The organism is Lentzea sp. NPDC058450, from assembly GCF_042721395.1.
GTDB lineage: Bacteria > Actinomycetota > Actinomycetes > Mycobacteriales > Pseudonocardiaceae > Lentzea.
In genome coordinates, this window is sequence record NZ_JBHXLO010000001.1 from 722,920 (window position 1) to 767,981 (window position 45,062).

The 45,062-nt window shown below is 72.0% G+C and carries 33 protein-coding genes; 5 read left to right on the forward strand and 28 right to left on the reverse strand.

Annotated elements, in window-relative coordinates; all coding sequences use genetic code 11:
- Positions 1-205: 205 nt before the first annotated feature.
- Positions 206-1,684 carry a family 43 glycosylhydrolase gene (locus ACFWNN_RS03270; RefSeq protein WP_382438188.1) on the forward strand — a complete coding sequence of 493 codons (1,479 nt, stop codon included), beginning with the start codon at positions 206-208 and terminating at the stop codon, positions 1,682-1,684.
- Between the two features lie 8 nt (positions 1,685-1,692).
- Here the strand turns inward: ACFWNN_RS03270 and ACFWNN_RS03275 are convergent, their stop codons facing one another.
- Positions 1,693-2,907, reverse strand: coding sequence for an MFS transporter (locus ACFWNN_RS03275; protein WP_382438189.1), 1,215 nt, complete (start codon positions 2,905-2,907; stop codon positions 1,693-1,695).
- 278 nt (positions 2,908-3,185) lie between these two features.
- On the opposite strand from ACFWNN_RS03275, the gene ACFWNN_RS03280 reads away from it, so the two are divergent.
- Positions 3,186-6,830 carry a family 78 glycoside hydrolase catalytic domain gene (locus tag ACFWNN_RS03280; RefSeq protein ID WP_382438190.1) on the forward strand — a complete coding sequence of 1,215 codons (3,645 nt, stop codon included), beginning with the start codon at positions 3,186-3,188 and terminating at the stop codon, positions 6,828-6,830.
- A gap of 55 nt (positions 6,831-6,885) precedes the next feature.
- Here ACFWNN_RS03280 and ppk2 read toward each other — a convergent pair whose 3' ends face one another.
- Together ppk2 and ACFWNN_RS03290 are read right to left on the reverse strand one after the other, a co-directional pair.
- On the reverse strand, positions 6,886-7,845 hold the full coding sequence (gene ppk2, locus ACFWNN_RS03285) for a polyphosphate kinase 2 (RefSeq protein ID WP_382438191.1): 960 nt from the start codon (positions 7,843-7,845) through the stop codon (positions 6,886-6,888).
- A 44-nt stretch (positions 7,846-7,889) separates the two neighbouring features.
- Positions 7,890-11,237, reverse strand: a complete 3,348-nt coding sequence (locus ACFWNN_RS03290; protein WP_382438192.1) for an NACHT domain-containing protein — start codon at positions 11,235-11,237, stop codon at positions 7,890-7,892.
- A gap of 88 nt (positions 11,238-11,325) precedes the next feature.
- Here ACFWNN_RS03290 and ACFWNN_RS03295 point away from each other — a divergent pair, with 88 nt between their 5' ends.
- On the forward strand, positions 11,326-11,571 hold the full coding sequence (locus ACFWNN_RS03295; protein ID WP_382438193.1) for a hypothetical protein: 246 nt from the start codon (positions 11,326-11,328) through the stop codon (positions 11,569-11,571).
- On the opposite strand, the gene ACFWNN_RS03300 is transcribed toward ACFWNN_RS03295, so the two are convergent.
- The gene (locus ACFWNN_RS03300; RefSeq protein ID WP_382438194.1) at positions 11,558-13,075 is read right to left on the reverse strand and encodes an SIR2 family protein; all 1,518 of its coding nucleotides are present in this window, start codon (positions 13,073-13,075) and stop codon (positions 11,558-11,560) included. The genes ACFWNN_RS03295 and ACFWNN_RS03300 overlap by 14 nt on opposite strands.
- 272 nt (positions 13,076-13,347) lie before the next feature.
- Here ACFWNN_RS03300 and ACFWNN_RS03305 point away from each other — a divergent pair, with 272 nt between their 5' ends.
- Positions 13,348-15,549: a CBM35 domain-containing protein gene (locus tag ACFWNN_RS03305; RefSeq protein WP_382438195.1), complete on the forward strand. Its 2,202-nt coding sequence runs from the start codon at positions 13,348-13,350 to the stop codon at positions 15,547-15,549.
- Between the two features lie 9 nt (positions 15,550-15,558).
- Here the strand turns inward: ACFWNN_RS03305 and ACFWNN_RS03310 are convergent, their stop codons facing one another.
- From ACFWNN_RS03310 to ACFWNN_RS03425, 24 genes are all read right to left on the reverse strand, one after another.
- The gene (locus ACFWNN_RS03310) at positions 15,559-17,571 is read right to left on the reverse strand and encodes an iron ABC transporter permease (protein WP_382438196.1); all 2,013 of its coding nucleotides are present in this window, start codon (positions 17,569-17,571) and stop codon (positions 15,559-15,561) included.
- 2 nt (positions 17,572-17,573) lie between these two features.
- The gene (locus tag ACFWNN_RS03315; protein ID WP_382438197.1) at positions 17,574-18,527 is read right to left on the reverse strand and encodes an ABC transporter substrate-binding protein; all 954 of its coding nucleotides are present in this window, start codon (positions 18,525-18,527) and stop codon (positions 17,574-17,576) included.
- Between the two features lie 24 nt (positions 18,528-18,551).
- Positions 18,552-19,370 (reverse strand): ABC transporter ATP-binding protein, encoded by an 819-nt coding sequence (locus tag ACFWNN_RS03320; RefSeq protein ID WP_382438198.1) that lies wholly within the window; start codon positions 19,368-19,370, stop codon positions 18,552-18,554.
- A 114-nt stretch (positions 19,371-19,484) separates the two neighbouring features.
- A complete protein-coding gene (locus ACFWNN_RS03325; protein ID WP_382438199.1) occupies positions 19,485-21,221 on the reverse strand; it encodes an ABC transporter ATP-binding protein in 1,737 nt (578 codons plus the stop codon).
- Positions 21,218-22,825, reverse strand: a complete 1,608-nt coding sequence (locus tag ACFWNN_RS03330; RefSeq protein ID WP_382438200.1) for an ABC transporter transmembrane domain-containing protein — start codon at positions 22,823-22,825, stop codon at positions 21,218-21,220. The genes ACFWNN_RS03325 and ACFWNN_RS03330 overlap by 4 nt, the downstream gene beginning before the upstream one ends.
- 84 nt (positions 22,826-22,909) lie before the next feature.
- Positions 22,910-23,737, reverse strand: a complete 828-nt coding sequence (locus ACFWNN_RS03335) for an HpcH/HpaI aldolase/citrate lyase family protein (protein ID WP_382438201.1) — start codon at positions 23,735-23,737, stop codon at positions 22,910-22,912.
- Complete coding sequence (locus ACFWNN_RS03340; RefSeq protein ID WP_382438202.1) at positions 23,734-25,197, reverse strand: dihydroorotase family protein; 1,464 nt, start codon at positions 25,195-25,197, stop codon at positions 23,734-23,736. Before ACFWNN_RS03340 ends, ACFWNN_RS03335 begins: the two co-directional genes overlap by 4 nt.
- Before the next feature lie 16 nt (positions 25,198-25,213).
- A complete protein-coding gene (locus tag ACFWNN_RS03345) occupies positions 25,214-26,629 on the reverse strand; it encodes an MmgE/PrpD family protein (RefSeq protein ID WP_382438203.1) in 1,416 nt (471 codons plus the stop codon).
- Positions 26,626-27,474: a cyclase family protein gene (locus ACFWNN_RS03350; RefSeq protein ID WP_382438204.1), complete on the reverse strand. Its 849-nt coding sequence runs from the start codon at positions 27,472-27,474 to the stop codon at positions 26,626-26,628. The genes ACFWNN_RS03345 and ACFWNN_RS03350 overlap by 4 nt, the downstream gene beginning before the upstream one ends.
- A 38-nt stretch (positions 27,475-27,512) precedes the next feature.
- Positions 27,513-29,966, reverse strand: coding sequence for an MFS transporter (locus tag ACFWNN_RS03355; protein WP_382438205.1), 2,454 nt, complete (start codon positions 29,964-29,966; stop codon positions 27,513-27,515).
- Complete coding sequence (locus ACFWNN_RS03360; protein WP_382438206.1) at positions 29,963-30,316, reverse strand: hypothetical protein; 354 nt, start codon at positions 30,314-30,316, stop codon at positions 29,963-29,965. Before ACFWNN_RS03360 ends, ACFWNN_RS03355 begins: the two co-directional genes overlap by 4 nt.
- 10 nt (positions 30,317-30,326) lie before the next feature.
- On the reverse strand, positions 30,327-32,255 hold the full coding sequence (locus tag ACFWNN_RS03365; protein WP_382438207.1) for an FAD-dependent oxidoreductase: 1,929 nt from the start codon (positions 32,253-32,255) through the stop codon (positions 30,327-30,329).
- Positions 32,252-32,650, reverse strand: coding sequence for a nuclear transport factor 2 family protein (locus ACFWNN_RS03370; protein WP_382438208.1), 399 nt, complete (start codon positions 32,648-32,650; stop codon positions 32,252-32,254). Before ACFWNN_RS03370 ends, ACFWNN_RS03365 begins: the two co-directional genes overlap by 4 nt.
- The gene (locus tag ACFWNN_RS03375) at positions 32,647-33,111 is read right to left on the reverse strand and encodes a (2Fe-2S)-binding protein (RefSeq protein ID WP_382438209.1); all 465 of its coding nucleotides are present in this window, start codon (positions 33,109-33,111) and stop codon (positions 32,647-32,649) included. The genes ACFWNN_RS03370 and ACFWNN_RS03375 overlap by 4 nt, the downstream gene beginning before the upstream one ends.
- Positions 33,108-33,899, reverse strand: coding sequence for an FAD binding domain-containing protein (locus ACFWNN_RS03380; RefSeq protein ID WP_382438210.1), 792 nt, complete (start codon positions 33,897-33,899; stop codon positions 33,108-33,110). Before ACFWNN_RS03380 ends, ACFWNN_RS03375 begins: the two co-directional genes overlap by 4 nt.
- A complete protein-coding gene (locus ACFWNN_RS03385) occupies positions 33,896-36,268 on the reverse strand; it encodes a xanthine dehydrogenase family protein molybdopterin-binding subunit (protein ID WP_382438211.1) in 2,373 nt (790 codons plus the stop codon). The genes ACFWNN_RS03380 and ACFWNN_RS03385 overlap by 4 nt, the downstream gene beginning before the upstream one ends.
- A complete protein-coding gene (locus ACFWNN_RS03390) occupies positions 36,265-36,840 on the reverse strand; it encodes an ureidoglycolate lyase (protein ID WP_382438212.1) in 576 nt (191 codons plus the stop codon). The genes ACFWNN_RS03385 and ACFWNN_RS03390 overlap by 4 nt, the downstream gene beginning before the upstream one ends.
- Entirely contained in the window at positions 36,837-38,198 is a 1,362-nt protein-coding gene (locus ACFWNN_RS03395) for an MmgE/PrpD family protein (RefSeq protein WP_382438213.1), read from the reverse strand. The genes ACFWNN_RS03390 and ACFWNN_RS03395 overlap by 4 nt, the downstream gene beginning before the upstream one ends.
- A complete protein-coding gene (locus ACFWNN_RS03400) occupies positions 38,199-38,996 on the reverse strand; it encodes an ABC transporter ATP-binding protein (protein ID WP_382438214.1) in 798 nt (265 codons plus the stop codon).
- A gap of 37 nt (positions 38,997-39,033) precedes the next feature.
- Positions 39,034-39,804 carry a hypothetical protein gene (locus ACFWNN_RS03405; protein WP_382438215.1) on the reverse strand — a complete coding sequence of 257 codons (771 nt, stop codon included), beginning with the start codon at positions 39,802-39,804 and terminating at the stop codon, positions 39,034-39,036.
- Complete coding sequence (locus ACFWNN_RS03410) at positions 39,788-41,230, reverse strand: FAD-dependent oxidoreductase (RefSeq protein ID WP_382438216.1); 1,443 nt, start codon at positions 41,228-41,230, stop codon at positions 39,788-39,790. The genes ACFWNN_RS03405 and ACFWNN_RS03410 overlap by 17 nt, the downstream gene beginning before the upstream one ends.
- Positions 41,227-42,270, reverse strand: coding sequence for an ABC transporter substrate-binding protein (locus tag ACFWNN_RS03415; RefSeq protein ID WP_382438217.1), 1,044 nt, complete (start codon positions 42,268-42,270; stop codon positions 41,227-41,229). The genes ACFWNN_RS03410 and ACFWNN_RS03415 overlap by 4 nt, the downstream gene beginning before the upstream one ends.
- 30 nt (positions 42,271-42,300) lie before the next feature.
- Positions 42,301-43,056: an ABC transporter permease gene (locus ACFWNN_RS03420; RefSeq protein ID WP_382438218.1), complete on the reverse strand. Its 756-nt coding sequence runs from the start codon at positions 43,054-43,056 to the stop codon at positions 42,301-42,303.
- A 465-nt stretch (positions 43,057-43,521) separates the two neighbouring features.
- A complete protein-coding gene (locus ACFWNN_RS03425; protein WP_382438219.1) occupies positions 43,522-44,304 on the reverse strand; it encodes an IclR family transcriptional regulator in 783 nt (260 codons plus the stop codon).
- A 78-nt stretch (positions 44,305-44,382) separates the two neighbouring features.
- Here ACFWNN_RS03425 and ACFWNN_RS03430 point away from each other — a divergent pair, with 78 nt between their 5' ends.
- Complete coding sequence (locus ACFWNN_RS03430) at positions 44,383-45,048, forward strand: SDR family NAD(P)-dependent oxidoreductase (protein ID WP_382438220.1); 666 nt, start codon at positions 44,383-44,385, stop codon at positions 45,046-45,048.
- The last annotated feature ends 14 nt before the right edge of the window (positions 45,049-45,062 follow it).

Here is a 45,062-nt window from a genome sequence, read left to right on the forward strand (position 1 = left end):
GGGGGGTTTCGGTCCCGCTTGCGTTCCCGGTTTCGCCGCCCCGTGGGTTTTTTGTTTTGTTTTGGGGTTTTGGGACTTTTCCTTCTTGTTTTTCGGGGGCCCCCCCCCCCCCCACGACCACGGCTGGACAGCCGTCCACGGAGAGTGTTTGGATCGATGCACGACGTATTTACAACGTTGTAAACCCCTGCAGATTGGACGAGACGTGACGTCAAAGATCGTCGTGACGGCCTTGGCGCTCTCCCTGCTCGGCGGCGTGCCCGCGGCCGCCGTTCCCGCACCGCCCGACTTCTCGACGGCCGAGGCCGGCAACCCCTTCGTCGACGGCTGGTACGCCGACCCGGACGTCGCGGTCTACGGCGGCCGCTACTGGGTATTCCCCACCTCGTCGCGCCCGTACGACGAGCAGACCTACCTCGACGCCTTCTCCTCGACCGACCTCGTCACCTGGACCAAGCACCCGAACGTCCTCACCAAGGCGAACGTCTCGTGGGCCCGCCGCGCGGTCTGGGCTCCCGCCCCGATCGAACGCGACGGCAGGTACTACCTCTACTTCGGCGCCAACGACATCCAGAGCAACTCCGAGCTGGGCGGCATCGGCGTCGCCGTCGCGGACCGCCCGGAAGGCCCCTACCGCGACGCCATCGGCAAGCCGTTGATCAGCCAGTTCGTCAACGGCGCGCAGCCCATCGACCAGGACGTCTTCATCGACACCGACGGCCAGGCGTACATGTACTACGGCGGCTGGGGCCACGCGAACGTCGTGAAGCTCAACGCCGACATGACGAGCCTCGGCACGTTCCCCGACGGCAGCACGTACAAGGAGATCACCCCGGCGAACTTCACCGAGGGCTCGCAGATGTTCAAGCGCAACGGCAAGTACTACTTCATGTGGTCCGAGGACGGCTGGACCGGCCCGAACTACGCCGTGGCGTACGCGATCTCCGACTCCCCCACCGGCCCGTTCACCAAACTCGGCCGCGTCCTCGCCCAGGACGCCGCCGTGGCACGGGGTTCCGGCCACAACTCCGTGATCAACGTGCCCGGCACCGACATCTGGTACATCGCCTACCACCGCCGCCCGCTGAGCCGCTCCGGCGCCAACGACCGGCAGCTCGCCTACGACCGCATGACGTTCAACGCCGACGGCACCATCCAGCCCGTCACCATGCGGGTCGAGGACAACTTCGACGACAACAACGCCCTCGGCTGGACCACCCACGGCGGCACCTGGACGGCGAGCGGCGGACGGTACGAGACCGGCGCGTCGTACGGCGGGAAGTCGTTGCTGGACACGAACTTCACCGACTTCGTGCAGGACGCCGCCATCACGCCCAGGTCGGCGAACGGCGACAGCGGGGTCGTGTTCCGCGCGACGCAGGCCACCGTCGGCACGGACGCCTACCGCGGTTACTACGCCGGGATCACCGGCAACGGACGAGTCGTGCTCGGCAAGGCCGACAACAACTGGACGCAGCTCGCGTCGGCACCGGTGACCGTGCGGCCGAATGTCCGGCACCACCTGAGGGTCGAGGCCGTCGGCTCGTCGATCAAGGTGTACGTCGGTGACATGACCACTCCGAAGATCTCCGTCACCGACACGTCGTTCACCAGCGGTGCCAACGGAGTCCGCGTGTTCAACACCGGTGCCGCGTTCGACGACTTCGCCGTCGCGCACCGCTGACCAGACGGTCAGAGCGTTCGTCCCCGCGCCATGACGGCGAGCCCGACGGCGGCGGCCAGGGCGAGCACCGCGGGGACGAGGAAGACGAGCGGCAGTCCGATCACGCCCGCCCCGACTCCCCCGGCCGCGCCGCCCAGCGCCGAGCTCAGCGCGGGCGCGCTCAGGAACAACGCCGACGCGGTGGCCACGGCCGTGGGGAGCAGTCGTTGCGCGACGATGATGCCGAGCGCGGCGAAGACTCCCCACACGCCGCCCATGAGGACCTGTCCGGCGGCCAGGCCCGCGGCCGTGCCGGTCAGGGCGAAGCACAGGTTGGCGGCGAACCCGAACCCGGCGCCGACCACCATGAGCCGCAGCATCCCGATGCGGCGCGCCACGACCACGGCCAGCGGCATCAGCACGATCTCCACCAGCGGCTGGAGGCCGATGATCGCGCCGCTGAGTCCCGAAGCGAACCCGAGCTGACCGTTCATGTAGATCGGCAGGTACGCGTACTTGATCGACTCCCCGGCGTAGACGAGCACGTACAGGCCCGTGAACGCGAGCAGCGGCAGCATTTCCCGCACTCGCGGAGCCGGTGCGCGGGTCTCCGTCGTGGCGATCCGCGGGGTTCGCCGGGTGCCCAGCGGCACGATCTGGACCAGCGTGCAGAGCGCGGTGGCCAGCAGCATCGTGCGCAGCGACGTGTGGGCCGCCAGGAAGGACCCCGCCACCGGGCCGATCACCCAGCCCGCGGTCAGCGCCATCCGCACGATCGACACGATCCCGTCGTCCTGCTCGGACGGCCTGACCCGCATCTCGTCGTGCAGGGCGGCGAACAACTGGGAGGTCGCGGCACCGGCGAACGCGAGCACGACGGCGCTCAGCACGTACGGCATCCACAGCTGCGTCGAGTACGCGATGCCCGCCCACCCGGCGAACCCGGCGACGGCGCACAGGCGGAACAGGCCCATCCGGCGGCCGGTGCGGTCGGAGCGGGAGCCGACCAGGTAGCCGGCCACCGGCGCGGTGAGGTTGGTCAGGTAGAACAGGCCCGCCGCCGTCAGGGACCCGCCCAGGTCGTTGACCAGGAACGACGCTATCTGCGGTGCGGCGGCGGAGAACCCCAGGCCGGACAGGAACAGGGCCACCGCGGCACCTCGGTACAGCGGCGACGCCAGCGTCCGCCGCAGCGCCGACGTGCCGGCGCCGGCCTGGCGCCTGGGCTTCGTCACACCTTCCACGGGCAACTCCTGCCTTCCGGGACTCGGGCGGACGGTAAGAGCGAGAGCGCTCTCAGGAGAAGCATGCGCGGTGGCCGCGCGCAGGGCGACGGACGGGTGTGGAAGTTGCGTCCTGATGACGTACGTGCGTTGACGAGGTTGCCGAACTGGCCCTAGGGTCGGTTCAGCACCAAATTGAAACGTTTCAATCGGCCGTCGGCGTTGTCACTCCCTCCCTGAGCCAGGAGAACGCGATGCGAAGTCGATCCCTGCAGCACGGTCCCAGACGACCACTCTGCGTGATATCTGCGGCACTGATAGCCATCTCCACGGTCATCGCGGTTCCCGCCGCGGCGGCACCCGCCGACTTCTCCGGCGCGCGCTGGATCTGGTACCCCGAGGGGAACCCCGCGGTCTCCGCCCCTGCCGAGACCCGCTACTTCCGCCGCACCTTCACCCAGCCCGCAGGGCAGGTCGGCGACGCACGGCTCACCGTCACCGGTGACGACACCGTCGACGTGTGGCTCAACGGCGAACCGCTCGCCGCGTCGGCCCGCACGACCGACTCGTGGCAGCGGTCGGTGTCGGTCGACCTGCGGTCGGCCCTGGTCACCGGGACCAACACCCTCGCGGTCGCGGTGCGCAACGCCGGTGGCCCGGCCGGGCTCGTCGCCCGCGCGCGCATCGTCACGAACGGCACCGCCGCGGACCTGGCCACCGGCACGGCCTGGAAGGCGGGCAGGGACGCGGGCGAGGGCTGGGAGAAGCCGGGCTTCGCCGACGGCGCCTGGCCCGCCGCCCAGGACCTCGGCGCGTACGGCGTCGGGCCGTGGGACAGCCGGGTCACCGCGCCCGATCCGGGTGAGGCGTCGCCGTTGAGCGTCACCGGGACGACGACGGAACGCCGCGTTTCCCCGCTCGGCGTCGACGCGCGGCGGCCGAGGTTCGGCTGGACGCTCGGTTCCGCGTCGCCCGGCCAGCGCCAGGGCTCCTACCAGGTGCTCGTCTCCAGCACGCGGGCGTTGTCCGACGCCGGCACCGGTGACGTCTGGGACAGCGGCCGCGTGCACGACGAACGGTCCGTCGACGTCGTGTACGGCGGTCCCCAGCTCGCCTCCCTGACCGGCTACCACTGGCGCGTGCGCGTCTGGGACGCCCAGGGACGACCGGCCGCCGCGAGCGCGCCGAGCACGTTCGAAACGGGGCTGTACAACGTTTCCGAGGAGTGGCGCGGCGCGTTCATCGGCGGGCCGGAAGGTCCGAACCTGGGTGGGGCCACCTGGATCTGGTACCCGGAGGGCTCGCCGACCAGCGGCGTGCCGGTGATGACGCGGTACTTCCGCAAGACCTTCACCCTGCCCTCCACGCCCGGCTCCGGCACTCTCGCCGTCACCGCCGACGACACCGCGACCGTGTGGCTCAACGGAGCCAAGATCTACTCGAGCCCGCAGGTGGCGGACTCCTGGAAACGCGCGGGTGTCGTCGACCTCTCCGGCAGGCTGCGCCCCGGCACCAACACGATCGCCATGGCCAGCGCCAACACCACGGAGTCCCCGGCGGGACTCGTCGCGAAGCTCACGGCCGGGGACGTCACGGTCCAGACCGACGGGACCTGGAAGGCGTCCACCCAGTCCCCCACCGGCTGGGAGCAGCCGGCCTTCGACGACGGTGCCTGGCCGCAGGCGCGGGCGTTGGTCGGCGTCGGCGGGGCGCCGTGGGGCGACCAGGTCGTCGTTCCCGCACCGGCGCCGTTGCTGCGCAAGGGTTTCACCGTCGGCAAGCCCGTCCGCAGCGCCCGTCTGGTCACCACCGCGCTCGGCCTGCACGAGACCCAGCTCAACGGCGCCAAGGTCGGCGACGACGTGCTGGCCCCGGCGTGGACCGACTACAACAAACGCGTGCAGTACAAGGTGCACGACGTCACCGGCCAGATCCGGCAGGGCGCCAACGCCCTCGGCGCGTGGCTCGGCAACGGCTGGTACTCCGGCAGTCTCGGCATCGGCGGCAACCGGTTCTACGGCACGCAACCCTGGTACTCGGCACAACTGCGACTGACCTATGTGGACGGAACGACGGAAACCGTTGCCACGGACGGCAGTTGGAAGTACAAGGCGAGCCCGATCGTCGCCGACGACCTCTACCACGGCGAGCACTACGACGCCCGGCTGGCCTCCCCGGGCTGGGACGGCGCCGGGTTCGACGACAGCACCTGGAGCTCCGCGCGGGTGAAGCAGGGCGCGCTGCCCCACCTCGTGGCCCAGGTCGACGCCGGCACGAAGGTGCGGCAGGACATCCGGCCCGTGGCGCTGACCCAGCCCAAGCCGGGCGTGTGGGTCTTCGACCTCGGCCAGAACTTCTCCGGCTGGAACCGCCTGCGGGTGCAGGGCCTGGCCGGCACGACGATCACGTCGCGCCACGCGGAGGTCCTCAACCCCGACGGCACCCTCTACACCACGAACCTGCGCGCGGCCCAGGTCACCGACCAGGTCACGCTGGCGGGCACGGGCCAAGAGACCTTCGAGCCGCGGTTCGCCGTCCACGGCTACCGCTACGTCGAGCTCACCGGCTTCCCCGGCACGCCGACGCTCGACACGATCACCGGCCGCGCGGCCTGGACCGACGGTGAGGAGATCGGCACGTTCGACACCTCGGACGCCATGCTCGACAAGCTGCAGAACGCGATCGTGTGGGGCCAACGGTCGAACATGCTCTACGTCCCCACCGACTGCCCGCAGCGCGACGAACGTCTGGGCTGGACCGGCGACATCGCGTCGTTCGCCGCCACGGCCACGCACAACATGGACGTGTCCGCGTTCCTCGACAAGTACACCGACGACATGGTCGACGCCCAACGCTCCGACGGCGCGTTCACCGACGTCGCGCCGGACGTCAGCAACATGGGCGCGGGCACGGCGGCCTGGGGCGACGCGGGCGTGATCGTGCCGTACACCCTCTGGCAGCGGTACGGGGACCTGCGCGTCGTCGAGGACAACTTCGCCGCCATGACGAGGTGGGTCGACTACCTCCGCGCCACGGCGGACGCCACCCTCATCCGCGACCGCGGCGGGTTCGGCGACTGGCTCAACGTCAACGACGACACCCCGCGCAACGTCATCTCCACGGCGTACTTCGCGTGGTCGGCACGCCTGGTCTCGCGCATGGCGCAGGCGATCGGCAAGTCCGCCGAGGCCACCAGCTACGGCACCCTCGCCGACCAGGTCTCGGCCGCGTTCACCAGCAGGCTCGTCGGCGCCGACGGCACGGTCTCCGGCAACACCCAGACCGGCTACGCCCTGGCGCTGGCGTTCGGCCTGGTGCCGCAGAACCGGGTGCCACAACTGGTGGACAAGCTCGTGGCACGGGTGCGCGCCGCGAACAACCACCTCACCGTGGGGTTCGTCGGCGTGTCGCACCTGCTCCAGGTGCTGGCCGACCACGGCAGGGCCGACGTCGCGTACCAGATCCTGACGCAGCCGGACTACCCCGGCTGGGGCTACATGGTCGGCAGGGGCGCGACGACGGTGTGGGAGCGGTGGGACGGCATCCGCCCGGACGGGTCGTTCCAGGATCCGGGGATGAACTCGTTCAACCACTACGCGATGGGCTCGGTCGGCGACTTCCTCTACCGGACGGTCGGCGGCCTGAGCTCGGCCTCGCCCGGCTTCCGGTCGTTGCTCATCGCGCCGACGCCCGGCGGCGGCCTCACCTCGGCCAAGTCGCAGCACCGCACGCCGTACGGCGAGGCGCTCAGCGAGTGGAGCACCTCGGGCGGACGGCTCACCCTCCGCGTGGTCGTGCCGGCCGGGACTTCGGCGGTCGTGCGCGTCCCGGCGGGCAGCGCGGCGGCGGTCACGCCTCCGGCCGGGGCGGTGCCGCTCGGGTACGGCTCCGGTGTGGCCTCGTTCCACGTCCCGTCGGGTGAGTACGTCTTCGCGACTCGATGACCGGGTGAGTGCAGGGAGGCGAGGCCCAGGCTTCGCCTCCCTGCCGTGATCGCGGTCAGGGGTGCAGGCCCGGTCCCGGTTCCGCGGCGGGCGCGATCGGGGTCGGGCTGAGGCTGGTGGCGTCCTCGCCCTCCTCCAGGAGCGTGTCCGCGGCGCCGATCACGAGCGCGTCCGGCGTGCCGACCGTCTCGACGTCCTTGTCCGCGTAGTCGAAGCGGGCGAGGACGCTGCGCATGGCCTCGACGCGTGCCCGCTTCTTGTCGTTGCTCTTGACGACGGTCCACGGCGCGATCCGGGTGTCCGTGGCGCGCAGCATGGCCACTTTGGACTCCGTGTAGTCGTCCCAGCGGTCGAGCGACTTGATGTCGTTGGGACTGAGCTTCCACTGCCGCACCGGGTCGATCTGGCGGATGACGAACCGGGTGCGCTGCTCGTCGCGGGACACCGAGAACCACAGCTTCACCAGCAGGACGCCGTCCTCGACGAGCATCTGCTCGAACAGCGGCGCCTGCCGCATGAACAGGTCGTACTCCTCGTTCGTGCAGTAGCCCATGACGTGCTCGACGCCGGCGCGGTTGTACCAGGAGCGGTCGAACAGCACGATCTCCCCCGCCGTCGGCAGCTCGCGGACGTAGCGCTGGAAGTACCACTCGCCGCGTTCCCGTTCGCTCGGCTTGCCGAGGGCCACGGTCCGCGCGCCACGGGGGTCCAGGTGCTCGGTGAACCGCTTGATGGTGCCGCCCTTGCCCGCGGCGTCGCGGCCCTCGAAGAGGATCACGACCCGTTGCCCGGTGTCGGCCACCCAGTACTGGAGCTTCAGCAGCTCGATCTGGAGCAGTCGCTTGAGGCGGTCGTACTCCGGCCGGGGCATCCGTTCGGAGTACGGGTAGTTCTCCTGCCAGGTGCTCACGACGGAACCGTTGGCGTCCAACAGGGTCGGCTCGTCGGCGTCGGTGAAGTCAGCGGTGTAGCCCTCGACCAGGAGGGCGTCCGAGGCAGCGCTCAGGTCCGTCACGAAAACGTACATACCCGACGTAACCCCGCCCCAATCGTGAGCGGTCAGCGCGGCGGGAACTCGTGCACCGAGAGCGCTCTCCCTCGGGGCGATCCGTCCGTGCCGACCGAGAGCGCGCCCGTTGCTCCCGCGAACCAGCCCGAGCGCAGATTCACTGCGACGTCCGCAGCCGTGGGCTGTATTGCGCCGATCATGCTGACCGCCGCGAAGGCCATCCCCGCAGCATCGTGGTGCAACAACGCGAACCCGTCATCGAGCGGATCGGTGAACCAAGTCTTGTAGAGCGTCTCGAAGCGCTTGTACTGATAGGGTCCGTCGGCCCGCAACTGCGCGGTGTCCACCGCACTCACGTACAGCACGCGTACCGCCGTCATGCGGATTCGGCTGCTGAGCCGCGCGACATCCACCGTCCCTGCCGCGATGGTGATCTGCGCGCGTGGACAGCGCAGGGCGATGGCATCGACGAGACTGCCCAATGCTTCTGTCCTGCCGCTGAACAAGACGGTCGTGCCGTCGGAGCACAACCGACCGGCGATCGTCATGGGCCCTGTGCGCTGGTCGAAGAAGAGCTCCTCCGCTTCACCTCGGTATCGCTGCCGAAAGCCGCTGCTCAGTGTCTGGACGTACACGTCGGAGTCAGTTCGCACAGAAATGAGATGCCTGGGCTTGTCCGAGGTGCGGCGTTCCAAAGCCGCAGCGAGAACGGAGGAGAACTCGTCAACCGCCGGGGTGGCCGAGATCGTCTCGATGCCACTCAGCGACAACAACGTCGCCGCATTGAACAGGGCCTCGGTCCTCACGCCCGAGTCGATCGCTGCGACCAACGGGTGCTCCTCGGTCGCCATCTGGCGCAACTGCATGACGACAGGTTCCCAATGTCGTTGCTTGCTGCCGGAATTGGCCAGCACGAGTTCCACGTTGACGGGGCTGCGGCGGTTGGCCTCGTGCAGCGCCACGTACGCGCCCTCCAGGGCATGTCGGATCTCCGTCCGGCTCAGCACGCCCTGCACGAGCGGCATCAGCATCGCCATCCGAACGTAGGGCTCGTCCGAGTCGCGCACGTCCTGGTTCTCGGCGGCGATCAGCTTCGAAACAAGGGTGATCTCGTCGTCGAACACGTAGGAGCCGTCGGTGACACCTACGCACTCGCTGTCCAACCCGACGCGCAGGTACCGCACGTTCGCGTCGAAAGGTGTGACACCGCACCGGGTCTGCAAGCCGCCCGCGACCGGCAACCCCGCACCGAGCAGCAACCCGGCCACCACCGACACCACCACCAGCACCGACGCCCGGCGCACGCGCGACCGCGACGGCGCGGAGGTCACCGGTTCGGCGGCGTCGGCCGGGACGACGGTGCCCCCGGCCAGGTGGTCCTGCAGCAGACCGTGCCGGAACTGGTAGCTGCCTCCGTTGGCCCGCAACACCCCTCGCCGGTGCGCGTCGTCCAGAAAGGACATCAGCCGGAACGGCAGCTCCCCTCTCCTGGCCGCGCCGAGCCGGGCGAACAGGAACGTCATCCACAGGTGCGGGCCTCGGGCCAGCCCCACGGCCATGCCCAGCAGGGCGGCGCCCGCGCCGTCGATCGCCGCGATGTCCAGGTCCGCGACCAGACCCGTCACCAGGGTGACCGCGAGGCCGAAGGCCAGGCCGAACACGATGAGCTGCACCAGTTTTGCGGTGCGGTCCGCGCGCAGCACCACCCGAGGGCTGGCCGCGTGCACGGTGTCGGCCGAGCCCTGCAACCACGCGGCCAGGCCGTAGGCGAGGCCCGTCACGGCACCGGACACGGCGCCGAGCAACAGGCCGAGGAACGAGGGGTCGAAGGCGTTGAAGGTGGCGATGTAGGTGGCTTCCGCGACCACGCCGATGCCGATGCCGATCGCCGTGCCCCGGACGACGCCGCCGCTCAGCTGTCCCGCCAGCGGCAACCACCGGCCGCGCAGCAAAAGGGTGACGCGGCCTGGTTCCGCGTCCGGGCGCAGGCGGACCGCCCATCCCGTGGCGATGCCCGCCAGGAGGCCCGCCGCCGTCCCGAGCACGGGGCCTGCCGACTCGCCCGTCACCGTGGGCGACACGATCAGCCACACGGCCGCCCCGGCGAGCGCCGCGCCGACCACTCCCGCGCCTGCTCTGGCCATGCGGGTCGTGGAGCGCCTCATGCGGTACAGGTGCCACCACGCCAGGTCGTAGGTCCTCTCCTGGCGCAGGTGCACGGCCAGGGTCCGCAGCCAGCTGGCCGCGCGCGGGTCGTCCGGGTAGACGTTGCCCAGGAACCGGTCGAGCAGGCACCGTTCGACGCGCTCGTGGTCCGCGAACGCGAGCAGCTCGGCGGGTTCCGGCATCGTCCGCGCCAGGCCGATCATCAACGGCGTGCGCAACGCCGTGGCCAGCGGTCCGGCCGGAGCGCGGCGGAGGTTCTCGAACAACGGCGCCCAGCGCGGGTCACCGGCCACCCGGCCCGTCGACAGGTAGGTGATCACGTCGTCCACGCCGACCGGCCCCAGCTCCACGACCAGAGCCGTCGCGAGCACCGACCCGGCGGCGTCCACCGCGTCCTCGTACTCACGGCTGCGGCACGTCAGCAGCAGCGGGCGGCCCGCGCACGCCAGGTCGATCTCCCGGATGGCCTGGCCGTGCAGGGCCCTCGGCAGCTCGTCCATGCCGTCCAGCACCGGGAACACCAACTCCGGATCGTCCACCAGCAGGTCGAGCAGGCCGACGGCCAGTTCCGGGTAGTCGGCGCGGAGCTGGTTCCTCATCCAGTCGAGCAGCGGCTCCTCGCCGACCCGCCACGACGACACCGACAGCAGCACCGGTACCGGCATCCCCGGGACGCGGCGGGCCAGCAGGGCCAGGGTGAACTGGATCGCCAGCACGGTCTTGCCCGCGCCCGGCTCGCCCAGCACGGCGACCTGGCGGTGCGGCAGGCCGAGAACGGTGCCCACCAGCTCGTCGACCTCGCCTCGGATCACGTGGTCCGACTCCACCCGGGAGCGGCGCAGCAGGCGCTTCCACCAGGGCCGCGCCACGGGGTCCGGAACTCCGCGCACAGCCGTCGCGGGCGGCGTCACGGGACGGTCGGTGGTCGCCCACGGCTGTGGCAGCACCCACGGTTCCCGCAGGCCCCGCAACGCCGCCTCCCGCACCCATTGCTGCTTCACCGCGCGCGCCAGCGCGTCCGCCGCCGTCCGCAGCCTCTCCTCGGCGGAGGTCGCGTCCGCGGCGCGGCCCCGGGCGACCTCCAGCCACACGGCGACGACGGCCAGCACCACGAGGGCCGGCCAGGCGACCGTCCGGAACCCCTCCGGGAACGTCTCCGAGGCGTTGTTCACAGCGAGGCCCAGCAGGATCGCGAGCAATGGCGGCACCGCCAGCCCGAGCCATCGGGACAACGCCTGTCTCCTTCGATCGGAATCTCTTGTCACGCGGGCAGGACCTCGTGCGATGTAGGGTCGACACCTCTGACGGGAAGTGATGACGATGACGTCACCAGCTGTGCACGGCGCGTTGCCTCCCGGCTGGCGGTACGAACAGGTCGGCACGGTGCTGACGCGGGCGAGCACGGCCGAGGCGCTCTCGTTCGACGAGCTGGTCCACCACCAGGTGCAGGCCTCGCTGGACCTCGGCGACGAGCGTTCTCCCGCCGAGCTCGACGCCCAGATCCGCGCCGAGCTGGAGCTGCGGGTCCAGGAGTACGGGGACCAGGTGGCCGTCAGCCGAGGGTGATCGACTCCGCGACGGGCTTCATCTCCTCCACGATGATCCTGCGCAGCAGCGCGCCGTTCTTCTCGTTGATCCGCGATCCCCTCCACTGCCTCATCGAGGCCAGCGACACCACCGCGATGGGCAGGTCACCGCCCGCCTCCCCGACCCTCGTCGGCACGCAGAGGTAGGTCTTCCACCTGTCGCTCTCGGACTGGTAGATGCCGGGTTGCCCCGCACAGTAGGCCTGCACCGACGTGTACGCGGAGTCGGCCACGATGTCCGCGCACCTCATCACCTCCGGGTGCTGCCACAGGCTCGTCGTCGACGCCCACAACCGCAGGCCCCGCGAGCTCCGCGGGTCCCACCGCACCCAGATCTCCAGCTTGGTGGTCTCCCCCAGCGGAACGCCGAGCTTCGCCCGGATCCTGGCGAGCGCCTCGCACAGCTTCACGTGGTCTTCCTGCTGGCGCTGGACCTCCGCGCCGTCGCGGCCCTCGCTCCACACCCGCCACCACTTCTCCAGCCTGCCGCGGTACCGCGCGACCGGGGCGCCGCGAGCGCGGTGGTCCAGGCTGCTCTTGGCCTCGGTGAGGAACTGGGCGGTCTGGTAGAAGAAGTCGGGGAACACCGCCTTCACCCCGAACGAGGCCATCCGGTCGGCGACGCTGTCCTTGACGTCGTCGATGTAGTTCTCCGAGTCGGGCGGGAACTCCAGGCCCTGCAACGGGGTCACCGCGACGCGCAGCCGTTCCTCGCCCTCCGCCGGGATGGTCTTGGCGAGAGCGCCGAGCAGCGGCGGATCGGTCAGGCTCGACCCCACGATCACCACCGAGTGCTGCCGGAACAGCTCCTCCAGCACCGCGCTCGACCGCGCCTGCGAGGCGAGGTAGTCCTGCTCGCTCAGGACCACGTTCGTGGCCTCCCCCGCCCGGTTCGGCACGAAGCCGTGCAGGTGCAGGATCTGGCCGGGTTCGACGTGCGCCGCGATCTCGAAGTCCGGGTGCGGGTCCGTCGGCTCGATCACCGAGGTGCGCAGCTCGACCGGCGGCAGGCCGCGCCGCCTCCGGTTCTGCGCGAGCACACCGGCTTCCTCCTCGATGAACTCGTCGTAGTTCGTGGTGACCACGCAACAGCGCTTGCCGTGGTCCGCCAGCACGGCCGCGAGCTTCACCACCGCGGTCGCCAGCGCGCCCTGCCGCCACGCGCGTCCCTCGTACAGGAAGCCCCGGATGTCGTTGCCCAGCTCGCCCTGCCAGCCGTCGGACCGGTTCGAGTAGAGCTGGCTGACGATCGACCCCGCCTGCAACGGCGTGTTCGTGGCCATGATCGCCCGGCACGCCTCGTCGCTGTCCTTGTGCTTGCGCAACAGCTTCTGCACGAGGGCCGGCCAGGACAGTCCGGTGCGGTCGATCGTGACGCCCGCACCGGCGTAGATCACGAGCGACCGCTGGTCGGCGACGCGTTCGATCAGGGTGTAGGTCTCGGGGTCGCTGAAGAACGGGTCGGCACTGCGCGAGAAGGTCATGCGTCCCCTCTCCCGGCGGCGTCCCTCCACAGCAGAGGTTTGATCGCGTGCGCGCGATGTTCGTTACGCCGCAGTGATTCCACGTCGGGCGGCTTCGTGGCCGCCCGAAAGTCGCCGACCTTTCGGAGGAATCCCGCGACGCCGGCGAAACATGCGCCGAAACGTTGGCCGTGATCCTGCCCGTCGCTACGTTGGCGAAGCTCCTCCGCCGCGTGTTTCTCGAACTGCGCCAGAAGCTTCTTCGCCGAGGTGTCGGAAACGAGGTACCAGCCGTGAGAGCAGTGCACGTCGCGGTCGCGATCGCCGTCCTGTCCGGTGGCATCGCCCCGGCCACGGCCGCGCAGGCCGCGGTGCCCACCGTCGTGGTCGACGCGGCAACGCTCGGCGGTCCGCTGAGGAAGGCCGGGCTCGGCTCGCTGCTGGGGGTCACCGGCCGCACCACCGACACCCCGGCGGACCTGCTCGGCCAGACCCATCTCACCGTGTCCCAGCACATGACCGCGCGCTGGAACGAGGGCGAGCGGGCCGGCACCGAGATCGTCGCGCCCAAGGCGCGCGGCGCGGGCGTGAAGATGATCGCCCGCTTCAACGACCTGATGGGCGGCAACCCCTGGTACCAGTGGCAGGGCACGGCGCACTGGTTCGAGCGGGTGGACGAGGCGACGCGCCGGATCCAGCCGTACCGGGACACGCTGCTCGCGGTGGCGCCGTTCAACGAGCCGGACAACAAGCTGCACGGGCTGGCGAACGACACGGCGGTGCCGGGCGCGGGGTACGACCAGAAGTTCAACTGGCTGTGGACGCAGACCGTGCGGAGGATCCGCGCGATCGACGCGAGCGTCCCGGTCATCGGCCCGAACTGGGAGTTCTACCTGCCGTGGCAGGGCGGTCAGCAGCAGAAGATGCGGGACTTCCTGCGCAACGCGATCGACACCGGGACGGTGCCGCAGCTGATCGGCTGGCACAACCTCGGCCCCAGCCCCGGCGACGTGCCGGAGGCGTTGACCCGCTACTACCGGCCCCTGGAGAACGAGCTGGGCGTCCCGGGCAGGCCGCTGCGGGTGGTCGTGGAGGAGTACGGCCCGCAGTCCAACGACCCCGGCAACGCCGGGAACTTCGAGGGCGTGCCGGGAACGATGATCCAGTACTGGGCCGACCTGGAGCGGTACGACGTCGACTTCGGTGCGTTGGCCATCTACACCAACCCCGGTCTGCTGGGGAACACGCTGCGGCGGGTGGGCGGCGGAGCCCTCCAGCCCAACGGCGGTTTCTGGATGATGAAGTGGTACAAGGACATGCGCGGTGCGAAGGTGCCGGTGAACCGCTGGAACGACACGGCGAACGGGCGCCGCTACCTCGGCGTCGACGGGCTCGCCTCGTGGGACGGCGCCGCGCTGACCGTGCTCGCCGGTGGTGAGGACGGACCGGTGGACCTCCGCGTCACCGGGCTGGCCGCGCGAGGACTGCAGGGCCAGGTGCGCGTGCGGGTCGACTCGACGGTCTGGGACAAGGACCCCGCCGAGGCGAACCGCAGGGTCGATTCCGGTGGCGACCCGAAGCAGGGCACGTACAACGTCCTCGACAAGTCCATGACCGTCGACGGCTCCGGCACGCTGACCGTGCCGTTGCGGCGGATGAACCGCTACGACGGCTACCGGATCACCATCGGCCGGGCGGGCCCGCCGGACGTGTACCCGACCAAGCACGAGGCGGAGAACGCGACGGTGACGGCCGCGGTGCGGCACGGCGGCGCGAACGGGCTGCCGGCGTCGGCGGGCGGGTACGTCGGCGGGATCGATCACCCGGACAGCGCGGTGACCTTCGCCGTCGACGCTCCGTCGGCGGGCATCTACGCCATGACCGTGCGCTACGCGGCGGGTGTCGGCACGGCGTCGCACCAGGTCGCGGTGAACGGGCGGCCGCAGGGCGAGGTCGGCTATCCCGCGACGGCGGGGTGGGCACCGTCCGAACTGGACACAACGGTGAAGCGGATCGCGCTGGGGGCCGGGAGGAACGAGATCCGGCTGTCCAAGGGCGTGGGCTACGCCGAGGTCGACTACGTCGACGTGCGGCCCGACACCCACCGGTACGAGGCGGAGAACGCGGCCGTGACGTCCGCGCGCCTGGCGCCGTACTGGTCGAACTACATCCCGGACTACGTCGCCGGGTTGGACCAGAACGGCAGCCAGGTCGAGTTCACCGTCGACGCCCCGGTGGGCGGGACCTACGTGCTCGAAGTCGGGTACGGCAACGGCACTCCGTCCACATCGGACCACTCGGTGCTGGTGAACGGGACCGAACGGGCCGTGGTGTCCTACCCGCCTTCGGGAAGCTGGCTCGACTCGCAGTCCCACGACCGGGCCACGAAGGTCACGTCCGTGCGGGTGCCGCTGAACACGGGCGCCAACAAGGTGGTGCTGCGCAAGCGGACCGGGTTCGCCGAACTCGACTGGCTCGCGGTCCGCCTGCCGTGATCACCGGGGTCACGTCCGCGTCCGCCAGAGCAGCACCACGAAGTAGGGCGTGCCGATCAGTGCGATGACGAGGCCCGCGGGGATCTGCGCCGGGGCGATGACCGTGCGTCCCAGTGTGTCCGCGGCGCTGACCATGACCGCGCCGATCGCCGCGGCCACCGGGATGACGCGGGCGTGACGGCCGCCGACCAGGGACCGCGCCAGGTGCGGTGCGACGAGCCCGACGAAGGCCACGACACCGATCGCGGCCACGGCCGTCGCCGCGAGGACTCCGCACGCGGCGAGGATCACCACGCGCGACCGTTCCAGGGGCAGGCCGAGGAGCCGCGGGGTGTCGTCGTCGATGCCGTGCAGGTCGAGCTCCCGGTGCCGCGACCACAGCAGCGGCACCAGGATCGCCAGTGCGAGCAGCCCGGGCACCACCTGGTCGAGCGTGCGGCCGTAGGTGGAGCCGGACAGCCAGGTGAGCGCCTTGGCCGTGTTCCACGGGTCCGAGGTCACGATCATCAGCGTGATCAGGGCCATGCCGCCGGACCAGAGCCCGATGCCGATGATCACCAGCCGGTCGGAGTCCAGGCCCGACCGCCACGCCAGGCCGTAGACCAGCGCGAACGCGACAGCGGCTCCCGTGCCGGCCGCACCGGCGATCTGCCACGCGCCGGCCAGCGGCACGAAGGTGATCAGGGCGATGGCGCCGAGGCCCGCGCCGGCGGTGATGCCGAGCAGCCCGGGTTCGGCGAGCGGGTTGCGGCTCACGGACTGGATGCCGCAGCCGGACACGGCCAGCGCGGCGCCCGCGGTCAGCGCGGCGAGCACTCGCGGCAGCCGTTGGTCGAGCACGAACGTCAGTGCGGTGCCGGTGCGGCCGGACAGCCAGTTCGCGAGGTCGCCGAGGAGCACGAGCCGGTCGCCCAGCAGCATTCCGACGAGCGGTGCGACCACCAGCAGCACCGCGACGACGGCGCAGGTGAGGACGAGCCGGCGCCGCGAGCCCGCCACGCCGACGCGGCCCGCCGGCGGTTGCCGGCGCGTCCCGCCGGGACGGCTGCGGCGGGCCAGCCACACCAGCACCACCGCGCCCACGACCGTGGTGATCACGCCGGTCGGCACGCGCAACGCCGCCGCCGAGCCCATCACGGCCCGCAGCAGCACGTCGGCACCGAGCACCAGCACGACGCCGACGAGTCCGGACAACGGCAGCAGCGCGCGATGGCGGCCGTTCGCGGACATGAGCAGGCGGGTGATCACCGGCGCGCAGAGTCCCACGAACCCGACGGGTCCGGCGACGGTCACCGCCGCGGCGGTGAGCGCCACGGTCAGCAGCACCGCGCCGATGCGGGTGCGGCGCACGTTCAGGCCCACGACCGTCGCGCTGTCGTCGCCCAGCGCCAGGACGTCCAGCGACCGGCTCATGGCGATCAGCGCGACGATCGCCGCGACCACGATCGGTGCCATCCGGGCGGTGGCGTCCAGGTTCGCCACGCTCAGCGAGCCGCTCCCCCAGGCGAACAGTCCCGCCGTCTCCTGTTCGTAGAACAGCAGCAGCAGCATCGTGATCGACTGCAGCGCCAGCGTCACCGCGGAGCCGATCAGGACCAGCCGCGGTGTCGCCGAGGCCGCACCGGACAGGCCCAGCACGACGGCCGCCGCCGCCAGCGCTCCGAGGAACGCCGTCGCGCCGGCGGGCAGGGTCGGCAGCGTCAGCCCGAAGGCGGACACCGCGACGACCGCCAGGTACGCGCCGGCGTTCACGGCCAGCGTGTCCGGGGCCGCGAGGGGGTTGCGCGCCACGGACTGCATGCCCGCGCCCGCGACGCCCAGCGCCAGCCCGAGCAGCAGGGCGGTGAGCAGCCGGGGCAGCCGGGACCCGGTCAGGACGGCGGTGGTCTGCTCGTCGCCTGCTCCGACGACGGCGCGCAGTACGTCGAGCACGCCGGTGTCGGCGGTGCCCTGGGTGAGGTGGACGGCGGCGAGCAGGGCGATGAGCACCACGCTCGCCACCGCGACGACGGCGTTGCGCACGGTCAGGCGAGTGCTTTCACGATCTGGTCGGCGATGTGCCCGACGGACTTCGGGCCGCCGAACGTCCACGTGCCCGGTTCGAGCTTGTAGACCTTCTTGGCCGACACGAACGGAAGCCGCTGCCACACCGGGTTCTGCGCGAGGCCGGTCGTGAAGACGTCGTCCTCGGACGCGCTGTAGAACAGCACGGTGTTCGGGTCGGACAGCGCGGTCAGGCCCTCGACGTCGGTCTGGCCGAGGCCCCACTGCGCGTCGACCTGACCGGTCCACGCGTTCTTGAGCCCCAGCTGTTCCGCGGTGTCGGAGACCAGGGATCCCTTGCCGAACGGCCGGATGCTGACGGTGCTGCCCTCGAGCCAGCCGTCCGCCATGAAGAACGGCGTGCCCGCCTTGGCGGCCAACGCCTTCTTGCCGTCGGCCAGCTTGGTGTCCATTTCGGACAGCAGCTTGTCCGCCTCCGCGGTCTTGCCCAGTGCCTGCGCGATGATCTTCACGTCCTCGCGCAACCGGTCGAAGTTCCGCGCCGCGTCACTGGACTTCGTGACGACGACCGGCACGTACTTCTCCAGTTGCGGCACCACCGTCGAGTCCCGCTCGGCCGCCATGATCACGACGTCCGGGTCGAGCGCCACGATCGCGTCCACGCTCGGCTCACCGCGCTTGCCCACGTCCTTCACCGAGGCGTCCAGTGCCACGGCCGAGTCCCAGGTCTTGTACCCCGCGGTGTCCGCGGCCCCGACCGGCATCACACCCAGTGACGCCACCACCTCGGCCTCGCCCCACTCCAGCACGACGACGCGCTTCGCGGCGGACTTCAGCTCGACCGCCTTGCCGCGGGCGTCGGTGACGGTCACCGGACCGCCGGCGTTCTCGGTGGGCTGGGTCTGCGGTGTTTCCGTTGTGCCGCAGGCGGTGAGCGCGATCGCGGCGACCGCGACCAGGACTGGGACTCGCATGACGGGGCCTTCCGGGGTAGTGGTTCAGACGCGAGGGGTGTGCCGGCCGACAGGGCGGCAGTGCAGGGTTCCGGTGACCGGGTCGTCCGCGACGTGCACGACGACGCCGTACGCCTCGGTCAGGTGCTCGGCCGTGAGCACTTCACCGACCGGGCCGGAGGCGAGGGCCAGCCCTTCCGCCAGCAGGATCACGCGGTCGGCGATGATCGCCGCGTGGTCGAGGTCGTGCAGCACCACCCCGACCGCGACGCCGTGGTCGTCGGCGAGATCCCGCACGACGTCCAGGACCTCCACCTGGTAGCGCAGGTCGAGGTGGTTGGTCGGCTCGTCGAGCAGCAGGACGGACGTCTGCTGGGCCAGGCACGACGCCAGCCACACCCGTTGCAGCTCACCGCCGGACAGCTCGTCCACACCGCGGGCGGCCATCTCGGTGACGCCGGTCATCGCCATCGCCTTCGCGACGGCGGCCTTCCCGTCCGGGTCCACGCCGCGCCACCCGGTGCGGTACGGGTGGCGGCCGTAGCCGACGACGTCCTCGACCGACACGCCGGACGGCGTCGGCCGCTGCTGGGTGAGCAACGTGACGTGACGGGCGAACTCCTTGCCCGACAACGCCGAACCGCGCCAGACCGCCCGGTCGCCGAGGTGGACCTCGCCGTCCTCGGGCCGGTGCAACCGGGCGAGCGACCGCAGGACCGTCGACTTGCCCGATCCGTTGGGGCCCACGAGCGCGGTGACGGTGCCCGGCGTCAGTTCCACCGACACCCCGTGCACGACCCGGTGCTCGTGGTGCGCCAGAACCAGAGACCGCCCGGCCAGCACGCTGCCCTCACCTTCCAACATGAGGGCAGCCTAACCTAACTATCCGCCGTCAGACCCCGCGGAGAGGTGAGCGGTCCATCACGAAACTCCACTCCGGACAGTGGCGGTACCCGTGCCCGGAATGGTCGCGCCACGTCAGTCCCGTCGCGGACGGGCCGACTCCCAGGCGGCCCAGAGCCGGGCGTACTGCCCGTCCGCGGCGATCAGGGCGTCGTGGTCGCCCGACTCGACGATCCGGCCGTGCTCCAGGACCAGGATGCGGTCGGCCGTGGCGGCCTGCCGCAGCCGATGCGCCACCACGAGCCCGGTCCGTCCTTTGAGGACGGCGGCGGCCGCGTCCTCCAGCCGGGTCGCGTCGCGGCTGTCGGCCTCGGCCGTGGCCTCGTCGAGCAGCACCACGGCCGGGTCGGCGAGCAGTGCGCGAGCCAGCGCCACCTGCGCGGTCTGCGCCGGGTCCAGCTCGCGCCCCAGTTCACCGACGACGGTCCGGACACCGTCGGGCAACTCGTCGATCCAGTGCGCGCCGACGGCCCGCAGCGCGCGTTCGGCGTCGGCGTCGGTCGCGGAGGGGTCGGCCAGGCGCAGGTCCTCGGCCAGCGGGCCCGCGAAGACGTGCGTCTCCTGGGTCACCAGGACCAGCGGTGCCGCCCGGTCCGGGATCGCCCCGGCCCAGCTCACACGTCCTTCGCTCGGCGCGGCGAGTCCGGCGAGCAGGACCGCCAGCGTGGACTTCCCGGCGCCGCTCGCGCCGACCAGCGCGACCGTCTCTCCCTGCCGCAGCCGCACGGAGACGTCGTGCAGGACCGGTTCGGCCGTGCCGGGGTAGCGATGCGTCACCGCCTCCGCGCGCAGGTCACCGGTGCGCACCGGTGCCGAGACGGCGGGGCCGGGTGAGGCGTTCCCGATCACGCCGACGATGCGCTGCAGGCTCGCCATCGCGGACTGCACCTGGTCGAAGCTGAACACCAGCAGGCCCAGCGGGTTGAACAGCCGGTGGAAGTACAGCGCCGCCGCGGTCACGGCCCCCACCGACGCCGATCCAGTGCGCACGAGGACGAATCCGGTGATCACGATGGAGACCAGGCCGACCAGCTCGGCGATGTTGATCCACTTGCCCCAGGCCGTGGCGAACCACAGGATCGAGCGCGAGACGTCGCGGGCCCGGCGCGAGGACTCGCCGATCAGGTCGACGTGGCGCTCCTCGGCACCGTAGGCGCGCAGCGTGGGAAGCCCATCGAGCGCGGACACGAGCGTCTCGGCGCGATCGCCGAACGCCGCGCGTTCCTCGGCGTAGCGGACCGCCGCGCGGGGCAGGTACCAGCGCAACGCGAAGCCGTAGACCGGGATCGCGAGCAGGCCGGCGACGGCGAGCCAGGGATCGAGGGCGAACAGGCCCGCCATCGTCAGCCCGACGGTCAGCACCGCTCCGACCCACGGCGCGAGCAGCGTGGCGACGACCTCGCTGATCACCGCGACGTCGTCACCGACCCGGCTGAGCAGGTCCCCGCGCCCGGTCTCCTCGACCTCGGCCGCGGGCATCCGCAGTGCCGCGGCGACGGTGTCCTCCCGCATCCGCGCGAGCACCCGTTGCCCGATCCGCGCGACGAGCGCCCCGCTGAGCGCGGTCAGCACGGCGGCGGCCAGCCCCGCCGCTCCGACCAGTGCCGTGAGACCGACGATGCTCGCGGCCTCCGCCCCGCCGATCACCTCGTCGACGATCCTGCCGACGACCCACGGCGCGACGAGTCCCGACAGGGACGCGGCGACGGCGAGCGCCAGCGTCGCGACGGCCAGGCCGCGCTGGTCCCGCAGATACCCGCCGACCGCCCGGCGGACCTCGGCGGCCGTGGCCAGGGGAAGACGCCGGCTCATCCGAGAACCCTCCTGCGGTAGTCCGGCTCGCTGTCGAGGAGCCCGTAATGGGTGCCGATCACCACGTCGCCGGACGACCGCGCGAAGACGACCTGATCGGTGCGGCCGAGCAGGATCGGGCTCGTGGTGGCCACGACCGTCGCCCGGCGTCCGGTGCCGGGACCGTGCCGATGTGCGCGCAGCCCGTCCGCGACGGCGTGCTCGGTCACCGGGTCCAGTGCGGTCGTCGGCTCGGTCAGCACCAGCGCGGGCGGGTCGGTGTGCAACGCGCGCGCCAGCACGATCCGCTGCCGCTGCCCACCCGACAGGCTCAGCCCGCGATCCCGCAGGGGTTCGAGCAGACCACCCGGCCGGGCGTCCACGATCTCGGCGGCCCCGGCGGCGGCCAGCACCGGCCGCCACCGCTCCGGTGAGTGCGCCGGACGTCCCAGTGCGAGGTTGTCCTCGAACGTGCCCGCGAACAGGTGCGCCCGGACCGGCTCGACGTGCACCCGTGCGGGCGCATCACCCTGCCACTCCACCCGCACTCGCCCCGGCTCCCGTCCCCGCAGCACCTCGAGCAGCTCGTCGACCACCGCCGGATCGGCGACGACCCCGGTGCACCCGTCGGCCAGGATCCGGATCGTGACGGGAGGCCCCTCGCCGGATGCCGCACCGGCAGGCTCCGCCTCGTCGTCCAGAACGCCCCCGACCCGGCCGGAGCTCGCCAGCGCCGCCGCCCCGAAGCGCAGGTACATCCCCACTCCCGACAGCGGTTCGGCGATGAACTGGGCCGCACCGATCGCGGCGACGAACGCGCCGATCCCGATCGCCCCGTCCACCGCGAGCAGGCCGGCCGAGAACACGGCCACGACCAGCACGATCGTGCCCGCCAGCACGGTCACCCCGAGCTGCAGCGACGCCGCCGTGCCCGAGCGGATCCCGGCCGCCTCGGCGGCCCGGCTCACCGTGCGGTACCGCCGCACGGCGGTCTCCTCGGCGCGCAGGCCGTGCACCACCCGCAGCCCCGTCACCAGATCCGTCGCCAGCGCGGACGCGGCCGCCAGCGCTTCCTGCTGCCCGGCCACCCGCCGGGCGAGCAGCGGCGAGAGCGCGTTCAGCCCGAAGGTCGTCACCACCGCGGTCACGATCAGCAGCAGCCCGAGCCGCACGTCGATGCCGACCAGCACCGCACAGCTCACGCCCAGGGCCGCGACCGACCCGGCCAGACCGGCGATCCACACCACGGCACGGGAGACCTGGTCCGCGTCCGACGACGCGATCGTCAGCAACTCGCCCCGGTGCCGCGCGGCCGCGGCACCACCGACGCGCAGCAGCCGGGCGCCGAGCTCGACGCGCAGCGCGTGGGCCTCGTCGATCACGGCCAGCTGAGCCGACCGGGCGAACCAGCGATAACACGTGTTCAGCGCGGCGAACAGCACCACCAGTCCCCCGACGCTCAGCACCAGCGCGGTGACCTCACCGGTGGCCACCGCCTCGTCGATCGCCAGCCCCAACGCGACCGGGACCAGCGCCTCGCACGTCTGATGCCCCATGAGCAGCAGCGAAGCGCCTGCCACCCGGCCCCGTTGCCGCCGCAACACCCGCCGGCGAACCCGCGCCACGTCCCCACCGCTGCTGATGCCGACCTCCCCGATCCAAGTAAGGACACCCTAACTCAGATCATGAAGTGCGCTCTCCACCCCGTGTCACGATCGACGTGAACCGGCGGGTCCGGGGACGGCATCGGCCCGTGCGAGAACGTCCTGAGCGGTGCGCACGACCGCGGCGTCGACGAACCGGCCGTCGTCGTCGATCCAGACGGCGTCGGCGGACAGCCGGTCCACCACCCGGCGTGCGGCGGCGATCTCCTCCGTCGTGGGGGTGAAGACGGAGTTGACGACGTCCACCTGGGCCGGGGTGAGGGTGGTCCGCGCCCGGAATCCTTGGTGGAGAAGGGTTTCGGTGGTGGTGCGCAGGCGGCCGAGGTCGCGGACGGCGGTCTCCACGGGTCCGGCCGGCGGGACCAGGCCCGCGGCGGCCGACGCCAGGACGAGCTCCAGGCGGACCGGCCACAGCTGCGTGCGATCGGCGTCGAGGCGCAGGCCCAGCTCGCCCGCCAGGTCCGCCTCCCCGATGCCGAGCCGGACGACCCGGGGAGACGCCGCCACCTCGTCCAGGCGGCGGATCCCCCGTGCGGTCTCGACCATCGCCAGCACCGGGATCGGCCGCTCGCCCAGCAGTTCGTCCACTTCGGACAGCAACGCCGGTTCGGCCTTGGGCACGACCACGCCCTGCAGGCCGGCGCACCCCGCGATCGCCGCGAGGTCCTCGGCGGCGGCGCCGGCGTTGACGCGGACCCACGCTCGGCCGCCACCGCTCAGGTACGCGGCGACGGTCGAGCGGGCGGTCTGCTTGGCCGCCGGCGGGACGGCGTCCTCCAGGTCCGCGATCAGGGCGTCGGCGCCCCGCGAGGAGGCCTTGGCCAGCTTGTCCGGCTGGTCACCGGGGACGTAGAGGTACGAGCGCGGGTTCATGCGCCGGTCGGGCGCTTGAGGTAGGAGCCGACCGGGTCGCCGATGACCTTGCCCGCCTCCAGGACGTGGTGGCCGCGCACGAACGTGTCGGTGACGGCCGCCGTCAGCTCGAAGCCCTCGAACGGCGTGTACTCCTGCGTGGACTCGGAGTCCTCGGCGCGAACGGTCCAGGTGGTGGCCGGGTCGACCAGGGTGAAGTCGGCGTCGTAGCCCACGCCGATCGCCCCCTTGGTGCGCAGGCCGAAGCGGACGGCCGGGTTCCAGGACAGCAGCTTCGCGATGTCTCCCAACGACATCCCGCGCCGCACACCCTCCGTCACCATGCCGGGCAACAGGTACTCCGCGCCGCCGAAACCGGACTTGGCCAGGAACACGTTGTCCCTGGGGTCGCCGAACTTCTGCTCGTCGCGGCAGCACGCGTGGTCGGAGACGACCCAGTCGACCTCGCCCGCGAGCACGTGCTCCCACAGCGCCTCGACGTCCTCGCGCGGGCGGATCGGCGGGTTCACCTTGGCGCCCAGGCCCGAGGCGGTGTCGATGTCGGCGAGCAGGTGCCCGACGGTGACCTCGCGGCGGAACCGGATGTGCGGGAACGCCTTCGCCATCCGCAGCGCCGCGTCCATCGCCTTCGCCGACGACAGGTGCAGCAGGTTGATCGTGGGCAGACCGGTCTCGTGCGCCAGGTAGGACGCGATCGACACGGCGAGGCCCTCGGAGTGCTGCGGCCGGGACGCGCTGTAGGCCGCGAGCCCGGTGAGCTCGCCGGCCTCCTCGACCATCTTCGTGTACGCGGTCATGATCTCGGCCGTCTCGCAGTGCAGCGACAGCGAGATCTCGTCGGCCAGCTCCGGGTTCGCCTCCCGTGCCGCCTGCACGGCCCGCATCACGAACTCGAAGTGCGCGATGTCGTAGCGCTCGTCCGGCGGGATCATCAGGAACGAGCTCTGGTCGGCGCTGCGGCCGTGCAGTCCGTGGCCGCCGTAGAACATGAAGATCTTGAACGACGTCACGCCGTGCTCGGTCACCAGGTCGCCGATCTCACCCAGGTGCTCGCGGGACATCGGCGCGAGGTGGAACGCGTAGTCCACGTAGGACTTCCCGGAGGACGCGGCCAGGATCTCCGGGAACACCTCGGCGTACGAGCCGCCGCGGTTCATGTAGTACTGCCCGGTGCGGATGTAGTTCAGCGCGGTCGTGACGCCGCCCTGGGCGCACGCGCGGCTCTCGGTGCCGGTGTCGATCTCCAGCGGGTTGTAGATGCCCCAGTGCTGGTGGGCGTCCACGACGCCGGGGAACGCGAGCTTCCCGCCGCCGTCCACGACCACGGCGGCCTCGGACGGGTCGATGCCCGGCGCGACGCGCACGATCTTGCCGCCGGCGACGCCGATGTCGGCGCGCTCGGGCTCCGGCCGGTCGTGGCGGACGACGCGGACGTTGGTGACTAGCAGGTCGAGAGCCATCGGAACCGTCTCCTGGTCAGTCGGTGAAACGGGTGAGGGGACGCAACAGCGTGCCGAGGTCGGCGACGGTGTGCAGGGCCAGCGCGGTGTCGCGTGCGGTCGCGGCGACCTCACCGGTCAGGCGGTCCCTGGTGTTGTCGGTGAACTTGACGCCCAGCTCGGCGTCGGACAGCGGGCGGTCGGGCCCGCCGCGGTTGGTGGTGACCTCGGCCCTCCACCGCTGCCCGTCGGTCCCGTGCACCACGACGGTGGCCGGGAACTGGTACGGGAAGATCTCATCGCACGCCGCGTCCGGCACCACGGACACCTTGGCCATCAACGCCCTGCGCAGCGGGTCGCCCGCCAGGTCGTCGGTGAAGTCGTCGAGGCCCGCGCCCAGGCCCGACCCGCCGAGCAGGCCGGTCACCACGGCGAACGGGCCGGAGAACTGGGCCTGGTAGCCGGTGACGGGCGCGCGCTTGACGTCGATCGGCTCACCGATGGTCCGGATGACGGCGGACGGCACGCGCAGTTCGATCGACTCCACCAGCTCGGGGTCGGCGGGCGCGCCGTCGGCGCGCAGCAACAGCCCGGCGTCGATCGCCGCGTGCGTGAAGTGGTTGGCGGGGTAGGGCTTGAAGAAGATCCCCGGCACCGCCCACGTGCTGCCGAGGCCGTCGGTGACGGCGGCGAGGTCGACCTGGTCGCGCAGGAACGACCGGAAGAGCCCGAACCGGCCCTCCAGCACGGTCGGCGGTCCGGTGAACCCGCGCCGGACGAGCTGCGCCGCGGACACCCCGGACTGGGCCGCCCACCCGCAGTGCAGGCGCTTCACGGTGCCGCCGGTCCGGTTGGCCTCGATGATCCCGCCCGCGAACGACGCGGTGACGCCGAGCGCGTCGAGCACGCCCTGCTCCCCCAGCCCGTAGAGCAACGCGGCCGCGGCGGCCGAGCCCATCGCGCCGCAGATCGACGTGGCGTGCTGGCCGTGTTCGAAGTAGACGGAGTTGCCGAGCTCGTGGTCGTAGCCCGCCATGCCGAGCCGGATCGCGATCTCCAGCCCGGCGGCGATCGCGGACACGACGTCCCGGCCGTGCGCCCCGGCCGCCTCCCCCGCGGCGAGGGCCGCGGGGATCACGCTCGCGCTGGGGTGCAGCACGGACGGCAGGTGCGTGTCGTCGTAGTCCAGCGAGTGCGCGAGCACGCCGTTGACGAACGCCGCCCCGGTCGCGGGCACGGGACGAGCAACGCCGATCGCGGTCGCCTCCGCCCGTCCGCCCTGGTCCGCGACGTGGTCGGCGGCGGCGCGGCTGGTGGGCAACCGGTGCGCGGCCACGCAGAGCCCGAGGACGTCGAGGACCCGGCGCCGCACGGACAACGAGACGTCGTCCGGCACGCCGTCCTTCACCGACGTCGCGGCGAAGGTGGCCAACTGCTGCGCGAGAGTCGTCATGCGCCCACCACCGCGAGCGGGCGGACGGGCGAACCGGTCGCGCCGAACAACGGCAGCGGCGAGAGCACGAACAGGAACTCGTGCGCGCCCGCGGCGGCCACGCCCTCCAGGTTCAGCGTCTCGATGATGTAGATGCCGCTCTCCACCAGCAGCACGCGGTGCGCGGGCAGGACGGCGTGGCCCGCGCCGGGTGGCAGGCATTCGAACGCGATCGTGTCGGCACCGGCCGCGTGCACGCCCCGGTCCGCGAGCCACCGCGCGCCGGCCTCGCCGATTCCGGGGACGCCGGTGTCCTTGCCCTGGTAGACGGTCCTGTCCGGGTCGTCGAAGAGACGGCCCCAGCCGCTGCGGATCAGCACGACGTCACCGGCACGCACCTCGGTGCCCTGGGCCTGCTCGGTCGCGGCCAGCTCGTCCGGGGTGATCTCGTGGCCCGCCGGCAGGCCTGCCGGGTCGCCGACGGCCGCCGGCACGTCCAGCAGCACGCCCCGGCGGACCATCGGGGCGACGGTGTGCACGCCGTGGTCCACGAACTTGCCGCCGCGCCCGGCCTCGACCGCGTCCACGCCGCCGAACAACCTGCCGTCGTGCGAGACGTGGGCGAGGGCATCGATGTGGGTGCCGACGTGCGTGCCCATGGTGATGATGTCGTTGGCCGCCGAGCCGCCGTCGGCGCGCACCGCGTCACCGTGGCGGCGGGGCAGCGCGTGCCAGTACTGCGGGTGGTTGGGCGACTGCGGCATGCCGACCGTGAGCGGGCGGCCCAGGTCGTGCGTCACCAGACCCGTGGCGACGGCGTCCAGCAACGCCGCCGTGGTCGTGGCGGCCGGGGAGATCGGGGCCATGGTCGTCCTCGCTGACGGGGTGGGGGTGAGCAGGGGGTTCACGCGACGACGCCTCGGGTGCGCAGGTCGTCCACTTCGGACTGGTCGAGGCCGAGGCCGCCGAGCACGTCGTCGGTGTCGGCGCCCAGGGCACGGCCGGTGAACCGGATGCCGCCGGGCGTGGAGGCGCTGCGCCACAGCACGTTGTGCATGAGCAGGTCGCCGAAGTCGGGGTCCTCGACGCGGGTGAGCATCCCGGTGGCCGTCACGTGCTCGTCCTCGACGAGGTCGCGGGCGGAGTAGACGGGGGCGACGGCGGCGCCGGCCTCGGCGAACGCGGCGGCGACCTCGGCCTCGGTGCGGTCGGCGATCCAGCCGCCGACGTGGGCGTCGAGCAGGTCGGCGTGCGCGGCGCGGCCGTGGCCGGAGGCGAACCAGGGTTCCTCGATCACCTCGGGATGCCCGACGAGCGTCAGCACCCGTTCCGCGATGCGCTGGGCGCTGGTGGAGATGGCGACCCAGCGGTCGTCCTTGGTGCGGTAGGTGTTGCGCGGGGCGTTGTTGGTGGACCGGTTGCCGTGCCGGTGGCCGACGACGCCGAGCTGGTCGTAGACCATCGGGCCCGGCCCGACCGCGGTCATGATCGGTTCGAGCAGGTTGATGTCGATGACGTCGCCCTTGCCGCCGTTGCGGTCGCGGGCGTACAGCGCCATCGCGACGGCGGAGGACGCGGTGATGCCGCAGATGCTGTCGGCGAGCCCGAACGCGGGCAGCGTGGGCGGGCCGTCGGCCTCGCCGGTCATGTGCGCGAACCCGCTCATCGCCTCGGCGAGCGTGCCGAAGCCCGCCCGTGCCGCGTAAGGGCCGGTCTGGCCGAAGCCGGTGACCCGCACGACGATCAGGCCGGGGTTGGCCTCGTGCAGCCGCTGCGGCCCGATCCCCCACCGCTCCAGCGTGCCGGGGCGGAAGTTCTCGACGAGGACGTCGGCCTCGGCGGCGAGGCGCAGCAGCAGCGCGGCACCGTCCGGTGTGGACAGGTTGAGTCCGATGTGGCGCTTGTTGCGGGAGATCTCCTTCCACCACAACGGGGTCCCGTCCTTCACCTGGCCGTGGCCGCGCATGCCGTCGCCGGCGACGGGGTGCTCGATCTTGACGACGTCGGCGCCGTGGTCGCCCAGAATCCGCGCGCACAGCGGCCCGGCCAGGATCGTGGAGACGTCGAGGACGCGCACTCCGGTCAGCGGTCCGTTGGTCACGGGTCCCCCCTTTCCCGCCTCGGAAACCGCCGAGGCTGTTCCGTTGAGGCGAACGCTGTTCCGCTCAGAGGTTAGGCACGCCGGGTCGCGAGGGTCAAGGGCCACGACCACCGGGACGTGCGAAGAAGCCCACATCCGCCGGTTCAGGGCGGCTCCGGACGCGCTCAGCACGAGCAGTCCGCCGAGCGCGAGCCACCCGCCGGCGTACGTGCCGCCGTCGGTCAGCCAGCCCATCAGCAACGGCCCGGCGACCCCGCCCAGACAGCCTCCTGCCTGCACCGCGGCGGTCGCGGACCCCGGCGCCGAGGCGTACGCGCTGACCACGGCGTGGCCCGCCACCCCGGTCCAGCCCCAGCCCGCCGCGCCCGCCAGCAGCGCACCGGACCACAGCGCCCACTCCGCCGGAACGGCGAGCAGCGCGAAGCCGGCCGCGCCGAGCAGGAGAAACCCGACGAGAGTGCCTCTACCCGGGGTTCTGCCGCGCTGGAAGCCCAGCAGCAGCCGGGCGCCGATCGTGCCCGCGCTCGCCACCGCCAGCACCACCCCGGCCAGCCCGGCCGTTTCGCCGAGCGAAACGCCGTAGCCGACGAGGAACGCGCTCATCGACGTCGCCGCCGCGGAACCGAGGAAGAACACCGCCGTCATCACCAGCAACGGCCCGAGGGGACGCAACGACCCGCCGTGCTTCCTAGCCACCGGCGGCGACAGCCCCGGCACCGGCACCAGCGCGATCGCCGCCACCGCCACGGCCGCGCAGAGGAACACCGCCCGCCAGTGCAGGACCACCGCGAGCGTCGGCACGGCCAGTCCGGCGACCAGTGTCGCCGCCGGGATGGACGACCGTTCCAGCGCGAACGCCCGGGGTGCCGCGCGCGGCGGCACTCCCCGCGCGATCAGCATCCCGCCCACCGGTCCGGCCACCGCCGTGCCGACCCCGCCGACGACCAGCGCCAGCGTCAGCCCGGTCGCCGTGCCGCCGAACGCGGCCGCGAGCCCCAGGCACAGGACCGCCCCGGCGATGGCCAGCCGCACGGCGGCGGCCGCGCCCACCCGGTCGACGATCCGGCCGCCGAACGGCATCAGCACCCCGCCCACGGCGAAGAACGCCGACACCACGGCACCGAACTCGGGCGCGGACAGGCCCAGGTCGTCCCTGATCAGCACGCTCAGCGCGCCGGTCAGGTAGAGCGGGAGCATGTAGCCCGCGCCGACCAGGACGGCCAGCCAGACCACCCGTCCGCCGCGGGCCGTGCTCACCCCCAGATCTCGTCGGCGTAGGTGATGTTGACGTCCGTGCGCCAGCCGGTCGCCGGGTCCTGGCCCCACTTCTCGCGCCACTTCGCGGCGTGCGCGAGGACGGCCGGGTCGCCGTGGTGCAGCGCTCCCCCGGCGTGGAAGGCGTCCAGGTCGTCGACGAACATGAGGTCGAAGTGCTTGAACCACTCCTCGCCGCGCGCGTTCTGCCGCACGACGTAGTTCGCGTAGTTCTGGATGCCGGGGTTCTGCCGGAAGACCGGGTAGTCGACCGTGCGCGTGTACTCGGCGTACTCCTCCAGCGGGACGCCCGGCTTGATGTTGTAGGTCAGCAGGACGAGCTTGCGGGCCATGCGGGGCCTCCTAGATCGAGCGGCCGAGGACGTGCCCCTCGGCGACGGCTTCCAGCAGTGAGCGCGGGGCGACGGCGTCCCCGGCGAGGTGCACGGGCACGCCCGCCTCGGCCAGTTCGCCGGCGAGCGCGTCCTCGGGGTCCGGGGGCTCGACGACGACCACGTCGGTCAGGCCGGGCAGCGCGGATCTCGCGTCGGTCAGGGAGTTCGTGACGGTCGCGGCACGCACGTCCACAGTGGACGACGTCCAGAACCGGACTCCCAGGCCGCGCAGGCGTTCCACGGCGGTCATGCGGCTGTACTCGCTGACCGCCCAGAGCGGGGCCGCCGGTGCCGAGACGACGTGCACGGCCGCGCCGCACCGGGCGGCGGTCTCGGCCACCGAGGCGGTGGTCCAGCTGCCCTCGTCGTCGAGGACGAGCAGTGTCCGGCCGGACCACTCGCGGCCGCGCAGCACGTCGTCCGGGGTCAGCGCGGTGCCCCAGCCGGGGATGTCGCGGGGCCGTCGCACGCCGCCGGTGGCGAGCACGACGGCGGTCGGGGCCTCGGCGAGCACGTCGGCGGCGGTGGCCCTGCGCGGACGGACGGGCACGCCGAGCCGGGCGAGCCGGCGTTGCTGGTGGCGGCGCAACCGGTCGAGGTGGCCGCGCCCGGCACCACGTCGTCCGATCCGCAGCTGGCCGCCGAGCTCGCCCGCCGCCTCCCAGACCGTGACGGTGTGGCCGCGTTCGGCGGCGAGCGCGGCGGCCTCGGCACCGGCCGGTCCCCCGCCGATCACGACGATCCTGCCCGGCGTGGCAGCGGGTTCGGGGACCTCGGGCCACTCGGTCTCGCGGCCCACGGCCGGGTTGACCATGCAGGTGATGGGGCGGTGCCCGGCGATCTCGCCGATGCAGAAGTTGCAGGAGACGCACGGCCGGATGTCGGCGGCACGGCCCTGGCCCGCCTTGGCCAGCAGGTGCGGGTCGGCGATGTGGGCGCGGGTCATCGCGACGGCCGCGAGCCCGGCGGCGAGTCCGCGTTCGGCGTCGTCGAGGTCGACGAACCGGCACGCGGCGAGCACGGGCGTCCTGGTGCACCCGGCGGCGACGGCCAGGGTCTGCGCCAGGTACGGGGTGTGGCCCTCGCTCATGTCGGCGACGTGGTGACCGATGGACGGCACCGTGTACGAGGCGAGCGAGAGGTTGAGGAACGCGAGCGGGCGGGTGCCGTCGAGCAGGGCGGCGATGTCCTTGCCCTGCTGGAGGTCCTGACCTTCGGCGACCAGCTCGTCCACGCTCATCCGCACACCGACCGCGACCGCGGAGCCGATGGCGTCCAGGACGGCGTCGAGCACCTCCAGCGGGTAGCGGAGGCGATTGTCGAGGCTGCCGCCGTAGGAGTCCTCGCGGACGTTGGAGTGCGGCGAGATGAACTGGTGCAGCAGGTGCCCGTGACCGAAGTGGATCTCCACGCCCTGGAACCCCGCCGCCACGGCGAGGTGGGCGGCGCGCACGTAGGCGTCGCGGACCTCGGTCATGTCGCGGCGCGACATCGCATGTGGGGTGCTCCCGGCCGCGTTCCAGCGACGGGCGGACGGCCCCCAGGCGGCGGTGCGGCGGAAGACGTTCTCGCTGTGCCGGCCCGCGTGCGTGATCTGGGTGAACACGGCGGCACCGGCGCCGCGCACGGCCTCCGTGATGCGCTGGAGGCCCGGCAGGGCGGCGGGGATCGACGCCAGGCCGCCCGCCCTGCCGAGACTGGTGGGGTGCACGCGCAGCGGTTCGGTGACGATCAGCCCGGCGCCGCCGCGCGCCCGTTCCGCGTGGTAGGCCACGTGCCGGTCGGTCGGCAGGAAGTCCTGGCCGAAGTTGGTGGTGTGGGCGGAGACGAACACGCGGTTGCGCAGCCGCACCCCGCCGATCTCGACCGGCGAGAACACCCGCGGCCAGGCCGTCACGGCCGCCACCGGGCGTCCAGCTCGGCCTCGGTCCTGGCGTGCAGCACGCCGGTCTCGGCGAGGTCGTTCCAGACGAGTTGTTCGACGATCAGCCCGTCCCGCAGCACGAACCGGTCGACGTAGCGGACGTGGTCGAAGCGGACGCCGTGCAGGTTCTCGCCGTACAGGCGTCCCCACGAGTACACGACGTCGTCCACCGTGTCGCAGTGGTCGCGGTGCTTGCCGACAGAGCGGTAGCGGGTCGCCGACACGGCGGCCAGTTCCGCCAGGTCCCGGTACTCGCGGCCGCCGGGGAAGAGCATCCGGACGGACGGGTCCAGGTGGCGTGCGGCGTCCTCGGCACGGCCCTGTTCGACGGCGGCCAGGAAGTCCTCGACGATCTCCGCGGGCGTCATCCGGCCTCCCGGACGCGGCGGGCGGCCTCGCGCACGGCCGCGACGATCGTGTTGTACCCGGTGCAGCGGCACAGGTTCCCGTTGATCGCGGCCAGGATCTGCTCGTCGGTCGGGTCCGGAGTGGACTCGATCAGCTCCTTCGCGGTGAGCAGCATGCCCGGCAGGCAGAAGCCGCACTGGAAGGCGAACTCGTCCCAGAACGCCTCCTGCACGGGGTGCAGCGCGTCGCCGTCGGCGAGCGACTCGACGGTCTCGACCTCGCCGCCGTCCGCGCTCAGCGCCAGCACCGAGCAGGACTTGGTGGTGCGGCCGTCGAGGACGACCGTGCACGCGCCGCAGTCCCCGGTGAGGCACCCGACGTGCGTGCCGGTGAGCCCTGCGCGTTCGCGGACGGCGTGCACCAGCAGGGTCCGCCCGTCCGCGTCGAACTCGCGCTCGACGCCGTTGACCGTCAGCCTCATGACTCCTCCTCGACCGCGCGCGCCACGGCACGGGCGGCGATCACCGGGGCGATCCGGCGCCGGTAGGCGGCGTCGGCCAGCACGTCCGACCAGGGCGGGGCGGCGTCGAGCGCGGCGTGCACGACACCGCGCCAGTCCACGTCCGCGCGGTCGGCCGTGACGACGACGGGCCGGTCCGCGGCACCGCCGATCGCGACGCGCACGCCGTCCGGCCCGGCGACGGCCGCCGCGGTGACGATCGGCCAGCTGCTCTCGGCGAGCTTGAACTTGAGATATCCCGTGGTGCCGCTGGAAACAGGCACGTGGAACGCCCGCAGGACCTCGTCGGGCTCGCGCACGGTCCGGAAGCCTCCGACGAAGAACTCCTCCGCCGGCACCTCCCGCTCGCCCCGCGCGCTGACCAGCCGCATCCGGGCCCCCAGCGCCACCAGGCAGGCCGGGACGTCCGAGGCGGGGTTGGCGTAGCAGGCGGACCCGCCCGCCGTGGCCCGGCCGCGGATCTGCGGTCCGCCGGTGATCCCCCGCGCCACGAACGGCAGCAGCGGCAGGTCCGAGGCGGCCAGCGCGTCGTAGGTCGCCATCGCGCCGACCTCGTGCCCGGACGGATCAGCCGTGATGGCACCGAATCCGGCGCGGGACAGGTCGACGACCCGGCCGGGACGGGTGCGGCCGTGCGTCATGTCCGGCACGACCATCGTCCCGCCGGCCACCGCGACCGCGTCCCCTCCGGACATCGCCGCCACCACACCGTCCACATCGGACGGGGCGAAGAACTCGGGCGCGCTCATCGGGCCGCCTCGTCCAGCAGCGCCAGCACGGCGGGCGGGGTCAGCGGCACCCCGGTCACGGTCACGCCGAACGGCGCCAGCGCGTCCTCGACGGCGTTCGCCACGGCGGCCTGCGCCCCGCCGACACCGGCCTCGCCCGCGCCCTTGTTGCCGTGCATGGTGAACGGGCTGGGCGTGACCTGGTGGATCATCCGCATGTGCGGGATGTCCCCGGCGCGGGGCAGCAAGTAGCTCTTGAACCTGTCGCTCGCGAGCGTGCCGTCCTCGGCGAAGACCAGCACCTCGGACAGCGCGGCCCCGAGCCCCATCGCGACGGCGCCGCGGGCCTGTCCCTCGACCAGCGCCGGGTTGATCATGGTGCCGCAGTCGTGCGCCATCACGTAGTCCCGCAGCGTCACCTTGCCGGTCTCGGCGTCCACGTCGACCACGGCGGCGTGCAGGCAGCTCGAATAGGTCGGGTACGGCTGGATGCGCCCGTGCTCGTCGGGGGTGTGGTCGATGTTGCCCGGCTTGTACGCCCTGGTGGACTCCAGCACCGGCTCGATCCCGGTGCCCTCGGCGAACGCCCGCGTCAGCAGCGCCCGCGCCACGTCCGGGACGGGCAGGCAGCGACCTGGTTCGGCGACGACCCGCACCACACCGTCGACCACCTCGACGTCCTCGGCCCCGAGCAACCGCGAGCCGAACGCGGCGAGCTTGGCGCGGACGTCCCGCGCGGCCAGCGTCGCCGACCCGCCGCCGACGACCATGCTGCGGCCGCTGAAGTTGCCGAACCCGGTGGGGCACCGGTCGGTGTCGCCCTGCACCAGCTCCACCCAGTCGATCGGCACGCCCAGTTCGGCCGCCACGATCTGCGCGATGCCGGTGTCGTTGCCGCCACCGGGGTTCGTGACGCCGGTCAGCACGGTCACCTTGCCCGTGACGCTCATCCGCACGGTCGTGGTGTCGAACCCGGACACGAACGTCCCGGGGCTGTCGGAGGACTCCGGCGTCAGTTCGAACGCCAGCCCGATGCCGAGGTACGAGTCCTGTGCGCGCAGCTCGGCCTGGCGGGCTCGCAGCGCCGGGTAGTCCAGGGCGTCGAGGACCTTGTCCAGCAACCCGTGGAAGTCGCCGCTGTCGATGTTGAGGCCGGTGGACGTGCGGTACGGGAACTCGTCGGCGGGGATGAAGTTGCGCCGGCGCACCTCGGCCGGGTCCATGCCGAGTTCGCGGGCCACCAGGTCCACCACGCGTTCCATCACGAAGTGGGCGGCGTCCTTGCCGAACCCGCGCGCGGCGTTGATCGGCGGCTTGTTGGTGCAGACGATGTCGAGGTCCACCCGCACGTCCGGCACGGCGTACCCGGACGGCAGCGTGGTGGCGGACATGTTCGGCATGGCCCAGCCCGCCTGGGCGGTCAGCACGCCGATGTCCGCGATGATGTGGTTCACCAGCCCGGTGATCCGGCCGTCCCGCGTCGCGCCGGCGCGGAACCGGTGGACCTGCTCGCGCGCGCCGTTGGCCAGCGCCTGCCGCCGGTCCTCGATCCACTTCACCGGCCGGCCGACGAGCACGCTGGTCAGCGCGACCAGCGTCTCCTCTGGATGGCCCTGCATCTTGAGGCCGAAGCTGCCGCCGACCTTCGCGGTGACGATCTGGATGCGGCCCTCGTCGATGCCCAGCGTCTGCGACAGCATCCAGCGCAGCTGGTGCGGGTTCTGGCACGAGCCGTGGATCGTCATCTTCTCCGCGTCGGAGTCCCACGACGCGAGGTAGCCGCGCGGTTCCATCGGCGCGGTGGTGGACCGGCCGATCCGCAGCTCGCCGCTCACCACGACCGGCGACTCGGCCAGCCGCGCGTCGGGATCGCCGGTGCCGTACCGGTTGTGGATGACGACGTTGCCGGGCCAGTCGTCGTAGATCCGGGGCGCGTCCGGGCGCATCGAGGCCTCGGCGTCGAGGACGTGCGGCAGCCGCTCGTACTCGACCTCGACCAGTGCGGCGGCGTCCTCGGCCTGCTCCCGCGTCTCGGCGACGACGGCGGCCACGGGCTGGCCCGCGAACAGCACCTTGTCCGCCTGCAGGCAGTAGATGTCGGTCCGGTTGCCTTTGCGGGCGGCCGGGTCGATGAAGTACGGGATGGGGCCGGTCAGCGCGACCGCGCGCTTGCCGCTCAGCGCCAGGTGCACGCCGGGCGCGGCCTCGGCCTTCGTGGTGTCCACCGAGAGGATCCGGCCGTGCGCGATCGGGCTGCGCACGACGTGGAGGTACAGCATTCCCGGTGGGCGGTAGTCGTCCACGAACCTGGCCCGGCCGGTGAGCAGGGCGCCACCGTCGCGTTTGCGCGGCGATCCCCCGATCCCCGCGCCGGGAACCGTTGCGCTCACGGCATCTCCACGCGCAGCCGGCGGCCGGTGCGGAACACCGGGTTGCGCTTGTCGACGTCGAGCTTGTGCACCTCGCCGTCGGCGTTCACGGCGGACTGCAGGCCCTTCGTCACGCCAGGGGTGCTGGAGATGAAGAACTTCTGGCCGTCCTGGGTCGGGAACGGCGGCTCGTGCCAGGTGCCGCGGCGGATGTTCAGCACGGCGTCGCCGGGCACGAGGAACGCGCGCACGGCCGCGAAGTCCGGGAACCCGTCGGCCAGCGGCGCGTCCGGGGCGGCGACGACCGAGACGAACGGGATGCCGCCGAGCGGGATGAACGTCTGCGTGACGCCGTGGTGGCGTTCCAGGTAGCGGATGTCGCCGCCGCGGTAGCCCACCCGGAAGTAGATGAACTCGACCGGTTCGTCGGCCTCCAGCAGCATCGGCCCGTGGATGGCGTTGAGGCCGTTGTAGAGGTCGATCGGCAGCTTCGGCGTCGCCTCGACCGACACGACCTCGCCGAACGGGGCGAACGCCTCGGGCGTGATCGGCTCGGGGACGATCGTGAACACGTCGGACTGGATGTCGGTCATGCCTGGGCCTCCTGGAAGACGGTCACGAGGGCGATCAGGTCGCGCACCGAGCCGGACGGGCCCAGCAGGGCCTCGGCGACCCGTGCCGCGTTCTCCGCGCCGACGACGGGATCGGCGTACGCGCCGAACTTGGCGAGCAGCCGGTCGCGGTCCATCGGCGCGCGGCTGTCCCCGGCGGGCGTGTCGACGGTGCGGGTCAGCGTGCGGCCGTCGGTGGTGGTGAGGGTGACGCGGGTGGCGGTGTACTCCGGGTAGAGCGCCTCCAGGTCGTCGGCGCGGCGCAGGCCCACGAGCCCGGCGACGCGCAGCACCTCCGGGTTGGTGCGCCGGTCCGTCGCGTACTGCCGTCCGCCCACGTACCGGTCGGCCAGTGCGGCGCCGACGGCGAACGGCAGGCTGAGCGTGCAGGCGACGGTGCTCGGGTCCGCCCCGACCGGGCGGTCGACGAGCAGCAGCGCGACGTCGTACGCCTCGACGTCCACAGTGGACACTTCTGACGGCTTGAGGTCGTGCTCCAGCGCGAGTTCGGCGGTCGCCTGGGCGGCTCCGTGAGTGTGGCGGCAGCCGGCGAACCACTTCTGGTGGACGTCGAGGATCGTCCACTCGGAACCGAGCCCGTGGGCCGTGTCCCCGTCGCCGCCGAGCACCGAGACGAGGCCGCGCGGGTGTTCGACCACCTCCCGCCAGCCGGTCAGGCCCGTCGTGGCGGTGAGCGCGCCCTCGACCCCGGCGCGGGCGATCTGGCCGGCGAACGCGGGCTTGGCGCCCGGAGCGGCGAAGATCGACTCGATGAGGATCGCCGGCGCGAAGAACGCCGTGGCCCCGATCGCGTCGGCGATGCCGTCCTCGGACAGGCCGAGCAGCCGGGCGCACCCGGCCGCCGCGCCGAACGAGGCCGCGGTCGGGAACCAGCCCGCTTTGGTGGCCTGCGGGTGGGCAGCCCGCGCGATCCGGTTCGCCACCTCGTAGGCGACCACGACGGCGGTCAGCAGGTCCGGCACGTCCGCGTCGACGTGCTCGGCCACCGCCAGCACGGCCGGGATGGCGTGCGAGGGGTGGAACCCGCCGAACCGGTAGCCGTCCTGGTGTTCCAGCACGTCCGCCGCCGCGCCCATGGCGTACGCGGCGTCGGCCAGCGGGGCGGCGAACCCCGGCCGCGCGCCCACCGCCGTCGCCTCCGGCACGCCACCACGCGACCGCACGAGCCCGGTCAGCGCGACGACCTCGGGCACGGCCGCGCCACCGATCGCCGCGCCGACGCAGTCGAGCACCAGCGCGCCGGCCTTGGCCACCACCTCGGGAGGCAGACCGTCGTACGACGCGCCCGCGGCGAACGCGGCGAGCGCCCGCGTGGTCATCTAGTCCCCGCCCAACTGCTTGCGCAGCTGGCCGACCAGTTCGCCGAAGTGCGCGTCGTCGGCGACGCCCAGCTCGCGCGGACGGGCGAAGTCGACCGAGACGACGTCCTGGACCCGGCCCGGCCGCTGCGACAGCAGCACGACCCGGTCGGCGAGGAACACGGCCTCGCTGATGGAGTGCGTGACCAGCACGACGGTCTTGCCCGTGTCCTGCCAGACCTGCTGCAGCAGCAGGTTCATGGAGTCGCGGGTCATCGCGTCGAGCGCGCCGAACGGTTCGTCCATGAGCAGGATCGACGGCCGGTGGATCAGCGCGCGGGCGATCGCCACGCGTTGCTGCATGCCGCCCGACAGCGCCTTCGGGTAGTGGTCGAGGAAGTCCTTGAGCCCGACCAGTTCCGCGAGCTCCTCGGCCCGCGCGCGCCGTTCGGCCTTCGGGATCCCCTTGCCCTCCAGGGGAAGCGCGATGTTGCGCCACACCTTGCGCCACGGCATGAGGTTCGGGGCCTGGAAGACGAACCCGAGCGAGCCGAGCGCGTCGCGGACGGGTTCGCTGCCGCGACCGGAGAACAGCGGCTTCCCGCCGATCTCGATCACGCCCTCGGTCGGCGCGATCAGGCCGGCCAGCATGCGCAGCAACGTCGTCTTGCCGCAGCCGGACGGGCCGAGCAGCACGACGAACTCGCCCGGCTTGACCTCCAGATCGGTCGGCATGAGCGCCCGGACGGGTCCTGCGCCCGCCTGGTACTCCTTGCCGACGCCGCGGACGGAGATCGAGGCTCCGCTGCCGGTGTCCATGCTCTTCCCCTTCGGCCGGGTGAGGTCGGAAGTGGTCTCAGTCGGCATACGCCACCCTCGCCAGCTCGTCCCACGCGCCTGCGGGCGGCGGGGTGCGGTACTCGGTCGTGGTGGCCGCGTCCGAGCGGATGAACGACATCGTGCCGCTCCGGGAGTACAACGGCCCGTGGAAGACGTCCGGGGAGCGGAAGAAGTACGCGCCCTCACGCATGACGCCGCGCGCCCCCATGAGGACGTCGCCGTAGATCTTGAAGGACTCCTCGTACACCGGGTGCGCCTCCTCGTCGGCGGACCGCCAGCCCGGCATCATCGCGGCGAGGTAGATGTAGACGGAGTCGTCCTGCCGCAACGTCTTGAGCATCGCGCCGGGGTCGAGCTCGACCTCACCGCTCCACGTCGCGGGCGTCCACCGGAGCAGTTCGGTGTGCGTGATGGCCGTGCGCTGCCCGCTGTCCTCTTCGGACACGAACCTCGGCGCGCCCCAGAAGCCGCAGTACAGCGTCAGTCCGCGCACCGACGGCTTCAGGTCGATCGTCGCGCCCGCCGGGACGTGCACGTAGTCGTTGACCTCGATCCGTTCGCCGTCGAGCGTGCCCGAGCCGCCGACGACGTAGATGTCCGCCTCGGCGGGCAGCACGCCCCGGTGCTCGGCCCGCACCTGGAGCAGATGCGTCTCGGCGCCGTCGGACGGGTCGGTGCTGAGCAGCCGCTTCCGGCCGCCCGCCGCCGCGCCGAAGTCGCCGTCGGGCACGAGCGTCCACGGCACGTCCGCGCTGTGGATGAAGTCGACGTCAGGCCGATTCCACATCGGAGCTCCTCGGGGTCTGGGCCGCGCGCTCGCCGAGCAGGCGGCCGAAGGACAGGGCCGGGGTCACGCTCATGCCGCTGACGAAGGACTTGCCGGACAACGCGCTGCCGCCCAGCACCTCCCCCGCCGCGAACAGGTTCTGGAACGGGCCGTCCGGGCCGAGCACGCGCAGGTCGCCGTCGACCGCGAGGCCCGCCGGGCTCTTGAGGGTGGTGCCGTGGTTGCGCACCGCGTAGAACGGGCCGCGTTCGAGCGGCAGCGGGAGGTGCGTGCGGCCGAGGCGGTCCTGTCCTTCCGCGACGGCGGCGTTGTACTCCTTCACCGTCGCGGCCAGTCCCTCCGCGTCGATCCCCGTCGCCTCGGCGAGCCCGGCGAGGGTGTCGGCCTTCGCGAACGAGGGGTGGCCCGCGAACGCCTCGTCGAGCTCGCGGGCGGGCCAGGTCGGCAGCAGTGCCGGGGCCTGGTCCCGCACGGCCTGGTCGTAGATCACCCAGAACGTGAGGTCCGGCTGGTCGAGCAGGGCGTTCTCGCGGACGTCCACGCTCTCGGCGTCCTCGGCGACGAACCGCTCGCCGCGGACGTTGACGTGGATCTCCCACGGGGCCCTGCTCTGCGGGGTCAGCGCCGGGTAGTCGTCCAGCGGCACGGTCTTGGACCCGCTGTCGCGCAACAGCACCCCGCCGTACGTCGGGAGGAACAGGTCCTCACCGCGCACCCGCGCGCCCAGTTCGAGGGCGGCGAGCAGGCCGCCTCCGGTCGAGGTCGGCGCGCCCGGTCCCGCGAGCGGCGCGCCGTTGGTGAGCTTCGGGAACAGCTCGGCGTTGCCGGAGTAGCCGCCGCTGGTCAGCAGCACGGTCGTCGCCTCGATGTCGGTGACCACGCCGTCCGGTCCGGTCACCGCCGCGCCGCGCACCCGGCCGGGGCCGTCCTGGTGCAGGGCGGTCATGGTGGTGCCGGGCAGGAAGGTGATCGCGCCGTCGGCGCACCACCGTTCGAACCGCGGCAGCAGCACCTCCAGCACCGAGCGGCCCCCGTTGCGGCCCCAGTAGGTGCGGGGCAGCGAGTACGGCTCGTGGAAGTACAGGATCGCCGGGGCGTCCGGGTGCATGTCGAACCCGGCCGACATCAGCCAGTCGATGGTGGCGGGCGCGTGCTCGACCGCGAGCCGCACCAGCACCGGGTCCGCCGTGCCCTTGCTGATCCGCATCACGTCGTCGAAGTGCAACTCAGGCGTGTCGTGAATGCCTTTGGTGCGCTGCAACCTCGTGCCACCGGCGGACATCTGCGCCCACGAACGCCACAGCGTTCCGCCCGCCTGGTCGCTCTGCTCGACGACGGTGACCTTCAGCCCCGCCCGCGCGGCCTCGATGGCGGCGGGCAGGCCGGCGGTCCCGGCGCCGACGACGAGAAGATCGGTGTGCGTCACAGGGCGTCCACGAACTGGCTCGTGACGAAGTCCGTGATCGGCCGGGAGCGGTCCTTCACGATGCCGGACTTGCGCATCAGCTCCAGCGCCGACTCCCACGCGGGCAGGTCGACGGAGAGGTACTTGGCGCCGTCGGCCGGCTTGCAGATGACCGGCTGGGCCTCGACCTTGAGCTTGGCCAGCTCGCGGTCGCTCACCTCGACCTTGTTGAACGCGCCGATCGCGTTGAGCACGCGGTCGAGGTTCTCCGGCTTCTCGACGAACTCGAAGCCCCGGCGCGACGCCCGCAGGAAGCCCGCGATGGCGTCCCCTTTGGACTGGACGTCGGCCTTCTTCACGAAGTACGAGTCGCCGGGCATCTTCGCGAACTCGTCCGTGTTCAGGTAGTGCAGGTCGATCTTGCGCTGCTTGAACGCGGCCTCGGAGCCGATGAACGTGATGAAGCCGTCCACCTCGCCGCGGCGCAGGAACTCGAGCGAGCCGACGTCCGCTCCGGTGACGACCTTGCGGACGTTCTTCGGGTCGAGTCCCTTCGCGACGGACATCGCGTCGAGGAGCAGTTCGGTCGTTCCGCCCTTGGAGATGACGCCGATCGTCTTGCCCTGCCACTGGGCCGGGTCGGTCAGCGGCTTGGCCGGGTCGGAGGCGACGCTGTACTGGCTGCGGTGGTCACCGTGCGCGACCGTGATGATCTCGGTGTTGTTGTCCGCGATGAGCGGGCAGGTGATCACCGAGGCCGCCTTGCCGAAGAGGCCCTGGCCCGCGGCGACCTGCGAGATGGAGCTCGCCGTGCCGGTGCCGCCGACCGGGGTGACCCGGATTCCCGCCTCGGCGAAGTACCCCTCCTGAATCGCCACGTACACGTCCGCGTAGTTCGTGATGTGCTGGAACGGCGTGACGAACACGGCTTCGGGAAGATTCGGGTTGCCGGACGGCCTCGTGGAATTACCGGTCGAGGGCGCACAACCGATCAGGAAAGAGCTTCCGCCGGCGGCCGTGACGGCGAAGGCGGTGGTCCGGAGAAAAGAGCGTCGGTCCATGTGGGGATCTCCTGGAAGAGAGAGCGAGGTCTACAGGGAGGAGGCACGCCCCGACGACTCGTGCCACGGGATCGCGAATCGCCGGATGCCGGCGACCACGGCGTAGAGGAGGAATCCGAGGACGGTCATGATGATCACGACCGCGAACAGCTGGTCGGTGCGCAGACTGGCGAGCATGACCGTGGCCAGCGCGCCGAGGCCCTCGTCGCCGCCCAGGTACTCGCCGACGATGGCGCCGGTGATGGCGAAGACGATGCCCAGCTCGATGCCGGTGAGCACGGCCGGCAGCGACGACGGGATGTCCAGCGAGATGACCCGCTTCCACCACGGGGCCTGAATGACGCGCATCAGGTCCCGGTGCCCCGGTTCGATCGAACGAATTCCCAGAATCGTGTTCTGCGTCATCACGAAGAACGAGATGATCGCGGCCATGAAGATCTTCGAGGTCAGACCGAAACCGAACCACAGCAGCAGCAACGGCACAATGGCCACTTTCGGCACGACCTGGGTCGCCACGAGAAAAGGCGAAAGAATGCGTTCCACGCCCGGCATCCGGCCCAGCACGATGCCGAGCGCGACACCGATCACCACGGCGATCCCGAAACCGACGAGCGTTTCGTAGAGCGTCACGTAGGTGGCGTGGTAGATCATCGGCTGGCCGAGCAGGTCGACGAGCGCGATGAGCACGTCCTCGGGCGGCGGGACGATCAGTTCCCCGACGCCGGAGACCACGGTGTAGAGCTTCCACAGCCCGATGAGCGCCGCGAGGATCAACGGCGTGGTCACCCAGAGCAACCAACGGGGCCCCACCTCTCCGCGCTGGGCGGAGCGAGCGGGAGACGGTGCGACCTGACTTTCGCTTGCCATGCGGCGGCCTCCTGGAAGCCGATGGGTGTCCGTCCGTATCGCCTACCGGAACGGCGTACCGGATTCCGGCACTGTAGGCACGCACGGGAAGCGCGGTCAAGGACTCACGGAGAGGTCTGCCGGGTTGTGTTCAAGCTGTGTTCACCCAGATGGACAGTCCGGAATGGACCACGTGCGCACGGTGATTACCCGTTCCGCTCAAGGGAACAGGGCAGGGGAAGGACTCACTCGAAGGAGGTTCGAGTTCAGCGGCGGTGATGACGGGGTCTCGGCGAACCGGCGTTCAGCGGCGGTGGCCGGGACGTCGAGCACCTCGGGCTTCGCGAACGAGCACACGGTCGCGTTGCCGCCGGCCAGTGTGGCGGCGTGATCGGCGAACGCCGTTCAGCGGCGGTGGCCGAGACCGGCCGACACGGCGGCCGCGGCGGAGCTCACCAGCGCGCCGTACTCCTGCACCTTGTCGTCGCTGATGCGGGCGACGGGACCGCAGACCGAGACGGCGCCGTAGACCAGGCCGGTCGCGTCGAACACGGGAGCGGCCACCGAACCGGCGTCCACCTGCCGTTCGCCCCGGCTGACCGCGTAGCCGCGAGCGCGGATGCGGTCCAGCTCGGCCAGCAGCTCCTCACGGCTCGTCACCGAGACGGAGCCGACGAGGTTGCGGTCGAGGTAGCCCTCGATCTCGGCGGCCGGCAGAGCCGACAGGATCGCCTTGGACGACCCGCCGACGTGCAGCGGGAACAGCTTGCCCAGCTGCACCGCCATCCTGATCTCCTGCGGCGACAGCACCTGGGTCAGGTACATGCGCTGGTCGCTGTAGCGGACCGACAGCGTGGCGGTCTCGTTGGTGGCCGCGACCAGGCGTTCCATGTGCGGCACGGCGACCTTCGGCACCTCGAGCCGGTTGAGCGCGGCCAGTCCGAGGCTCACCGCGCCCGGCCCGAGCCGGTACCGGCGCGTCCGTTCGTCCACGACGAACAGTCCCGTGGCGACCAGCGTGCGGGCGGCGCGGTGCACGACCGTCTTGCTCAACCCGAGGGTGCGGGCCAGCTCGGAGACACCGACGTCGGGCTCCGGCGACTCGGCGACCGCGAACACGATCTGCAGGGCACGGGTCAACCCGGACGAGGTCTCCCCGTCCTCGGCCGCACCGCCCCCACTCGTCATGCCGGGGATTATAAGTGAAGATCATTCGATCGCGCCCGCGTCCGGCACCGGGGTCGTCCGCACGTGTTAGAAAGACCCATGGCAGCCACAACAGCACTGGTCGTAGGGGGTGCGGGCGGCATCGGCGGCGCCTGCGCGGCCCGTTTCCGCGCGGACGGCACCACCGTGCTCGTGCTCGACCGGGCCCTGGGCCACAACGCCGCGGACCCGGACTCGGTGGCCGGAGTGCTCGACGGCGCCCCACCACTCGACGTCGTCGTGCACGCGGCCGGCTCGGTCGGCCACGGCGGCATCGAGGACCTCGACCTCGCCCAGTGGTACCGCGTGCTCGACGACAACCTCACCTCGGCCGTGGTCGTCCTCCAGGCCGCGCTGCCGCTGATGAACCGCGGCGGCTCCGTCGTGCTCTTCAGCTCCGTCAACGGCCGGCACGGCGGCAACCGTCTGTCCGGCCCGGCCTACGCCGTGGCCAAGGCGGGGATCATCGGCCTGACCAAGCACCTGGCCAAAGACCAGGCCTCCCAAGGCATCCGGGTGAACTGCCTGGCGCCGGGGCCCGTCGCCACGCCGATGATCGACCGGCTCTCCGCCGTGGAACTGGCCGAGCTGCGCGCCACCATCCCGCTCGACCACATCGCCGCGGCCGAGGAGATCGCGGGCACGGTGGCGTGGCTGTGCTCTCCGGCGGCCGCGTCGGTCACCGGCACGACCATCGACGTGAACGGCGGCATGTACCTGTCCTGAAACAGACCGGTGGC

What these genes read in the sequence shown, in the direction of transcription:
- ACFWNN_RS03295 (WP_382438193.1), top strand. Translation starts at nt 11,326, where the DNA reads ATGACGTCACCAGCTGTGCACGGCGCGTTGCCTCCCGGCTGGCGGTAC.
- ACFWNN_RS03300 (WP_382438194.1), bottom strand. Translation starts at nt 13,075, where the DNA reads ATGACCTTCTCGCGCAGTGCCGACCCGTTCTTCAGCGACCCCGAGACC.
- ACFWNN_RS03315 (WP_382438197.1), bottom strand. Translation starts at nt 18,527, where the DNA reads ATGCGAGTCCCAGTCCTGGTCGCGGTCGCCGCGATCGCGCTCACCGCC.
- ACFWNN_RS03320 (WP_382438198.1), bottom strand. Translation starts at nt 19,370, where the DNA reads ATGTTGGAAGGTGAGGGCAGCGTGCTGGCCGGGCGGTCTCTGGTTCTG.
- ACFWNN_RS03325 (WP_382438199.1), bottom strand. Translation starts at nt 21,221, where the DNA reads ATGAGCCGGCGTCTTCCCCTGGCCACGGCCGCCGAGGTCCGCCGGGCG.
- ACFWNN_RS03335 (WP_382438201.1), bottom strand. Translation starts at nt 23,737, where the DNA reads ATGAACCCGCGCTCGTACCTCTACGTCCCCGGTGACCAGCCGGACAAG.
- ACFWNN_RS03340 (WP_382438202.1), bottom strand. Translation starts at nt 25,197, where the DNA reads ATGGCTCTCGACCTGCTAGTCACCAACGTCCGCGTCGTCCGCCACGAC.
- ACFWNN_RS03345 (WP_382438203.1), bottom strand. Translation starts at nt 26,629, where the DNA reads ATGACGACTCTCGCGCAGCAGTTGGCCACCTTCGCCGCGACGTCGGTG.
- ACFWNN_RS03350 (WP_382438204.1), bottom strand. Translation starts at nt 27,474, where the DNA reads ATGGCCCCGATCTCCCCGGCCGCCACGACCACGGCGGCGTTGCTGGAC.
- ACFWNN_RS03360 (WP_382438206.1), bottom strand. Translation starts at nt 30,316, where the DNA reads ATGGCCCGCAAGCTCGTCCTGCTGACCTACAACATCAAGCCGGGCGTC.
- ACFWNN_RS03370 (WP_382438208.1), bottom strand. Translation starts at nt 32,650, where the DNA reads ATGACGCCCGCGGAGATCGTCGAGGACTTCCTGGCCGCCGTCGAACAG.
- ACFWNN_RS03375 (WP_382438209.1), bottom strand. Translation starts at nt 33,111, where the DNA reads ATGAGGCTGACGGTCAACGGCGTCGAGCGCGAGTTCGACGCGGACGGG.
- ACFWNN_RS03380 (WP_382438210.1), bottom strand. Translation starts at nt 33,899, where the DNA reads ATGAGCGCGCCCGAGTTCTTCGCCCCGTCCGATGTGGACGGTGTGGTG.
- ACFWNN_RS03390 (WP_382438212.1), bottom strand. Translation starts at nt 36,840, where the DNA reads ATGACCGACATCCAGTCCGACGTGTTCACGATCGTCCCCGAGCCGATC.
- ACFWNN_RS03395 (WP_382438213.1), bottom strand. Translation starts at nt 38,198, where the DNA reads ATGACCACGCGGGCGCTCGCCGCGTTCGCCGCGGGCGCGTCGTACGAC.
- ACFWNN_RS03400 (WP_382438214.1), bottom strand. Translation starts at nt 38,996, where the DNA reads ATGGACACCGGCAGCGGAGCCTCGATCTCCGTCCGCGGCGTCGGCAAG.
- ACFWNN_RS03405 (WP_382438215.1), bottom strand. Translation starts at nt 39,804, where the DNA reads ATGTGGAATCGGCCTGACGTCGACTTCATCCACAGCGCGGACGTGCCG.
- ACFWNN_RS03415 (WP_382438217.1), bottom strand. Translation starts at nt 42,270, where the DNA reads ATGGACCGACGCTCTTTTCTCCGGACCACCGCCTTCGCCGTCACGGCC.
- ACFWNN_RS03425 (WP_382438219.1), bottom strand. Translation starts at nt 44,304, where the DNA reads ATGACGAGTGGGGGCGGTGCGGCCGAGGACGGGGAGACCTCGTCCGGG.
- ACFWNN_RS03430 (WP_382438220.1), top strand. Translation starts at nt 44,383, where the DNA reads ATGGCAGCCACAACAGCACTGGTCGTAGGGGGTGCGGGCGGCATCGGC.